We start from the raw sequence: 57,671 nt of genomic DNA, 5'->3' as shown, positions 1-57,671 counted from the left end.
CGAATAAATTCCTGATCAAAATGTTGTTAGTTGATAATACTATTGAGACATACCTATGTTAACCACTGCTTTTATTTTCAGCCAATTAGCAATGATATGAACCCTACTTAAGCAATAACGATATAAATAATCAAATGGATGTAGCACAATTAAGAATAGAAAATCACACCCCCCTACTTTTGGAAACTTTTTCCTGTCTAACGATCGTTTTTCCATCCTCTTCAAATAAGCCGAGACACGCAGAAAGTTGGCGAAGGTTTTGCAAGTTTGAGCAATTTCAGAATTGAGGTCTATTGAATAGCACCTCACGACAAACATAGAGAAAAATTTAATAGAACCATTCGCCACAGCATTATATTATCGAAAGAAAATTTCTCCTTCAAAATACATCATCAGGAACAAACCATGCTTACAGTGGCTACCTTAGGTCCTTCGGATAGTAACCATGATTTTGTTACGAAAAAATACCTGAAGACACTTGATATTAAGAAATCCTGTATTGTGCTATTTGAAGATTTTGACAGTGCTGTATCATTATTAAAAAGTGGAGAAGTCGATTGCATTATCCAATGCGCTGCTCATCCCGATGTCAGTAAAACCATTGGGGCTAACCTCGGTGATATTTTCGTCATTGATACGTTTATTTCTGAGAGCAAACCCTTAGCGGTAGTTACACAAACTGGAATAAAACAGCCAACATCCATAGGCTTTCACCCAGCGACTAGAGAATACGTGAACCTAAATCAGTGGACAGAGCATTACGAGGAGCAATCTACCGTCAGGGTAGCGGAAGGACTCCTATCCGGAAAATATCATTCTGGAATTACGGCATTGGACATTGCTGATAATAATCCCGGGGAATTTCGAGTCGACTCTGTGATCGGTTCTGCACAGGATGCGTGGATAGTCTATTCAACTCGTTCTGTTTATTCAGGAAACCTGATTACATGGCGTGATGGGCCCGGCGCATATTTATTGCGTGAAATTGCTTCAACTGAAAAGAGCGATTGAAAACCTAAGATAAGAATTATCAAACACCCAAGAAATATCCAATAAAAAAGTGCCCTAAAGGTGGGGGGTGGCTTAAAATATAACCCTATTCTCAAGCGATCGATCTAAAGCAACTCTACAAGCACAATAAGCATATAAAAATATGGATTCTGATGTTCTCTACAAAGTCATTTTATTCTGGCTGATTTTTTTTATTACACCCGGGCCCGTGTGGGTGTCGGTGATGGAAGCGACACGCAAGCTTTCTGTGCCCGAAATCATGGCGTTTTTCTTAAAGGTGTTTTTCCCAGCCAGCCTTTTTATTCAATCTACTCAGGCTGTCATTTCTGTTTTCTTTATTGGATTTGTCTCTACGTTTTTCTCTCAGGTTGGTTTGTTATTTTATATTCTGGGCGGCATGTACATCACTTACCTCGCTTACAAAACGTACAAGAGTAAACAGTCCAATACCTTATTCACTCTGGGCTTTGTCAATCTGGCAGTGATCATGTTGTTATCACCCAAAATCTGGTTATTATTTCCTTCGGGCGCGGCTATTGTTAATCAGCTGACAGCTAGCACCATCACCAATGCCTTGGTATTTGCATCGAGCATGATGTTGGTTTTAAGCGTTATGTTTGTGGTGTATGCAGCCATTGGTAAAATTGGCACGCGCTTACTCAAAGACAATTTTTCTTATCTTGCTACTGGTCTACTCTTACTGTTTGCGGTATTTTTGTTCAATGAAGCGTTTACAATAGGTTTTGCAAAAGCCTGAAACAGTGAATAATTAGAAGGCACTTAACAAAAACTAATTCTATCAAACGTACATTATTCGATTGAAAGGAGTCCGATATGAATCCATGGTTATTTCCGTGGTTAGGAATGTTTAAGGGACCATTAAGTGGCGATGTCACTCAGGATATTTCTCCTATTACGAGTCTGCTTTCACCGCAATTCGAATTTAACTTCGCGGGAGACCGCAGCATAGAATCAGAAGTCGTGGCTGACGTTGCCAGTTACGGTAAACAGCTTGGAATTTTGTCAGAGGCATTGATTGAAATTGCTGAAGGTAAACAAGGTGATGCCCTGAAAAGATTACAAAAGCTGACAATTGAAATAGAGGCAGTCAAGGATAGACACAAAGATAAACTTGAGCAAACTGTAAAAGCTGATCTGGATAAATTGAAAAAAGACGACCCTGAAAAACTTAAACAGCTGATTGATGAATATCGATAAGGCACTATGCTATATATTCACAACGTTTCCAATGTATTAGCTTAAAAAGGCTGGCACCCCCCTACTTTAGGGCACTTTTTTCTGGAAGTGCCCTGTCTTCATCAAGAGTGTCTTTACAGGTTGATCAACTTGTTTGATGCTGATGTACGGCCAGTTGTTCAAATGCGAGAGCAACCCAGCCACTGACTAACATATCAAACCATTGTTCTACACCGCTACACGCGACGACCACATTGCCGTAAACAAAGGATCCGTAAAAAGGTAAATCACCCTCTCGTAAAGAGGATGGGTGTATTGCTTGTGTTACAACGTTTGGCTGACTGTCGCGCCATGCCTGTTCCGCTTTGCTACGTGCAAATTCATCGTAAGGATTTTCCCAAACATCAGTATTACGGATGGATTCCTGATATAAAATCGCATCGTTAAAGTCACATTCCCAGGGTTTTAACCGGGGATCCATAATAACGATATGAAGTTCTTTTCGATTAGTCCGTTCGAACAAAGCTTCTATTGATGGTTTAACTAATTCAATAGCCTGTTGTGCGATTTCTTCATGCTTCATATTTTTTGACCCCATATTTAGTGAAACCTTTTCTTCAAAGAAAAGGTTTTAACGATGTGATTTCAGCTTTGCGTTTTGTCTACGTAGTGTTTGAATTACTTTTCTAGTTTAAGAAAGTAATCAAAGATTTCGGGGACATTACCTTCACCTAGACCTGCATCCAGTGCCGCTTTTAGATTTGCAGAAGTGCCTTCAGCAATGGCTGTTTTGCTTCCGAGGTCGTTAACCATTTCTACGAAATAGCCAATATCCTTATTTGCATTTGCGATTGAGAAACCCAAATCACTCACGCCATCTACGGCATAGTTCTTACAGAACTGCATAAAAGGCGAGTTAGAAGGACCTGCCGACATAATGTCGAACAATTGCTGACCATCGATACCCGAAAGTTTCGCCACAGCAAATGCTTGCGACATTGCACAAACGGTCGTCATGCCAAGGAAATTATTGATTAGCTTAGTAGTATGACCTGTACCTAACGCGCCTAAGTAGAAGACATTCTCGCCTTGCACATCCAGAACTGGCTTAACCTTTTCGAATGTTTCTTTATCACCAGCCGCCATGATATTCAGCAAACCATCTTTAGCGTGAGCCGGAGTTCGACCTAATGGTGCATCGATCATACCTGCCCCTTTTGCCGCAAGATCAGCACCTATTTTACGTGTAGAAGCCGGAATAGATGTACCGAAATCGATCACTACAGAACCTTCTTTTATGCCTGCCAGAATTCCGTCTTCTGCATACATCATGTTTTCTACAACATCTGAAGTTGTCAGACAAAGCATGACGATGTCGCTCGCTTCAGCTAATTCCTTCGCTGAACTTGGGGCGCTCGCATTTCCACGCGAAAGTACAGTTGCAACGGCATCCTTGTCGAGATCCATCACGTTTAATTGAAAACCATTCTTTTGAAGGCATTCAACCATATTGCCACCCATGAGGCCGAGTCCGATAAAGCCTACTGTTGGGAGATTTGTATCTGTCATAATTTTTGACCTGCTTGTTTAATTAGTTAGTTAATTGGTTAAATGATTGATTATTTTGTGTAAATTTAAAAAGTTACTCTAATCTGGTGTTTATCGGTAAAACATTTCAGGAAGGTATAAAACGATTTCCGGAACAAATGTGATTAACAATAAAACGAAGATAAGGGGGATTAAAAAAGGTGCTGTTGATTTAACACATTTTTCGAAACTGACCCCGGAGACATCCGAGAGAACGTACAACACCATTCCCACGGGAGGTGTAAGCAAACCTAGCATTAAGTTTAAAACAACAATAATACCCAGATGTACAGGGTCTATACCGACTGCTGTTGTGATTGGAATAAGTATAGGAACCAGTATGGTCATTGCAGCTATCGTTTCCATGAACATGCCGATTAGCAAAACCAGAACCATTATTATTAATAAAATAACAGTTTTATTGTCTGACAGGTTTAACAGAAAATCACCCAAGTGTTGTGCGACCTGATTCGCCGTCAAAACCCAGGCAAAAACCGCGGCACTGGCAATAATCATCAAAATAGCGGCAGTGGTTTCGATAGTATCCATGGAGACTCTGACGATATGTCGCCAGGTCAGCGTTTTATAAACAACCAATCCCAATAATAAAGAGTACATAACAGCAGCCACTGCAGATTCAGTCGGTGTAAACACACCTGTAGAGACACCACCGATGATAATCACAGGTGTGAGCAAAGGTAATATGGCTTTCTTAAAGGTGTGTGAAAGTACTGCTAATTCGAAGTGACTATCTCTAGGATAGTTTCGTTTTTTAGCGTAATAGGCAATCATTATCATCAATGACAGAGCCATCAAAAGTCCCGGAATAAGACCCGCTGCAAATAATTCCCCGATAGAAACCGAGGCCATGACACCATAAATCACTAAAGGCAGAGATGGCGGAATGATTGGACCAATAATGGATGATGCGGCCGTAATTCCTACAGAAAACTCATCATCATAATCGGCATCTCTCATCGCCTTGATTTCGATATTTCCTAAACCACCCGCATCAGCAACAGCAGCGCCTGACATGCCGGCAAAGATCACGCTGGCACCTACATTTACGTGGCCCAAACCGCCGTGCATCCACCCTACCATTGCTCTGGCGAAGGCAAATATCTTGGTGGTTATGCCTGCGGTGTTCATTAAGTGCCCAGCCAGAATAAAAAACGGAATGGCGAGCAATGGAAAGCTGTCGATACCATTGATCATATTATGCGCCAGTACGACATCGGGTAGACCATCAATCAAAATATAGACTAATGATGCTAAGCCCAGAGACACCGCAACCGGTGCTCCAATGACTAGCAATACAATTAAAGTAACAAATAAAAGTGTGAGAGCCATTAATAATCCTTAATATTCAGTTTTTCAGTGTAAATATCTTGAGCCGAGGTTTTTATGTATTTCACAATATTAAAAACGGCAAATACCACTGATACAAAACAAGCGATGGTCACGATGTAATAAACAATATTTTTGGGGAGGTTGACGGACACCATGTTTTGCGTAGTTTCGCTGGCAAGCACATAACATAACCAGCCTAAATAAGTGAAAAAGCCACCGACTAATACTTCAACCAGAAGCACGATAACCTTTACTGACTTTGCACTTAGGTAGCGATAAAAGAATTCTAAAAAGATATGTTTATGCTTTCGTACATTACTGGCAGAACCAACAAAAGCTAACATAATCAGAATGTATCGCGCGATTTCTTCAGTCCAGGATAGACTGTCGTTTAAGACATAACGCGTAATAAACTGTAACGCCACGATGACAAATAAAACAAAGAAAATGAATAAGACCGGTATATCAAACCATTTCACATCGGAAATATTATCGCTAACTTCTGCTTCAGCTTCTAATTCTTCGATCGTCTTTTCTGTTTTTGTATTCATAATTATATGTGTATTAATGTCCCCCTTCTTTTTACACATGAGTTGGCGCTAAAGAGCCAGTGCAAAACACGTGCACGCACGATCTAAAGAACAAGCGTCTTTATAAAAAGAAGGGGGAGATTTAATTAATTACCAGGAATAGCCTGTAACTTTTTCAAGTCTTCTGCAGTGAAAGGCAAGCTTGGATCATCAAGTAAAGGAGTTACCTTGGTGATAAATGGCGCACGATCAACGTCATTTACAGTGATGCCTTTACCCTTAAACCAATCAACTAAAGTCTGTTCCGCAGCGATAATTTCTTCAGTCGTCCATTTAGCCGCTTCTTTTAATTCAGCGATAACAACTTTTTGATCGGCATCACTCAACTTGCCCATCGCTCTTTCCGACACAATAGTCACAACCGAATCTACGATATGGCTTGTTAAGTTAATGTTAGATTGCACTTCATAAAAACGCTTGGCTTTAATCGTTGTTAGTGGATTTTCCTGTGCGTCTACTACGCCTTGTTGTAATGCTAGATATACTTCAGCAAATGCCATTGGTGTAGGGTTTGCTCCTGTCGCTTTCGGAAAAATGATAAATGCAGGTGCATTAGGCACTCGAATCTTCAAATTTTTCATGTCGTCAGGCTTGGTGATTGGCTTGTTAGAAGTAACATGTCTTGCGCCATAATAATTCAGTGCAACAACGCGCGACTTATTATTGGTTGCTTTGCCGTAACCTGCGGCAATCTCTTTAAAAAGATCACTATCACGATAGTTTTTCCAGTGATCTAATCCTCTTAGAGTAAAAGGAAAGTTAGTCATTGAAATCGGGCCATAGGCAGCACCAGCAAAACTCGCACCGGTATAGATAACATCAACCGTACCGAAAGAAAGACCTTCGTTGATTGCAACTTCTTTACCTAATTGCGAAGCCGGAAATACTTTGACCTTAACGCGGCCTTCCGTGGCTTTTTCTATTTTCTCAGCGGCCATTTCAGCGGCTTTGTGTAATGGGTGACTCACCTCATATACATGGGCAAACTTTAACTCTTCAGCTGCCTGAGCATTAAAGCTTGTTAGCAGGGCTACCGTTAATACGACACCCATTTTTTTTAACATTTTCATTTCCTATCTCCTTGAAGTAAAAGACAACTCAAAATGAGTTGCGCCTAAATTTCCTATTCACTCAATGCCTCAGGTATACAAAGTTTCCGAGCCTGTCGTTTACTTTGAATACATGGCTTATTCAGTTAATAGGTAAATTCTCCTGACATGACGCTACGCGGGGTTGGTCAATGCCACTTTATTATATGTTTCGTATTATGAAACTACGTTGCTTAGTATTGAACGTTTAACTTAAAGTAGAACTGAATTGAAAACTTGTCAACAAAAAACCTCTAATAATGAAATATAATTTCTTGACATCACATACCATTTCATAATATGAAACGTACATGGAAGATAAAATTACAAAATTGAATACAATTGGCAAAGCAATTAGTGTTATTGAAACGATTCGAATGGCAAACCGTCCACTTAGAATCAAAGAGATCGCTGAAGCTTTAGATTTAAATAAATCATCGCTACATCACCATATAAAGACCTTGACCGAATTTGGATATTTACAACAGGATTCTGATTCACGGAAATATGATATTGGTCTTAATCTGGTAAGAGTTGGGCAATCTTATTTGCAGCGTCTGGATGTACGTGAAAGAGGACATATCTATCTGGAGCAATTAAGCAACGAACTAAACCAGACCGTTCACATGCTGGTGCTAGATCACGACGAAGCGGTGTATATTGATAAAGTGGATGTCAATCACCAACCTGGCGCATTGCAATGTTCATCGTTTATTGGAAAACGAACCGACCTCTATTCAACGGCATCCGGCAAGGTGTTGTTGTCGAATCTGGAACAGGGATCATTGAATGCTATTCTGGAAAATATAAAATTAAAACCCATCACGCCTTACACGCTCACAGACGTAACTGAATTTGAAGAAGACTTAATTCGCTGTAAAGAGCGCGGCTATGCCATGGACTTGCAAGAGCACTCAATGGGTTTGCAGTGTATTGCTGTTCCTATTGTAAATTCACATTCTCAATGCGTTGCGGCGGTTAGTGTCTCGTGCCCTATTGCAACAATTTCGACTGAAGAATTGGAAACAACCGTATTAGAAAAACTCAAAGATACCGGGATGAAAATATCTTCTGTGATGGGCTATATTGCGACCTATTGATTAAGACTAGATAAGAGTCGAATGCCACGTTATTCGTATCTTTTCTAAAGGCATTAATAGAAAAACTACCAGCCGAAGCGCAGCGGAGACAACAGCTTTAGCTGACCCGAAGGGCGAGTAAAACGAGTCATAAGTAGGGGGGGTGCCAGTTAAACTTATTAAAACTTTTGATAAGAATGAAACAATGGGATCAAACTCTTAAAACAAGAAAAGCTCTTTTCAGAGCTTTTCTTGTTTATTATGGTAGTCAAAACCTATAGCAGACTTATTTATCGAGCGCCGTATTTAATGCTTCCATAAATCGCGCATGATTTTCGTATAAGGTCATGTGACCTAGACCTTCTAATTCGAGCAGGGTTGACCCTTTGATAAGCTTTTGTGCGTTTTTCCCAAGCTTGTTATATTCACCAAGCTTTATGGTAACACCTTCTTTTTTCCAGCCTCTGCCAGGACCTGTTTTATCTCTAGTCCCGATAATCAGGAAGGTTTCACTGGTAATATCAGGTAATCTAGCAACAACATTTTCTGAGAATATAGGACCGTAGGTTAAGGCATTATTCCATGCAACCACCGGCCAATCTTCACTTGCCAGCATGCCTTTTAGTGGAATCAAAAGCTTGTCGTACTCTGGATCCCAATCGCCATCGTAGTAATTCTTCTTTTGATAGCCTTTTGCGCCCTTGAGGGTTTTAGCCAGTTCTCTTTTATAGAAAAAATTCACGTCTTTGACTTGCGCATATTTACCGTAATCTTCTAATCCCAATGGATTCATTAAAATCAGTTTATCCACGTATTCACTATGATTCACAGCAAAGGTCGCAGCGACCATACCGCCCATAGAGTGCCCCACAATAACCGCTTTTTTAATGCCCAGACTATCCAGTAGAGACTTGGTATTTAAACCCAACTGCCCAAAGCTGTATTGGTAATAATCTGGCTTGGATGATTTACCAAAACCGATCTGGTCCGGCATGATCACTCTGTATTTTTTCTTAAGCAGGTCTTTCGCAACCTTTTCCCAGTAGTAACCTGAAAAGTTTTTGCCATGTAATAAGACTATGATTTTGTCAGAATCTTTATCTCCGACATCCATGTAGCGCATTTTCAAGTCTTGTTGCTGTGAGTTAAACTCGAAAGTACTCACTTCAAAAGGATATTCAAACCCATCCAGTTCTTTGTTGTACTTTAACGTTTCTTCGGCCAATACCTGTGTACTGAGCACAAATAAAGCAACTAACATTAGTATATATTTATTCATCTTAACCTCGTCTTTTCTTAATGTGTTTTTAATTTTATATCCGAACTAACGGAGATTTAAGCCACTTACATGGTTCTCACTCGTATCCTTTTAAACGTGGTTATCACAGCATCGAAGTACGACAGAATAATTTTGAAAAACTGTAATAGGTCTATTTAGCGGGAATTGAATAGTCATCTCTTTAGAAAATAATTTGAATTCACGATGACTGAGAAAAATTATAGGACTCTCTCGCTATTATTTTGGTTCTTTACATAAATTTACAAACACGAGTCAGCTTAGATCGATTAATCCTCAAATAAAAATATGCCCCAAAGTGAGGGGGTGTATTTGTGTAAAACACTCCCCTCCACTATTTGAAAACTTATCCATGTTTTATAGATAACTTCATTTAAAAGCACCTATGCAGCTGCCTTATTTAATTGCTTACTCGCCTCGACCATGTTTATCAACGCTGGTTTTACCTCTTCCCAGTTACGCGTTTTTAAACCGCAATCCGGATTGACCCAAAGACGCTCTGCGGGAATTCGCTGCGTGGCTTTCTGCATCAGATTGACCATCGCTTCAACCGTTGGGATATTTGGCGAATGAATATCATAAACGCCCGGTCCTATTTCATTCGGGTATTGGAATTGGTCGAACACATCGAGTAATTCCATATCCGAACGTGAGGTTTCGATGGTAATCACATCCGCATCCATATCGGCAATCGCTTTAATGATGTCGTTGAATTCCGAATAACACATGTGCGTGTGAATCTGCGTTTCATCTTTTACGCCATTGGCGGTAATGCGGAAGGCTTTGATTGCCCAATCCAGATACGCCTGCCATTCTGCTTTGCGTAACGGTAGCCCTTCTCTTAATGCAGCTTCGTCTATCTGAATCATGCTAATGCCTGATGCTTCCAGGTCTAACACTTCATCACGTATCGCCAGTGCCAGCTGCAAACAGGTATCGGCGCGTGTTTGGTCGTCTCTGACGAATGACCAGTTGAGAATAGTCACGGGTCCTGTCAGCATGCCTTTCATTGGCTTTTCAGTGAGTGATTGCGCATACCTGCTCCACTCGACGGTCATTGCCGTCGGGCGTGAAATATCGCCATAAATAATCGGTGGTTTTACACAGCGCGAACCGTACGATTGCACCCAACCAAATTGGCTAAACGCATAACCTGTGAGCTGCTCACCAAAGTACTCAACCATATCGTTACGCTCAGCTTCACCGTGGACTAATACGTCTAAACCGAGTTCTTCTTGTTCGCGAATACAACGCTTGATCTCTTCTTGCATCGCGTTTTTGTAGTTATCATCAGACAAAGTCCCAGCTTTATAATCACGGCGAGATTGTCTAATTTCACCGGTTTGCGGGAAGGAGCCGATGGTCGTGGTTGGATACAAAGGCAAGTCGAAACGTTGTTGTTGTCGTTTTGCGCGCTCTGTAAAAGATGACACGCGGTTTTGCATTTCATCGTTAATTTGTGCCACACGCGATGCAACCGCATTGTCATGCACACGATCTGAATTATTCCGGCTTTCAATCGCTTTGGCATTATCGGCTAAGGCATCGGCGACTACTTTTTCGCCTTCATTTAAAGCACGAGAAAGAATCGTCACTTCGTCTAGTTTTTGAATCGCAAAAGACAACCATGACAGTACCTCGGCATCCAGTTTTTCTTCACTTTCCAGATCAACTGGTACGTGCAATAAGGAACAGGAAGGCGCTAGCCATAACCTGTCTCCCAATAACTCATGAATAGGCTTCAACCATTCCAGTGTTTTATTCAGATCTGTTTTCCAGATATTACGTCCGTTCACCACACCTAAAGAGATCACCTTGAAATTAGGCAACCAATCGATGAGTTTTAACACTTCATCTTTGGCGTTAATCGCGTCTAAATGGATACCATCGACGGGTAGTTCGCAGGCCAGATTTAGGTTCTCTTGTAGCTTGCCAAAATAGGTGGTTAATAAGAATTTAACGCTGGTACGCTTTAAACTGTAATAGGCTTTTCGTAAAGCATGTTGCCAGTCTTCGTCTAACTCTAAAACCAGAATAGGCTCATCAATTTGTAACCACTCTACCCCAGCTTTCTCTAATTCAAGTATCAACTGCGCGTAAGTTGGAATTAATTGATCAAGTAAATAGAGTTTATTAGAAGCGTCTTTTGCTTTACCCAACCAAAGGTAACTTACAGGGCCGATAATGACAGGTTTAACATTAACTCCTTGTGCTTTTGCCTCTTCGATTTGCGCCAGAATACGACTCGCATCCAGCTTGAATGTAGTGTCTTTATCGAATTCAGGCACGATGTAATGATAGTTGGTATCGAACCATTTGGTCATTTCGCCTGCTTGAACACAGGAACAGTCAGACTCGGTTGCAGATGATCGTCCTCTCGCGACACGGAAGTAATCATCCAGGGAATTGTCAGATACGTTTTGCACACGCTGAGGAATATTACCGAGCATGAAGCTAGTATCTAGCACCTGATCATAAAAAGAGAAATCACCGACAGGAGAATAATCCAGCGCCTGTTGTTCTTTCCAGTGATTCTGTCGCAGTGATGCACCAGTGTTTAATAATTCCTGTTGCGAGATTTCCTGCTTCCAATACTTTTCTAATGCGTATTTTAGTTCTCGTTTTTTACCAATTCGAGGGAATCCCAAATTATGTGTAATAGCCATTGTTTTGTGCTCGATGTGTGAAAGAACAGACAGTGTATTTTTATTTTAAGATGAACTATAGTGATGGTTTTTGCACTATCCATGAAGAAACCTCATGATTGAAAACAAACACCTGAAAATCATTCAAGCACTCCATCTCAACGGCACATTGACAGAAGCCGCCAACACCCTCTACCTGAGTCAGTCTGCTTTATCACACCAAATCAGTTATTTAGAGAATAAATTAGATACCAAATTATGGGAAAGAGAAGGCAGAAATTTACGCCTGACTCAAGCTGGTAAATTGCTATTACAAACGGCCGAACAAGTATTACCTGTAATTAAGCAAACCGAAGAAACGCTTAAGGCGTATAGCGAAGGTCGTCAGGGAATATTACGCATTGGCGTCGAATGCTATCCCTGCTATGAATGGTTAACAGGTGTAATTGGGGTATTTTTAGAGAAGATGCCCGAGGTAGATATTGATATTGTGAATAAATTTCAGTTTTCAGGTTTGGAAGGTTTACTCAATCAACATATCGATATGTTGGTCACACCTGACATGGAAATTCGCGATAAAGTCCATTACGAAACCATCGCAGAATACGAACTGGTATTGCTGGTCGCTAAAGATCATCCATTAGCAAATCACAAAATCGTTTCACCGGCTGAGCTGGCAAAAGAAACCTTGTTGAGCTTTCCTGTACCTTTGGAAAGACTGGATATCATCACTGAGTTTTTAAATCCCGCGAGCCTCAAACCCGCCAAGATGAAGCAAATCGAATCGATTGAGTTGATGCTGCAAATGACAGCGCTTGGCCGTGGTGTTTGCGCCTTACCGCAATGGCTTGCAGAAGAATCGACCAGGAAATATCCCTTGCAGACCTTGCAGATCGGAGAAAACAGTATTCATAAAAAACTGTATATCGCCCTGCGCAGTAACGATACGGAGATCAGCTACATTCAGAAATTCATCGGTATTGGTAAAGACATGGCGAATCAGAAGTTAGAGGGGATAAACAACTAATCAAGAAATAGGGATAGAGGCAGGGATAGAAATTCAATAAATGACTTAGTCACCCCCCTACTTTGAGGCACTTTTTTTTATTCACCTAATGATGAATAAAAAACAATTTCCCCAGAGATTATATTGTACATCGACGATTCCTTAAGGAATCTACGATGAACCTTTCTGGCTCCTGGTGAGCCTCGACTTGGTGAATTATGAGCTATCGGAAATAGAGCTGAGACTTATCAATCATTGTACATCGACGATTCCTTACGGAATCTACGATGAACCTTTCTGGCTCTTGGTGAGCCTCGAAAGGTCATTTCCTACGACGAGAACGTCTAGGTGCATCTTTTTGCACATACGCCCCTTCAGCAATAGATAACTTACCTTCAAGCTGTGCAATTGCGCCGGTACTTAATTCGCCCAATCGTTGTTCAATTTCTTCTTTAGATGGAGAATCACCTTTGCTGTGATTATCAATCGCCTTGCGCATTGCTGCGACGTGATTATAAGATGTACCGCAACAGCCACCGATGATTCTGGCACCTGCGTCTATAGCCATCCCAGCATAATCTGCCATGATTGCTTCTGTTCCGCTGTAGACGATTTCGCCATCGATATACTGTGGTACGCCGCAATTGGCTTTTGAGATAATAATAGTCTCATCGGCTTTATCACATTCTAAATTAGAGAGCGCTGTTCTGATATTCACAACCGCCGCGAGTAACTCTGCCGCTCCGATACCGCAGTTAGAGCCAAATGCAATTAGTGGTGTATCCATTTCATTTGACGCTTTAACGATATCATCAGGTGATAAACCCATCATGGTGCGGCCATTGGTGTCAATACTGTAAGTCGTCACAATCGGCAAACCCAAACCTGTGCATGCTTCAACAGCAGCTGCAGCTTCTTCTTTGGATGATAGTGTCTCAATCCAGAAGACATCAACACCGCCCTTCTTCAACGCTTCAGCTTGTTCACGAAATGCCACGACCGCTTCTTCATGAGTCATCGTTCCTAACGGCACAATCAATTCACCGGTTGGCCCCATCGAGCCAGCACAGACAATTTGACGACCCGATTTTACGATTTCAGCTTTGAGTAATTTAACGCCATTTACGTTGAGTTCTTCGACACGTTTTTCCGCACCGTGTAACTTCATTCGATATTGTGTGCCACCAAAGGTATTGGTCAAGATGATGTCTGAACCTGCTTCGACAAAATTACGATAATGCTGAGAAATTCTATCGGGGTGATCTGTATTCCAGAGTTCTGGCGCATCACCGGTTTGTAACCCCATACCAAATAGATTGGAGCCAGTTGCCCCATCTGCCAGAAGTACGCCTTTTTCTTCGAGTAAATCGTGTAATAGTGTCGACATGGTTTTAGTTCTTACTTGTTGTATATAAAGGTATAAAGGCATTATCCCACTAAATGCAGGTACTTTCATTAAGCCTTGAGTAGATGTCGCAACGGTTATCAAGCATGACGTAGAAATCGGCTTATTCACACATATCTATGTGCAAAGCGTAAGCCACCTCCCCACTTTGAGGCACTTTTTTTATTTGACGGAAACTTAAAGCGTTTGGCTAACATCTGAAAAACTTCCATGTTAATATTCTCTGCCATCCAAAACGTAGAATTTACGTGAAAGTAACAAATAACCAATGACAGTAACGACATGAATATCCAATCAGCAATTAACAAAGCGATAGAAAGAGAAAACCTCAGCATTGATGAGATGACTGATGTCATGCACCAGATAATGACAGGTCAGGCAACCGATGCTCAAATAGGCGGATTTCTTATCGCGATGCGCATGAAAGGTGAAACCGTTGAAGAAATTGCAGCAGCAGCAAAAGTGATGAGATCACTCGCTACACCGGTAAATCTAGATAAAGACAAACTGGTTGAAATCGTCGGCACAGGCGGAGATGGCAGTAGCACCTTCAATATTTCAACCGCTAGTTGTCTGGTTGTTGCAGCAGCTGGTGGACGTGTTGCCAAACATGGTAATCGATCTGTTTCTAGCAGCTCCGGTGCTGCGGATTTACTCGAAGCATCGGGTGTCAATCTTGAAATAACTGCAGATCAGGTAAAACAATGTGTCGATGATATTGGCGTCGGTTTTATGTTTGCACCCAAGCATCACAGCGCAATGAAGCATGCTATCGGCCCGCGTAAAGAAATGGGTGCACGCACCTTGTTTAATTTACTCGGTCCTTTGACCAGTCCTGCTGGCACACCGAATCAAGTGCTGGGGGTTTTCAGTAAACAATGGGTAAGACCGGTTGCCGAAGTACTCCTGCAATTAGGTTCGAACCATGTGATGGTTGTGCATGGCAAAGATGGGATGGATGAGATCAGCATCTCTACAGATACCTATGTTGCCGAGCTCAAAGATGGAGAGATTACAGAGTACACTATCAAACCTGAAGACTTCGGTTTAAAGCAAAGCCCCATTAGCCATATCCGCGTCAAGAATGCCGAAGAAAGTCTGGCAATGGTCAATTCGGTTTTAAACAATGACAATAGTCCGGCGAGAGATATTGTTGCTTTGAATGCTGGTGCGGCTATCTATGTTGCTGGCTTGACCGCTTCACATCAGGCTGGCGTTGAACGCGCTTTAGAAGTGATTGAATCTGGTGCGGCCCGCCAGAAATTACTCGACCTTATCCACGAAACTAACTCGTTCTAGCTGTTGCTAGCGATACTGGAATTTTAACACCATGGAAAGTAACACCCCTGACATTCTAAAGAAGATTATTCTTCGTAAAGAACAAGAAATAGCTGAACGCCTTCAAATAAATAGTTTGGACGACGTTATCAAACGTGTTGAAAACGCTTCACCTGTACGTGGTTTCGTCAACTCAATGCAACAGCGTATTGCCAATGGTGATGCTGCGGTAATTGCTGAAGTTAAAAAAGCCTCGCCAAGCAAAGGCGTGATCCGCGAACATTTTATACCCGCTGAAATTGCTAAAAGTTATGAGAACGGTGGCGCTAGCTGTTTATCTGTTCTGACGGATATCGACTTTTTCCAGGGCAGTGACGAGTATTTACAACAAGCTAGAGCCGCTTGTGAGTTACCAGTAATTCGTAAAGATTTTATGGTCGACCCTTATCAGGTTTACGAAGCACGCGCGATGGGGGCAGATTGTATACTGCTGATTGTCGCTGTATTAAGCGATGAAAAAATGTCATCGCTATATCATCTGGCGCGAGAGCTCGGCATGGATGTGTTAATTGAAGTACATGATGAAGAAGAACTGATGCGTTCATTACCGCTAGACGCAACCTTAGTCGGCATCAATAATCGAAATCTGCGAAACTTCGAAACCTCGCTAGATACCACTCTGAACCTGCTTGATAAAATACCTGAAGAGCGCATTGTGGTGACAGAAAGCGGCATACATAATGCCGAGCATGTGAAATTGATGCGTGATCATCAGGTGAACGCATTTCTTGTTGGCGAAGCCTTTATGCGCGCAGATGAGCCAGGCGAAGAGCTAAAGAAATTATTCTTTTAGTCACGTGTAATTATTTTTAATCGTTTTCCAAGTTAAACACGTTTAAAACGCTTTAAAACAATCCAAACGTAACAACGATACGTACTCATAAACCTAACACAATGATTTGGTAATTTTTACCCATGTTCACCTATCCTGAAATTGATCCTATTCTTATCCATTTCTCTGAAACCACTGGAGTACGTTGGTACGGTTTAATGTATGTCATCGGCTTTGTTGCTTTTCTTGTTTTAGGAAAGATCAGAGCTAGACGCCCACACAGCCCGGTTAAACCAGAGCAAGTTGACGACATCATGTTTTATGGCGCAATTGGCGTCATCGCAGGTGGCAGGATTGGGGAGATGTTCTTTTATCAATTTTCAGAATTGATGGCTGACCCAATGAAGCTGTTCCGCTTATGGGAACCCGGCATGAGTTTTCATGGTGGTTTAATTGGCGTTTTAATCGCCATGTTGATACTTGCCAGAAAATGGAATCTACGCATTCTACAACTTGGTGACTTTATCGCCCCAATGGTGCCTATCGGTTTAGGCGCTGGCAGAATGGGTAACTTCATCAATGGCGAACTTTGGGGACGCCCTACTGATGTTCCGTGGGGAATGGTTTTCCCACACGTTGATGACCAAGCGCGACACGCCTCGCAACTCTACGAGTTTATTGGTGAAGGTGTATTGCTATTTCTTATTCTGTGGTTTTTCTCGAAAAAACCACGTCCGCTAGGTGCCGTTTCAGGGCTTTTCCTACTCGGTTATGGTATTGCCCGTTCGACCGTAGAGTTTTTCAGAGTTCCGGATAATAGTGATTTCCTTGGAATTGAATGGCTCACACAGGGCCAACTATTATCCATACCGATGATCATTGCTGGTATCGGATTAATCGTATGGGCATACAAAAGTAACAATGCAGACATAGAGCCGAGAACCAAAAAGGGAGCAAAAGCATGAAGCAATATCTAGACCTTATGCGTCACGTTTATGAAAACGGCACGGTTAAAGAGGACCGCACAGGTACTGGCACCAAATCTGTTTTTGGCTATCAGGCGCGTTACGATTTATCAGAAGGTTTCCCTCTTGTAACTACCAAAAAATGCCATCTGGGTTCTATCATCCATGAGCTATTATGGTTTTTAAAAGGCGACACCAATATCAAATATCTCAAAGATAACGGTGTGCGTATCTGGGATGAATGGGCTGATGAAGATGGAAACCTGGGACCTGTTTACGGTTCGCAATGGCGCTCATGGCCTACACCGTCAGGTGATCATATCGACCAGATTTCAATGATTATTGATCAAATCAAAAATACGCCTGATTCACGTCGAATTATCGTAAGCGCATGGAATGTTGCTGACGTTGAAAACATGGCGCTTCCACCTTGCCATGCGTTCTTCCAGTTTTATGTGGCGAACGGCAAGCTTTCTTGCCAATTGTATCAACGCAGTGCTGATATCTTCCTCGGCGTGCCTTTTAATATTGCTTCTTATGCGCTATTGACCATGATGGTGGCGCAGGTTACCGGACTGGAAGCGGGTGATTTTATTCATACGCTGGGCGATGCGCATTTGTATTCTAATCACATGGAACAGGCCGAATTACAATTAAGTCGTGATCCACTGCCACTCCCAACGATGAAAATTAATCCTGACGTGGATTCTATTTTCGATTTCAAATTCGAAGATTTTGAATTACAGAATTATGAAGCGCATCCTCATATAAAAGGGGTGGTTGCTGTTTAGCAAACCCACCCCCCTACTTAAAGGCGCTTTTTTAGAACATTCGAATTGAGCCTCTATCGATAGAGAGCTGTTTAATCCAGCTCTGTAGATTCCTTTATCAACGCATCATAGTCTTCACTACTCATCAAATTGCGTTCCAGTATTAATTCTCGAATAGTACGTTTCGACGTTAATGCTTCGACCGCTATTTCAGATGAAATCTCATAACCCAATTGCGGATTCAAAAGCGTCACCAAGGTGATACTCTTTTCCAGATTTTTCTGACAATGCTCGATATTCGGCGTGATACCTGAAACGCAACGATCACCCAGAATGCGCATTGCACGTTTCATAATGTCGATCGATTGAAACAGGTTTGCAACCATCACCGGCTCAAAAGCATTCAATTGCAATTGCCCACCTTCACACGCCAGCATGACGGTCAGGTCATTACCCATCACCTGATAAGCCACTTGATTGACCATCTCTGGAATCACCGGATTCACTTTGCCCGGCATAATTGATGAGCCGGCTTGTACTGGTGGTAAATTAATTTCGCCAATACCTGCCCGTGGACCACAAGACAGCAAACGTAAATCATTACAGATTTTTGATAGCTTGGTCGCAGTACGTCGCAACACGCCAGACCATGTAAGATAAATACCAGTATCAGACGTTGCTTCGATTGGATTTGCGGCAGGTGTTACTGAAAACCCGCTGATATCTGCTAAGTGTTTACAAGCCACAGCGGCAAAACCTTTGGGCGCATTAACACCTGTGCCTATCGCTGTTCCACCAAGCCCTACTTCGCCGAGTAACCCTTCTAAATCGCGAAAGCGTTGCTTCTCTTCGCTCAAGGTATCGGCAAAGGCCTGAAACTCTTGCCCCAAGGTCATGGGAACCGCATCCTGTAACTGGGTTCTACCAATTTTATAGATGGATTTAAATAATTCCGCACGATCTTTGAAATGCCCAATCAACTGCTCAAGGGCAGCCAGTAAATCTGCATGGCTTAATAGCAATCCAACACGAAAAGCGGTCGGATAAACATCATTGGTAGATTGGGATAAATTTACATGGTCATTGGGGTGTAAATTCTTATAGCTACCTTTTTCATGACCAAGTATTTCCAAGGCACGATTAGCAATGACTTCATTGGCATTCATATTAGTCGAGGTACCTGCGCCACCTTGAATCAAGTCGACGACAAAGTGCTCATGCAATTTGCCATCGATGATTTCATCACAGGCCTGATTAATCGCAGCTGCTAATTTTTCATCAATCAGACCAAATTCTAGATTAGCGGCCAAAGTGGCTTTTTTGACCATCGCTAATGCGATAATAATGCGTGGAAAATGGTTAATTTGAACCCCGGTTATGGTGAAATTTTCCAGTGCCCGAGCAGTATGTACGCCATAGTAAGCGTCTTTGGGAATATCTAAACTACCAAGGAAATCTTTTTCTGTACGTATTGCCATAGCAACCTCTTAGTTAGTGTATGAAAAGGCTTTGTTAGCAGGATAAAAAACACAAGCCTGTGAATTAACTTTATAGACCAAACAATCAATGTATTTATTAAATAATAGTTAAATTTTCACTTTTAAACCCAAATTAAAAAATAAAGAGAAATCATCAAAAAGGTTTCTGTAAGAATAGTGCCCTAACTAAAAGAATCAAAACCAGGCTAAGCAAAAAACTGCCCATAAGTAGGGGGGTGGCTTTCTATTATTTTATAATTAGAAAATACAACTACACTTGTGTAATACACCCAGAAATATTCTGTAAGGAATCGAAATAATGAGCAACACCATACCGGATACCATGACTGCCGCTCTACTCACAGGACACGGCGGCCTGGATAAACTGGAATATCGACATGATGTTGCTACACCAAGCCCTAAAGCCAATGAGGTTTTGATTAAAGTTTCTGCGGCAGGCATCAACAATACCGACATTAATACCCGCATTGCCTGGTATTCAAAATCGGTTACCACAGCCACAGACTCTGGTGCTACAGCAGGTTTTGATGATGCGAATGCAGACGATAGCTCATGGACAGGTGAAGCCATTAAATTTCCCCGCATTCAAGGTGCAGACGTTTTGTGGGGTGATTGTTGCAGTGGGTGATCAGGTGAGTAATGAACGAATTGGTGAAAGAGTTCTGATCAGAAGCATTATGCAAACTTACACTGAATTTAGACCTTACGAGTGTTGGGCATTTGGCTCAGAAATCGATGGTGGTTTTGCGCAATATACCGTTGCTCCGGCAGCAGAAAGTTACCCTGTAAAAAGTGAGTGGAGTGATGCAGAACTTGCATCGATACCATGTGCATATTCTAAGGCTGAAAACATGCTACATCGTGCTGGGATAAAAGCAGGCGAAACGGTTTTGGTAACGGGTGCGTCTGGCGGTGTTGGATCAGCTGCAGTGCAATTAGTGAAACGCCGTGGTGCTCGGGTTATCGCTGTTACCAACCAGTAAAAAGCCGAAGAAGTAAAACAACTTGGCGCAGATGAGATTGTCTTTCGCGGTGAATCTATCACCGATAAAATAGGTGCCGACCAATTAGATGTCGTTATTGATCTGGTCGCTGGAAAAGATTGGCCCATGTTTATCGATGCTTTAAAACGTGGTGGTCGTTATGCAACCGCCGGCGCGATTGCTGGACCTATGGTCGAGTTGGACATAAGAACATTATACTTAAAAGACCTCACTTTTTTTGGCTGTACGTTTCAAGATGAAATCGTTTTTCTAAATTTGATCAAGTACATTGAGGCCAATGAGATTAAACCCTTAGTAGCGAAGACCTATCCCCTTTCTGATATCGCAGCGGCCCAAACGGACTTCTTGCAAAAAACACATACGGGCAAACTGGTTTTAATTCCTCCGACATCTGATGCGTAAATATCCTCAAAATAACAATCAATGACCAGAGCAAAACAAAGACACTACAAATACTAAAAAACACCCTATTTCTGCACAAAAAACGTAAAACTTCTTGAATTACGCTAGAAAGCCTCAATTTATGATAAGACCCGCTATTATTCATTATTTTTATTAAAATAGAATAGCCTTTGTCGATATATCGGGTTAAAATTCACTAAATTTGACGCGTTTTGTCTTCAACTTCCTCTAAAATCAAGAAAAAAGCAAAAATGGCTAAAATACTACTACTGAATGGTCCTAACCTGAATTTGCTTGGGACAAGAGAGCCTGAAATCTATGGTTCTGATACTTTAGACGATATTGCCAAACGCCTTGAAAAACAAGCTTCTGAAAAATCTCACACCTTTGAACATGTGCAAAGTAATTCAGAATCAACGCTTATAGAAACTATTCACCAGGCAGCCAGAGATGGAGTCGAATTTATTTTGATCAATCCTGCTGCTTATACCCATACCAGTGTCGCTATCCGCGATGCTCTTCTGGGGACACAAATTCCTTTTATAGAAATACATATATCCAATGTGCATCAACGCGAAGCATTCCGTCAGCATTCTTATTTTTCAGATATTGCTGTTGGTACTATCGTGGGCTTGGGTGCGCTCGGTTACGAGCTTGGCTTACAGGCAGCTTTAAACCAGTTGGATTAACCATAAAGTCATCATTTGCAGCAAATGTCTGCATAGGTATGGCTAACTTATAGAAATTTAAATTAGAGAACACATTATGGACGTTAGAAAAATCAAAAAACTGATCGAGCTAATCGAAAGCAGCGATATCGCAGAACTGGAGATTGTTGAAGGCGAAGAATCAGTAAGAATTTCACGTAACTCTACAACGCCTGTATATGCTGCACCTCCAGCTGCAGCTCCACAGTATAGTGCGCCACCAGTGGCTACTGATATGTCGGCCTCTCCTGGACTTCCGGATACGAGTGCACCACAAGGCGAAACGATTGATGCGCCAATGGTAGGTACGTTTTATAGTGCCGCTTCACCAACGTCTCCACCATTCGTTAGCGTTGGTTCTAAAGTCGCTATTGGCGATACGCTTTGCATCATCGAAGCAATGAAAATGCTTAACCAGATTGAGTCTGACAAAGCCGGCACTATCAAAGAAATCTTACTAGAAAATGAGACGCCTGTTGAATTTGGGCAACCACTTTATGTTATTGAATAAGCTTGTCTTTTAAACACAGTTTTTTATAAACCCGTTTTATATTAAATTTTTCAAATAGACAGATAAATAATAATCGAGTCAGATATTGAGACAATTAAATGATTAAAAAATTACTCATCGCCAATCGTGGTGAAATAGCATTAAGAATTCTTCGCGCATGTCATGAAATGGATATCAAAACTGTTGCCGTTCATTCAACAGCAGACCGTGATTTAAAACATGTAAGACTTGCAGATGAATCGGTGTGTATTGGTCCACCTTCATCTATGGATAGCTACTTGAATATTCCGGCTATCATTAGTGCTGCAGAAGTTACAGATTCAGATGCGATCCATCCGGGTTATGGTTTCCTCTCTGAAAATGCCGATTTTGCAGAACGTGTTGAATCTAGCGGCTTTATTTTCGTTGGCCCTAAAGCTGAAACCATCCGTGTTATGGGTGATAAAATTGCAGCCAAAGCGGCAATGATAAAAGCGGGTGTTCCCTGTGTGCCAGGTTTTGATGGTCCCATCCCAGATGACCCAAAAGTTTGTTTGAAAATGGCAAAAGATATTGGCTACCCTATTATCATTAAAGCTACGGGTGGTGGCGGTGGTCGCGGAATGCGCGTGGTTTACGATGAGTCTGATTTACTAGAATCTATCTCACTCACCAAAACAGAAGCCGGTGCGGCTTTCAATAACGATGTGGTATTCATGGAAAAATTCCTTGAAAAGCCTCGTCATATCGAATTTCAGGTACTTGCCGATACGCACGGCAATGCCATCCACCTTTGTGAACGTGACTGCTCTATGCAGCGTCGTAATCAGAAAGTGGTTGAAGAAGCACCTGCACCTGGAATTACTCAGGAACAGCGTACACGCATGGGCGAAGCAGTATCCAAAGCCTGTGTTGATATTGGCTATCGTGGCGCAGGTACATTCGAGTTCTTATACGAAAATGGTGAATTCTATTTCATTGAGATGAATACCCGTCTTCAGGTTGAACATCCAGTGACTGAACTAATTACGGGTGTTGATCTGGTTAAACAACAGCTGCTTATTGCATCTGGTGAAGAACTGAAAATCAAACAAGGATTGATTCCGCGTGGTCATGCGATTGAATGCAGAATCAACGCTGAAGATCCTGAAACGTTTGTACCCTCTCCAGGTAAGATCGAGCGTTTTCATATGCCAGGTGGTTTAGGTGTACGTGTCGACACGCATATCTATGGTGGCTACACAGTACCGCCCTATTACGATTCCATGATCGGTAAACTGATTGTGCATGCAGAAGATCGCGAAACTGCGATTAAACGTATGCGCGGCGCACTGTCTGAAATGGTTATCGAAGGCATCAAAACCAATGTACCTTTACAACGACGTATCATGGAAGATACGGCCTTTGTTGCAGGTGGTGCGGGTATTGACTATCTTGAGAAAAAATTAGGTTTATAGGATATTTTGATCTTAAGGATACAACAGCATGTCTGAACAACGTTGGTTACAACTGGTTTGCCAAACAGATCAGCAGAACCACGCAATCATAGAAAACGCGATGGAGAGTGCAAATGCACTCTCTATTACCTTTCAAGATGCAAAAGATACGCCAGTGTTAGAGCCTTTACCGGGTGAAACACCGCTATGGGATGAGCTTATCATCACCGCCTTGTTTGATTACGACACCGATCTCTCTAAATTGACCAACGCTTTAGAAACACATCGTGAAGAATGGCATGTAGGTAACGTATTAGTCGAAACTATCGAAGATCAGGATTGGGAACGCGTCTGGATGAAAGACTTTCATCCCATGCAGTTTGGTGACAATCTCTGGATATACCCCAGTAATTACGATGTTCCGGAAGATGACAGCGTTAAGATATTGCTTGATCCCGGGCTAGCCTTCGGTACCGGCACCCACCCTACTACGTCTCTTTGCCTGGAATGGTTAGATCAAAATCATCCAACCGATAAATTAGTGATCGACTATGGTTGTGGCAGCGGCATTTTAGCGCTGGCAGCCGCTAAACTCGGCTCAAAAAACATTATCGCGACCGATATAGATCCTCAGGCGCTTACTGCAACCTACGACAATATGGAGCGTAATAACATCAGCAAAGATGCCATCCAGTGTTACTTGCCGGATGATTGTCCGCAACAACCTGCCGATTTATTATTAGCCAATATTCTCTGCGGACCACTTCGTGAACTTTTTCCTTTATTCGCTTCACTTACCCGCAGCGGTGGGCAACTCGTTTTATCAGGAATTCTGAGCGAACAAAAAGATCAGATACTCGAAACCTATTCGGCAGCATTTAAAGATTTTAAGGTTAAAATTCTTGAAGACTGGGTAAGAATCAGCGCAATAAAAACTTAATAGCAGAGGTTCTAAAACCACATCCATGTTTACTCAATGCGAACATTGTAAAGCCATATTTGAAATCAATATGCGCGAAGTCACTATCGCTAAAGGCATGTTGCGTTGTGGTGAATGTCATCAGGTTTTTAATGGATCAAAAACATTATCTACCAATATGCCTGAGCCCTACTCTGATAAAAAAATAGAATCTGCCAAAACACAAGAATCCAAAAAGCCCGAAGAAATCAGGCACACGGATATCATCACTGATAACAATAAAGATGGCGGCAATAACGCTGACAAAACTGACAAAAAACCAGCAATCAAAGGGGTCGAAAAAGATTCCGACGGTGTGGGTTTGCGATTAAAAACCACCGCCTTATTACTGTTTCTTTTGCTAATTACTCAGGTTTTATACCATTACAAAGATGAAATTTTAGGTGTAAACCGCTACGAGCCCGATAAAATCCACATGGTCAACCATAATGTCTTTACGCACCCTATTGAAAAAGGTGTGCTATTGATTTCTGCGTCCATGGAAAACGAGGCTGATTTTGATCAGAAATTCCCTATTCTAGAAGTTCGGCTGACTGATTCACAATCCAAACTCGTCGCTCTAAGAAGGTTTAAGCCCAACGAATATTTGGAAAACTACACAGAGTCCATGTTGTTAAAAAAGAATTTAGTCACCAACCTTAAATTGAAAATCAAAGATCCGGGAAGCAAAGCAACCCGCTTTCAGTTTAACTTTTTATAAAGCACTAAATCATTACCATTATGTCGTATCAGATAGGTTCATATACGCTCAAGAGCAAACTTTTGCTGGCTCCGATGGCAGGTATCACCGATCGCCCTTATCGAGACGTATGTCGCCAGTATGGGGCGGGTCTTACTTCGTCAGAGATGATCACTTCGGACCTTTCTCTGCTTAAAACACGAAAAACACAACAACGACTTCCCCAAAGAAATGAACCCAGCCCCAGATCAGCTCAGATCGTAGGTACTGAACCTCATGTGATGGCAGAAGCGGCGAAATTCAATGTCGATCTCGGTGCAGAAATCATCGACATCAATATGGGTTGTCCGGCAAAAAAAGTATGCAATAAAGCGGCAGGCTCGGCATTGATGAAAGACACTAAACTAGTTGCAGAGATTTTAGAAAAAATTGTCGCCGCCGTTGATGTGCCTGTCACATTAAAAATTCGTACTGGCTGGGAGTCAACTCATCGCAATGCATTAGAAGTCGCCCGAATAGCAGAGAACGCAGGAATAGCGTCACTCGCCATCCACGGTAGAACCAGAAACCAAGGCTATACGGGACATGCCGAATACGAAACCATACGCCAAATAAAACACGCTATTGACATACCAGTATTGGCAAATGGAGACATTAAAACCATTGAAGATGCGCTGTTCATTTTAAACTACACCAACGTCGATGGACTCATGCTGGGTAGAATTAGTCACGGTCAACCGTGGATATTTAAAGAGATTAATGATATTTTGGTCGATGCAGCACCAACTTTTCCCATTAAGTTGGAGGAGAAGATTGATACTACGTTAAAACATATCGATGCCATTCATCGCTACTATGGCACTGATCAAGGAGTTCGCATTGCGCGAAAACATATCGGCTGGTATTTATCTAGTTTAGTAGGCCAACAACAGAAACTACTGAAACCTTTGACCAAAGAGATCTACCCAATCTCATGCTCGAAGAAGCAATTACAAAAGTTAGAAAGTATTCTGTTAGCTCTTTAAAGGCCATGGAAACAATTTAATACAAACCAGCAATGTACCCGTATTGTATTAGTATTGATCAATTAAAAAATAATTAGCCTTTTGCTTAGAGTCAGCTGCTCTAACAAAACCTAATAACAAGGAAAGAACAAGCCATGAATCAACCTTTAAAAACACTGCCAGTTATCACAACTACAGGTAGTTCTTTATCAGAAACCACACGCGATACTGTTGAAAACTATTTAATGCTGTTAGGTGATCATGACGCGACGTTTTTATATCGACAAATCATGGATGAAGTGGAAAGACCGTTATTAGAAGTGCTAATGCAACACACCAATGGCAATCAATCACGTACGGCTGCGTGTTTGGGAATCAATAGAGCAACACTTCGCTCGAAGCTAAAAAGACATTCTATTATTTAAACCTGTCTATTCTGGTTATCTGAATGACAGATGCAGAGATATATTTATCCGTGCATCAAACAATAGAGCAGTGACATACCAACACACACAAAAAAGCCTGAAATAATTCAGGCTTTTTTGTGTGTTTCTCGTTCAAATTAACATTCAGTAAAACAACATTAATTTACAGTTTTTATTGGCATCCCTATTGGCACCCCCCTACTTATAGCCGTTTTTTTAGCTACCCCATAGAGAAGACTAAATCACATAAGCAGAGATCGATATATAATGGCTAAGGCTGCCACCTATAACAAACAAATGCCACACTCCATGAGCATGCTTTACCCGATCGCTTAGAATAAAGAACACAACGCCCACTGTATAGAGAACACCACCCACAGCGAGCAACCATACACCCGTAGAGGCTAGACTCTCCGTTAGCGGTTGTATTGGTATAATGACCAACCAACCCATAACCAGATAGATGATTAGCGGTATTATTCGTTTATTTTCTTTATTCGCATCTTTAGGCCAGACATCTATCAGCATGCCAATCAACGCCAAACCCCAAACCACAGCAAATATTGTCCAGCCCCAGTTGCCACGCAGCGTGACCAGCATATAGGGTGTATAGGTACCTGCGATTAGCAAGTAAATTGATAAATGATCAAGCTTTTCGAATAAGTCTCGGAAGCGTCCGCTATGACCATGACACAGGGTAGAACTGATATACAAAAGCAATAAGGTAGTGCCATAAATGCTGGCGCTGACAATTTTCCAGGCGTCACCTGTATTTGCGGCTAAAACAATTAAATAGATAAGTCCGGGTACAGCCAAAACTGCGGCAAGAAAATGCGTAATTGTGTTAAATTTTTCTCCTTGCTGCATTTTTATTATTTCCTTTCCTTCTAACTAGTTTTCTTATTTACTTACTGATAACACACTATTTAGTAACGTTTTTTTAATTTGTTATTTGTAAAAATATTGTTGTGAAGCGTGTTTACTGCTCAGACGATATTGCTTTGCTCTCCATCGATACTTTTTTGACAACAATAGACTTGATTTGGTTCTCGCAAAGCTCAGCTATTCTCTTTCTTTCGCTAAACTCTCCCGCAGGGATCAAAGGAAGAAACGTCAGTATAACATTAATACTCGATTCACCAATGATACCGAGCAGATTCGACATAAAGCTTTGATCTTGCCACAATATTTTAGGGTGTGGCTCACCTTTATCGTTTAAATACTGAACAGCTATCGGTTGAACTGCCAAATTATGATCCATCACTGGCGCAAAAATACGCGCATGAAAACGACGCACATCGCCCGCTGTTGATGTAGTTCCTTCCGGGAACACTAAAATATTATCCCCTGCATTTATTTTGTTAGCGATTTCTTGTGAGGCGCGTTGCGAAGCATTTACACCACCACGCTTTATATAAACCGTTCCACCCTTTTCACCCAACCAACCAATCACAGGCCATTTGCGTACTTCCGCTTTTGATAGAAAACCGGCACCCATACTGCCAACCACCGGAATATCTAACCACGAAGCATGATTTGCGACCCATAATGCAGGCTGATCTGGAGATGGCACATCACCTTTAACCGTGAAATTTAAACCAACAATTTTAATCACGGTTGCCAGCCACCACTTACGCACTTGTTTTTGTTTTAAGGTCGGTATGCCTTTATTTTTAAGAGACTTATCACGAGAACTGAATGCGCCCATCAAAATCATGCCAATAATCGACAAAATAATTAAAGCGGGAATTTTGTATAAAATACGTATAAATTTCATGTAGGGTTAAATATTAGAATAAACAAATTATAAAGATTTTGAAGAAATTATACCTTTTGAATCGGAATAAAATGATCATAATTATCAAGTTTTAAACCTTCTCCCACCCAGGCGTGACCATAAATGACTTCCCACGTAGCGGGGTATAAACCCTCATCCGTTTTAAATTGCTCGTAGGCTGTTTCAAAAGCTTTTAATTTTTGCTTACCCATTAACCCTTTACTGCGACCGCTATGGCTGTTATTTGCACCAATCTGCTTGATATCACGCATAATCTGGCGCACATTCGTGTAGGTCATGGTAATCATTTCCATATCTGTCACCGGATTGATGAAACCTGATTGTAATAGCGCATCGCCAATTTCATGCATATCCAGAAAATGACTGGTGTGTGGTACATTATCTACGGTTGCCCAGCTTTCGCGCATCTCGCGTAAAGTTTCCGGACCCAGAGTACTGAATAACAACAGCCCATTGGGCGCTAATACACTGTGAAAACCAGCAAAGGTTTGTTTTAAATCATTACTCCACTGCAACATTAAACTAGAGATGATTAAGTCTATGCTATCTGCTTTTAGTGGTAATTGTTCGGCATCGGCGCAAACGGCAAGCGGCTTGCGAAACCAGCCGCCCAATTGTTGGCTCTTGCTTGCCATGCTATGCGCCAGGTCTAACGCGACTATTGAAGATTTAGGATAACGTTTGAGTAAATCCTGAGTAATAAAACCCGTACCAGAGCCGACATCCAAAACGGTTTTTGGCGAATGTTTGATGTAATCCAAACGTCCCGAAAGTCGATTCGCTACTTCTTTTTGCAGCACTGCAGAGGCATCGTAGGTATCTGCGGCGCGTTCAAAGTGAAGGCGTGTGGTTTTCTTATCGAACATGATTAATATTTATCAACTTTTATTTGTTTAATGACATCTATTTCGTTTATAGACATCTGTTTGTTTAATAACATCACTTTGAAGTATCTATAAAAGTCGATACTGCGCTAACGAATTCATCGGGGTGCGTCATAAAAGGCGCGTGCCCGGCATTCTCAAGGAGCGTGATTTGAGCATCAGAACGTAAAGATTTCAAATCATTTATCACATCAGCCGGTATTAATCGGTCTTTCCCCGCGAACAACCAGAGTTGTGGATGATGACTCACGCTGTTTCTGAAGTCGCTCTCTGCTAGTAGCTTCAAGCCTAATGTTAAGGAATCTGAAGTCACCCCACTCTTTACTCCAATCTTCACCCTATTAGTCACCCCCCCACTTTTAGGCACTTTTTCTGAAGATGCTGCTTTGTCTTCTGCAGGACAGATATCTTGAATCAGTTCGCGCTGAATCTCTTTCGAACCTGCAACACCCATAAACTGCAACGCAATAAAACGCTTCAATGTACCTTCGATATCTTTGTGTAAATTGATCGCAAAATTATTCAGCACCTTCAAGCTCATGGCATGCGGCCACAAACTTTCTGCACTTTCATCCTGAGAGAAACGTAAAGTGCTAGCCACCAAGGTTAAAGATTGTATTTTTTCTGGTATTTTATCGGCTAAAGCCTGAGCAATTAAACCACCCAACGACCAACCCATGATATGCACTTTTTCCTGATCCAATTCATCAATCAAATCAGAGAATAGCGCCACGATGTCTTGCATCGAGTCTGCGTTGACGTCGTTATTAATGCCATGACCCGGCAAATCTACCAAATGAATTTGATAATGTGACTCCAGCCCCGGTAACACGGGTTTCCAGACATTTGAGTTCATACCCCAGCCGTGTAACAACAAAAGTGTGGGTCTATAATCTGATGACGATCCAAAACCTGATGATTTTACTAAAAGTTTTTTCATTTTTTGCTACACTGCTCAGACACTCATTTTCTTGGTCATATCATGCCTTATTTCCTGGTTATTCTCGCCTATTTTCTTGGTTCAGTATCAACCGCTGTAATTAGCTGTAAGATGCTTGGAAAAGTTGACCCAAGGACCGTAGGCTCTAAAAACCCGGGCGCAACCAATGTACTGCGTTACGCAGGAAAAAAAGCCGCTTTTTTCACATTATTAGGTGATCTACTTAAAGGCCTGGTTCCCGTCGCGATTGGTCATGCACTGGACCTTAGCTGGGGCTGGTTAATATTAGTCGGTATTGCTGCATTCATTGGTCATGTATACCCGATTTATTATGGCTTTAAAGGCGGTAAAGGAGTTGCGACTGCTTTAGGTGTTTATTTAGCATTGAATCCAATCGTTGGTATTGTTGTCATTTTAACCTGGTTGATATCCGCACTGGTTTTCAATATCTCTTCTCTTTCTGCCTTGATTGCAACACTGCTCGCACCGCTCTACTTTTTCTGGGTAACAAGCTCCTTAGATCTGTTTCTGGGATTAGTCTTAATCACGGCGATTATCTACTGGCGTCATCGTACCAATATCGTTGAAATCATCGACGGTACAGAAGATAAAATCTCTGAGAAAAAATAGTCAGATCATTCCAGTAAAGTATGCGGAAAAAATATGCGGATGAATAGGCAACTCGATCACGCTCAGGCTAGCGCTCAGGTTAATCCTCTCGAAGATAGCCAAACGCAGAAGTTTCCTATTTGCATTCTCGCCAATGATATTAATATCGCAGGTAATGTCGGTAGCTTATTCCGGATTGCAGACGCGTTGGGTGTTGAAAAACTCTACCTTACCGGAACGACTGCGACACCTCCAAAATACAAAATTCGCAAAGCGGCACGCGCCAGTGATAAACATGTCGATTTTGAATATCACGAGTCAGCAAACACACTCATCAACACGCTGAAAACCACAGACACCAATATTATCTGTTTAGAAATTACCGAATCTAGCATTGATATCAGAGACTTCAAACCAACAAACCTCTCTGAAAATAGCAAACTGTGTTTAGTCATCGGCTCTGAAAATGAGGGTATTTCCCACGAAATACTCAGCCTTGCCGATCAAACCGTCCATATTCCCATGTATGGCGAAAACTCATCGATGAATGTTGCCACCTCATGTGCGATTGCCATCCATGAATTAATCCAGCACTTCCAAGCGTAGTTTATGGTCACCCCCCCACTTATAAGCCTTTTTTCACCGGTAACCGAATTAAAAGGTGTCGGCCCCAAAATGGCCGAGAACCTTGAAAAGCTGGATATCGAAAAAGTACAGGATTTGCTTTTTCACCTGCCGTTGCGCTATCAAGACAGAACCCAATTCTATGAGATTGGTGCGGTCTCGCATGGCCAAGAGGTGATGGTCATCGGCGAAGTCGAACACTCGGAAATTGTGTATCGCGGTCGACGCATGATGATCTGTACCATTTCGGACGGCACCGGCTTACTCACATTACGTTTTTTCCACTTTAGTAATGCTCAGCAAAAAGCACTGACACGTGGCACCAAACTCAGATGTTTTGGAGAAGTGCGCATCGGTAAAACCAGCCGTGAAATGGTACACCCGGAATATAAAATTTTGACGGGTTCTGATAGCCAGAATACCCAAAGTGGCTTAGCCAAAGCACTGACACCGATTTATCCGGCGACCAAAGGCTTACAACAACGCAGCTTGTTACGATTGGCTCAAGCGGCGTTAAGTCACCTCAATGGGCTAGAAGACCTTATCCCTCATCAAATAGTCGCGGATAATCATTTATACGATTTAAATCATGCACTGCAAGCATTGCATCAACCCGTAGCTAGGGTTTCAGTTGCGCAGTTATTAGCGCGTAATCACCCCGCGCAACAGCGTTTAATCTTCGAAGAATTACTCGCGCATCAACTGAGTTTAAGAAAACTCAGAGAGCAGCAAAAACAAGCGAACGGAATCCCTTTTAATACCAAATCAACGTATTTCAATCGGCTAAAAGATAATTTGCCGTTCGAACTGACCAATGCGCAAAATCGCGTCATCGAAGAAATAGATGAAGATCTGCAGCAAACATGGCCGATGAGTCGTTTGGTACAAGGTGATGTGGGTTCGGGTAAAACCCTGGTCGCTGCCGCAGCTGCGTTAACAGCCATAGAAGCGGGCTATCAAGTAGCGCTGATGGCACCGACCGAAATACTCTCGGAACAACATTTCAAGAACTTTACCGACTGGTTGAGCCCGTTAGGTCTTAATGTCACGCTATTATCAGGCAAGCTAAAAGTTGCAGAAAAACGAGAAGCGCTAGCAGCAACTGAAAGCGGAACGAGCCATTTAATTATTGGTACGCATGCCCTATTCCAGAATGATGTGAATTTTCAACGACTGGGATTAATCATCGTCGACGAGCAACACCGTTTTGGTGTGCATCAACGTTTATCGCTACGTGAAAAAGGTAAGACCCAAACCCAACAAGAAGATATTTATCCACATCAGTTAGTCATGACGGCAACGCCTATTCCACGCACATTAGCCATGACTACCTACGCCGATATGGATTATTCTGTTATCGACGAATTACCACCCGGTCGAACGCCAATCAAAACCGTCGTTATTAGTAACTCGCGACGTGATGAGATCGTGCAAAGAATTGATGTGGTATGTAATGAAGGTGCTCAGGTTTATTGGGTATGTACGCTGATTGAAGAATCAGAAACCTTGCAAGCACAAAATGCCGAAGAAACCACCGAATTACTCCAACAAGCCTTACCAGACTTAAAGATTGGATTAGTTCACGGACGCATGAAGTCTGCCGAAAAAGAAGCCATTATGGCTGAATTCAAATCCGGTAAATTGCATCTATTAGTTGCTACGACAGTGATTGAAGTGGGTGTAGACGTACCCAATGCGACCCTGATGATTATCGAAAATGCAGAACGCTTAGGGCTGGCACAATTACATCAATTACGCGGACGTGTCGGTCGTGGTAGCAAAGCCAGTAGTTGTGTACTGATGTATCAAACACCCTTATCAGATAACGCACGCAAACGTCTGGAAGCATTGCGCAATAGCAACGACGGCTTTGAAATAGCCAGAATAGATCTGGAGATTCGCGGCCCCGGTGAAGTATTTGGCACCCGCCAAACTGGCGAATTACAATTTAGAATTGCCAACCTGATGGAAGACCAGATGTTACTGCCAAAAGTACAACAGGCAGCAAAACAAATGTTAGAGCAATATCCGGAGAATATCGAACCCTTAATCGAACGCTGGATAAAACACGCTGAGGATTATGCATCCGTTTGATGTGAGAATAATAACAAGGTCACCCCCCCTACTTGAATGACAACTCGTTTTTGTTTTATAAAAAACGATATTGGAATTTATGCAAAGCTAGATGAGTTTTTTAATGACTTAAGCCGAACAAGAAAATATGATGATCTTGATCCCTTTTAACGGTTATACCCATGGATATTTCCCACCTAAAGACCTTTCTCGAGATTTACAAAACTCGGCACTTCAGAAAATCCGCTGAAAAATTATTCATTACACAATCAGCCGCAAGTGCTCGTATCAAATTACTCGAAGACCGATTAGGCGTCGCTTTATTCACACGGGATAAACGCAATATTGAACCGACACCTGCCGCACACCGTTTCTTTAAATACGCAGAAATGGTTGTTACTGGTTGGGATCAGGCCAAACAAGTGGTGGCTTTACCAGATGAATATGAGCTATCGATCTCAATAGCCTGTATGGCTGATATCTGGCATTTATTTCTTAAGAACTGGATTGTTGAAATAAAAGATCAACGACCTGAATTTGCTTTTAACTTGATGATCAATCAGTCTCATGATGTATCGGACTTATTAATCAACGGCGCACTGGATTTAGGTTTTGTTTTCGAGCCGATTCAATTGCCTTCGATTGAAGCGCACGAGGTGCTTGAATTTGAAATCAAACTATTTTCGACCACACCGAACCAAACACCCGAACAAGCACTGGATAAAAATTACATAAAAATAGACTGGGGCGTCTCGTTTGAATACGAATATTCACAGGAATATAAAGATCAGGCGATTTCAAATGTGCGCACAAACTATGGTCTGATGGCGATTGATATCATGAAGGACAATGGCGGAGCCGCTTACCTTCCTGACTTAAGTCCTTTGAAAAATGACCCAGCACTGCCACTTTATGAAGTTGAAAATGCCTTTATCTTTAAAAGAAAGCTCTATGCGCTTTATAGAAAAGACACTGAAGTGCATGAAAATATTGCAGAAATTATCAACACCATCAAAACGATTATTGCTTAGACACTCTTTGATTGGATAAAGCCCTGAATGGCAGTGCTAATAGTATATCCAACCATTCACATTGAAATTTTACATATAGGAAAGCACCTGCTTAAAAAAACGATGTTTCTTAACCAGGTGCCGGGGGGATACCCTCAAGGGGTAATTCGGTGACTTGTAGTTGTGTCCTAACGACTAGTCATAGTCGTAATCAAAATCCCAATTCCAGTCGGTATCTTTCATCGCTTTTCTTTCGAAATAGTCTTCGATACGATGACGAGCGCTTCTCTTGGGTTTTGCACGATGTGATTTTCTAGACGTTTTATTATCGTTAAAATTCAGATCATAATCATTATCCGATACTTCTAAAAAGTCATCATCAAAGTCGTCGAAATCATCTTCATAATCGTGCTTCTGATTCTTAGCCATTTATCAATTCTCCAAAATAATAATTAACAGCTTATAAACCTCGATTTTTTAAACAGTACTTTTGTAATGTATGTACTGAAACTTCGAGATAAAATAATTGTTGCACTATTTATTGAGAATAAATAACAAAAAATATTGCTCAAATTGACAAGCGTTTTTGATCAATCGTTAATGTAATAACGAAATTAATTCGTATGAAGCAGGTAGAAAGAATCCATAATCAATTGACAGCTTTATCAAACTGGCTTTAAACGTCCTCCCAAAGTTCGAGTAATTCTTCTGTCGCTAATTCGTAGTTTTCAGTTTTTATAATGGCGGAAATCATGGCGACTGATCCAATACCAGTCTGTTTTAAATCGGCTGCTCTTTGATAGTTGATACCACCTATGGCAACCAGCGGAAATTGCTTACCTAAGAGATTCACCCACTTTTCTACCGCAGTAACACCTTGTGGAATCCAGGGCATGATTTTACTGGTCGTTTCGTAGATTGGACCCAACGCAATGTAACTAGGGTTTATTGCGAGTGTTCTGGCGACTTCGGTATAGCTATGCGTAGACACACCTAAACGACAACCCGATTGTGCGATGCTAGCCATATCAGCATCATCCAGATCTTCCTGCCCAAGATGAATACCATAGGCTTGGTGTTTAACCGCCAACTGCCAATAATCATTGATAAACAGACGGACATTGTATTTCTTTGCGAGCTTAATAGCGGCAATAATATCCTCTTCCACATCATCTGGTTGTTGATCTTTAATACGGAGTTGAATGGTTTTTATACCCAGCGGAATGAGTTTCTGTAGCCATTCAAGTGAATCAACAACGGGGTAAATGCCGAGTTTATTATTAGGTTCTTTGTTGCAAATAATGTTATCAGGCTTGTCATCAGAGACAGCATCGCAACAGGCAAAATCAAAACTCTTAGATAACATCTCTGCATGTTTCACCAGCTTCGGCATATCCATTAATTCAAACGGGTGATGTGTATCGTAATGAGAAAACTGTAATTTATACTGGTTGTTTTCGGTCAAGCTTGCATTACGAATGCCATTACTGATGAGTGCCTTGGCATAAACGATAGAGTCATTCAGAGGAAATCCCAGACTTAATTGACAGGCAATAGCTGTCGCTAATGAGCAACCTGTACCGCGTACATTGCTTCTGTTTTTCCAGCGTTCGCCACTTAAGTAAAAGCTTTCTTCTTCACCTTTGATGTTGGCGCTACCATCGACACTTACGAAGAGATCATTACTCTGATTCGTATCATTAGCATTATACAAGTGACCACCTTTTACCAATACATTTTTTGCACCCAATGTAATTAATTGTTGTGCCGCTGCTTCTAAGTCTTGCTCATTACTAATGGATATTCCGGTCAAGCTTTCTAACTCATCACTATTGGGAGTAATAAGTGTAATCAGAGGGAATAAATCTGTTAGGAATGCCTGTTTACCGGCTTCATCCATCAGTGCCCCGCCTGAACTACTAGCCAGTACCGGGTCGGCAATGACAAATGCTTTACGATGTTTGCTCTTTAATAATTGATTATACGAAGCAATAAATTCGACTACTGCTTTAACCGCATCTGCATTGCCCAGCATGCCGATTTTGATCACGGTAAATGGCTCAGACTTTACACTGCCCAACTGTGATTTTATTTGAGAATAAGCTAATACACCCTGATCGAAGACCCCTTCACTATTTTGAGAAGTTACTGCGCTAACCACACTACTCGCATTTACGCCAAGGTGATGCGCTACTTGCCAGTCGGTTTGTAAACCGGCACCGCTAGGATCAGTGCCACCTATTAAAAGTATTTTGCTCATTGAATCGTGTCTTGCTTAAGTTTTTGATAGCGGTATTAAAACGATAGTACTAATAATTATTCTATTACCTAATGGCACTGTTTAACTCTGGTGCCAAAACGGTGTGCCGATTGTTGGAGTACTGGGTGTTGCTGATTCGCGTGCTGGCATAATGCCACTCTCGTATGCGGCTCGTCCTGCACGGATGGCATCGGCAAACGCACTCGCCATAATCACAGGATTCACCGCTTCGGCTACGGCTGTATTTAATAAGACGCCATCAAACCCAAGTTCTAACGCCTGACAAGCATCAGAAGGTTTACCGATACCTGCATCAACCAATAAATTTACCTCTGGAAGGCGTTCGCGAATGATCTTAAGCGCATAAGGATTCATCAGACCTTTTCCTGTGCCGATCGGTGATCCCCAAGGCATAATCACTTCACAGCCCAGATCATGAAGTCGTTGGCAGAGGACTAAATCGTCGGTGCAATAAGGGAATACTTTAAACCCTTCTTTGATCAATATTTCTGTCGCTTCAAGCAAAGCAAAGGGATCAGGTTGCAGATTGTAATCATCACCTATCACTTCTAATTTAACCCAGTCTGTGTCGAAGATTTCGCGCGACATTTGCGCAATAGTGATAGCTTCCTGAGCGCTATGACAACCTGCTGTATTGGGCAATAAGTGGCAACTCAAGTCTTTAACAAAATCCCAGAAATATCCACCGCCGTTATTTTCTGGGGACTGTCTTCTCAATGACAGCGTAATGACTTCTGCTCCGGATGCTCTAATCGCCTGCTGCATAACCTCTGGTGAAGGATAAAGTGCCGAACCGATAAAGAAACGGCTGCTTAATTCAACGCCATAGACATTCCATGTACTTGATTGCTTATCAGAAAAAGCCTCTATAAGTGGGGGGGTGCCTTTGCAATTATTTAGTTGAGTCATGTTAGCCTCCACTGACAGGATTTAGGATATCGACCTTATCCAGATCATTTAAAAGTGTCTCTTCCCAGTGATCTCTAGAAACAAACACCTGATTAACCGCAACCCCTAACATACCGTCACTTTTATAACCTAACTTGATCAGTGCCTGGCTAATGGTGAGATTATTTTCAAAGGTTTCTGCTTTATTGTTTATGCTGACTTTTATCATAATATTTGACTTGCTAGATCGGATGGATTTACTGGGTTCATGGATAAAAATTGGGGAAAGCAAACATCCTCCTGCTCTCCAAATAATTGTGTTATAAGGTCGTTGATTAGTGCTGGGGCAAATAAATAACCGTGACGATATAAACCATTGATATGGACTAATCGTCCCTGCTGGAACACTTCAGGTAAATTATTATTAAATGTGGGGCGAAGCCCTGAAAGCATATCGATAATCTGTGCTTCGCCAAACCCCGGGTGCAAGCTATAAAGCGCTGACAACAATTCCAAACCTGACCTTATAGTAATCGGTCCATCATTATCATTTTCTAATTGTGTTGCGCCGATAATGTAGTGATTATCACCACGAGGAGCGATATACAAGGGGTATCGCGGATGCATCAGCCTAATGGCACGGGTAAAATTAACCTCAGGTGCATACACGCTAACCACTTCACCACGAACTGATCGAAGCTGTTTTAAATCTGCTCGCGCACCGTTGCCACGGCAGTCAAAAACGTAATCAAAAACACAATCGTTAAACCCATCGATGATTCCATAATTGGCAGATTCATCTAAGTTGATTTCTAATGACTCATGCCATTCAATCGCACTTGATTGGTCAAAATAATCATTTAATGCAGGGTAAAGTGTCTGGTTATTGATCACCCCTTCTTCAGGGAAAAATAGACCTTTACTAAAATTATGCGCTAATTCTGGCTCAAGCTTATGCAAGTGTTGTTGGTCTAATGCCTGCACATGTTTTTCGTCAATCATGGCGTTAGCCTTAACCTGAAACCGTTGCCAGCTAGCGTCGTCTTGAGTGTGCGAAACCACTAACGTTCCTTGCTGATTGAAACTCACTTTCTGATGGGTTGTACTCTCTAATTCAACTAACCATTTCGCCCATAACTCATAAGACCTAACGCCTAAATGTTGCGTAATGGCTTCGGTTGTAACTGCTTCTGTAAAAGGAGCAATCATTGCTGCGGCAACTAGACCTGTGCCTTTATGATGGCGATCATGTTGGTCGATCAGGGTAATTTCTATATCCTGATTACATTCATTTAGCCGCCATGCCAATACACGACCTGCTAAACCCGCACCAATAATTGCTATTTTCATCTAAACGTTTAAACCTTAGGAATAGAGTTTGATAATTTGGGATTAGCTATTAGCTTCATTAAAATCGGGCTTGTAAATTTCACTGCCCAATTTAACAAATTCAATCGACTTTTCCTGCATCCCTACTGCCGCAGCTTCCTGCTGTTTTGCATACTCACTGCCTGTTCCGTATTGATCACGTACCTCTTGTGTGATCTTCATCGAACAGAACTTGGGTCCACACATAGAGCAGAAATGTGCCACTTTAGCGGACTCTTTAGGCAGGGTTGCATCGTGATAAGCGCGTGCAGTATCAGGGTCTAAACCGATATTGAACTGATCTTCCCAGCGGAATTCGAAACGCGCTTTAGACATCGCATCATCACGCACTTGTGAGTTTGGATGCCCTTTAGCTAAATCAGCCGCATGAGCTGCAATCTTGTAGGTGATAATCCCGGTTTTAACATCATCTTTATTGGGCAGTCCTAAATGCTCTTTAGGCGTCACGTAACACAACATCGCTGTGCCGTACCAACCGATTTGAGCCGCACCGATACCCGATGTGATGTGATCGTAACCCGGCGCAATATCAGTCACTAAAGGACCTAAGGTGTAAAAAGGCGCTTCGTAACAGTGATGCAGTTGCTCATCCATATTCGCTTTGATTTTATCCATAGGTACATGACCTGGGCCTTCGATCATCACTTGAACATCATGTTTCCACGCCTTTTGGGTCAGTTCACCCAGCGTTTTTAACTCGCCAAACTGGGCTGCATCGTTTGCATCAGCGATAGAACCGGGGCGTAAACCATCACCCAGCGAAAACGTTACATCATAGGCTTTCATGATTTCACAGATGTCGTCAAAGTGTGTGTAAAGGAAGTTTTCTTTGTGATGCGCCAAACACCATTTAGCCATGATAGAACCACCACGAGAAACGATGCCAGTCACACGATTAGCCGTTAATGGAACGTATTCAAGCAACACACCTGCGTGAATTGTAAAGTAGCTGACGCCCTGCTCCGCTTGCTCGATAAGTGTGTCGCGGAATAATTCCCAAGTCAGGTCTTCTGCAATCCCTTTTACTTTTTCCAAAGCCTGGTAGATTGGCACTGTACCTATAGGAACGGGAGAATTACGGATGATCCATTCGCGCGTTTCGTGAATATTTTTACCGGTCGATAAATCCATCACGGTATCGCCACCCCAACGGGTAGACCACACCATCTTCTCAACTTCTTCATCGATCGATGAGCCTAATGCGGAGTTACCGATATTCGCGTTGATTTTCACCAAAAAATTACGACCAATAATCATTGGCTCTAATTCTGGGTGGTTGATATTCATCGGCATAACCGCACGCCCTTCTGCAATCTCTTTGCGCACGAATTCAGCCGTGATTTCTTTAGGCAATCCTTTTGCTGTCAATTCGGCAATTTGATCTTGCGGGATTGATGCACGCCCCAGATTTTCACGAATCGCAATGTACTCCATTTCCGGAGTAATGATGCCTTGACGAGCGTAATGCATCTGCGATACGTTTTTGCCTTCTGCGGCAATACGTGGTTTTGGCTTGTTTTCAAAAGGCTCGATATCAAGCTCATCGATCAAACGTTGATTGGTAAAATCTGAACTGAAGTTTTCTAATTGCACCGTATCGTTGCGCGCATCTATCCAGTCTTTGCGAAACTTTGGTAAGCCTTTATTAAGATCAATATCAATCGAAGGATCGGTATAGGGACCCGATGTATCGTAAACACGAACCGGCTCATTTTCCTCATATTCTGCAGTATCGCCTGAACCACGCAATAAGGTCGGGCTCAACTCGATATGACGCATAGCGACTTTAAAGGTATTTGCTTCGTTGCTTACATAGATTTTTTTAGAACCAGAGAGTGGTTCACGAGTGACACTAGTGACAATACTAGCGGGTATAGCTTTCGCAGATTTAAGCATTCTTCCTCCAACAGTTTAATTAAAAAATTACCTGTCGGATTAGAAATTCACTGCCAATTTGGTAGTTGAAAATACTATCTTCTTGTTTCCTACGACGGTATGAACCGTATCAGGTGCAACGGGTAAAAATCTCAGCTCATCCCTTCATTATATTTCCCGTAAAGACGGAAAAATAATCATAAAGGGGTGAACACCCCGACAAGTGATACGGACATTAACAGCTCATATAAACCTCTGTCAAACTAATTATTGGGACAAATAATCTCATTTAGTGAAAAATAAGTCGTTTTTCTTAGAATAATTCTTATTTCTTATTACTTATATGTTTGATTTTATTACAACTAAAAAGAGAGGCTATATTTTGAAAAAGCCGATAAGATGTGTGTAATTAATTGCTGGTTGCGAAAAAAAATTTATGAGTAATTCCAGAGATTCAGAGTCAAAGTCCACATTAAAAAAACACAGTGAAATTCCGCGAACACTGGGTTTTCTTATCGCATTCGTTGGTGTGTTTTTTCTTGTCGCTACCGTTTTCAGTTTAATAACTATTGTGGTTTTACAAGCCGCTTCTGGAGATACTGGCCCGCTTTCATCCAAAGACAAATACACTATAGCGCTCTCTATCACTTCCCTGCTTACTGCCTTAGGAGCGCTTTATATCGGGATTAAACTGATAAAAAAATTAGACAGTGGTCGCAAGCTGTTTAATATTTTTGGCCTTATCGTAATTGCTTTAGCCTGGGTCAAGTTCATGTACAAACAAAATGCGATAGAAAAAAGTTTTGCCAATATGCCGGCTGAGCTTGCGGCAAATGCCAAACAGATAGAACTCGGTGATACCTTGACTGTATTTATTCTGCCGGTAATTTTGATTGTGGTGGCGTTATTATTGAATTTACCAAGGTCTAAAGCATCGCTGAAGTAAGTGTTTGAAACATATATTTAAGCGCATAGTAAAAATGGCACCCCCCACCTTTGAGGCCTTTTTTTGGGGGGGTAATTAGCTAACGAGTGAATCGTTCAGGGGTTTGAGTTTGGATTTGGATTTGGATTTGGATTGGATTTTGAAGTAGAAGTAAGCGCATCAATCAAAAACCTGACTGATACCCACCAAGGCAGGATGTTCAGACTTGATGACAAAGACTGGAATATCTTTTAAGTAATCCTTAAAACGGCCTTTGGATTCAAAACGCTCTCTAAAGAGAGAATTGTCAAAATAGCTGCCAAGCTTCGGAATTATCCCTCCACCGATATAAATGCCCCCTTTGGCTCCCAATGTTAAGGCAAGATTTCCTGCCACTACACCGAGTAACGCGCAGAAGACTTCCAACGTTTCCTCGCACTGTTTATTCGTTTGATCAAGCGCATATTGGGAGATATCTTTCGGGGTTAAATCCGGTTTTGCATCTACTTGGTCAAGCTCACAGATAGCCAGATAGAGGCGTTGTAAGCCGCTACCGGAAATCAATCGTTCTGCAGATACATGCTGAAATTCCTTCCAACACGTTTCTAGTATCTGACACTCACGTTGAGTCGTTGGACTTAAGCTTACGTGCCCACCTTCTCCCGCTAATGGTAGCCATTCTTCACCCGAAAATATTAACCCCGCAACACCAAGACCCGTACCAGGACCTAGAATACCAATTGGCGCATCCTGTTTGATTTCGCCGCTGCCTATTTGATGGCAATCTTCACGCGCTAAATGTGGAATCGACAGAGCCAGTGCTTCAAAATCATTCTTGAAGACTAAAGAATCGAGGGATAAGTCTTGCCGTGTTTGTTCAATCGAAAAGTCCCAATCGTGGTTTGTCATTTTAATACGATCACCATCAATAGGATTAGCAATGGCAATCGCTGCTTCGAGTACTTGAGGGTTGTTAACCTGCTGTAAATAATCCTTATAAGCTGATGCGAAATCAGGATAATCACCGACTGCCAACACCTTTTCATTTTGAATAAACTTATTACTGGTTAGCAATGCAAAACGTGCATTGGTGCCACCGATATCGGCAATCACTCGCTTATTTGCGGGGAGCTTAGACTTTGCTTTTGCATTCATATTTCAAGATCCATAGCTTTACTCTTTACAACTAAAACAACTAAAACAACTAAAACAACTAAAACAATTAACAACTAACAACTAACAACAAATGACACCCCCCTACTTTGGGGCTGTTTTTTTTATTGGGAAGTGTCGACAGGGTATTCTTCGGTAAAACTCTACCGACATTTCCGTCACATTAATTCTAAAAATTTGCTCAGCGTTTACTTACTGCTTTAACAAAGCTGAACAACAGAATTTTCACCATCAATGCCATTAGGAATATATTTATCAGCTTCCCAATCATTTTCCCAAACACCTTGATCGTTTAGATAACGAAATTGATACTCAGGCTTAGCTACATCCAGTTCTACAGTTTGTGTGAAATCACCACTTTTAAGGCGCTTCATCGGTGTTGCTTTGTTATCCCATTGGTTAAACTCACCAACGAGATACATCTTTTCAGCAGAATTAGCTGCATCTTTTCCAACACGAAATGTCACTTTACACACTGGCCGTGACTTCAGAAATTGTTTTTTGATACTCACAATTAACTCCATTTAATTAGATTAAAAAATAAACACTAACTAATGACAATATTAGCTACTTGATTTCAAGAGCGTCTAATTTCCAGATATCTCTATTGTAATCCTGCATGGTTCTATCGGTTGAGAAGAATCCACTGCAAGCGGTATTCATTACACTCATGCGTCCCCATTTTTCCTGATCCTGCCACGTTTTAGCGACTTCATTTTGCGCATCTATATAGCTTCTAAAATCAGCGAACGTCACCCATGGGTCATTACGATTATATAAACTCTGGATAATACTGTCGAAAATTCCTGGCTCATTGGCATTGAAATGCGCAGACTGAAGTAATTCCATCACTGCCTTCAAATCCTGATCCTGGTTGATATAGTGCATAGGATCATAATTGCCTTGCAAGTCTTGTACTTCATTGGCTTTTAGACCAAACAAGAAGAAGTTTTCCTCGCCCACCTCATTAATTATTTCGATATTAGCGCCATCATAAGTGCCTATGGTCAATGCGCCATTCATCATGAATTTCATATTGCCAGTACCAGAAGCTTCTTTACCGGCGGTAGATATTTGCTCCGACAAGTCAGCAGCAGGTGCAATGACTTCCATGGCGGTGACACCATAATTCGGGAAGAAAACCAGCTTTAACTTATCACCCACATCAGGGTCAGAGTTGATCACTTCAGCAATGTTATTGGTAAGCTTGATAATATCCTTAGCCAGGATATATCCCGGTGCAGCTTTGCCACCAATGAGTACACAGCGATTTGCCCAGTTTTCGGTATTGCCCTGCTTTATTTGAATATACAGATGAATCACATGCAGTAAATTCAATAGTTGTCGTTTGTATTCATGGATACGTTTCACCTGAATATCAAACAATGAATCGGTATTAAATTTTACGCCGCAGAGCTGTTCGACTAAATCTGCCAGGCGTTGCTTATTGGATTGTTTTACCTGTTTAAATGCTTTGGCAAACGTTTTCTGTTTGGCTGCTGAAAGCTTTTTAATCTCGCTAATGTGCGAGAGATCGGTAATCCAGTCTTCGCCAATGTGGCTAGAAATTAATTCTGTCATTTCAGGGTTCGCGTGTGCTATCCAGCGTCTAGGCGTTACACCATTGGTTTTATTGGTAAATTTATCAGGCCATAATTCGTAAAAATCATGGAACAAACCTTCGCACAATAACTGTGAATGCAGTGCTGCAACACCATTTACCGAGAAACTTCCGACAATAGCTAGGTTAGCCATACGAACCTGTTTGTAGGGACCTTCTTCTATGATCGACATTCTTGCATGGCGTTCGGTATTACCCGGCCATTTCTGTTGCACAACGCGCATGAAGCGCGCATTGATTTCATAAATAATTTCCAATAATCGCGGCAACAGACTTTCAAACAAATGTACTGGCCACTTTTCAAGCGCTTCTGGCAATAACGTATGATTGGTATACGCCATGGTTTTAGTGGTGATGCTCCATGCGTCATCCCAGTTTAAGCACTTCTTATCCATTAGTATGCGCATCATTTCTGCCACTGAAATGGTTGGGTGTGTGTCATTCATCTGAAACACATTTTGTGCGACAAAATTTTCATAATTATTGCCGTGAATTGTCTCCCATTGACGGAAAACATCTTGAAGACTGGCTGAAGCCAGGAAGTATTGCTGTTTTAAGCGCAATTCTTTACCGTTTTCACTGGAATCATTCGGGTATAAAACCATCGTGATGTTTTCGGCATTGTTTTTTGCCGCCACCGCATCGGTGTAACTACCCGCATTAAATTCTTCAAGATCGAATTCATCCGTCGCAGAAGACTTCCATAAGCGCAAGGTATTAACGGTTTTGTTTTTATAACCAGAAATGGGCACATCAAAAGGAATCGCGAGCACATCATTGGTTTCTACCCAGCGAGCGTGCAGATCATTATGCTCGTCACGATAAAACTCGGTATGACCCCCAAACTTTACGGTTTGCGTATATTCTGGGCGTTCCAGCTCCCAGGGATTACCGTCTCGTAACCAGTGATCAGGTCTCTCTTCTTGGCGACCATCGACAATGGCTTGTTTAAACATGCCGTATTCGTAACGAATACCATAACCTAAAACGGGTAATTGCAAGGTTGCACAGCTATCCATAAAACACGCAGCCAGACGACCTAAGCCGCCGTTACCTAAGCCTGCATCGGGTTCGATTGATTCAACGTCTTCTAGCTGCAAACAGAATTTTTCCATCGCTTCTCTGGAGGTTTCGGTCGCATCCAGATTGAGTAGATGGTTGCCTAGGGCTCTGCCCATGAGAAATTCCAATGACAGATAATAAGCGCGCCTGACATTTGGCTGGCGATAGGCTTCCCAGGTTTTGTACCAATTGGCGACAACCCTGTCTCGTAAGGTAAACGACAGTGCTTCATAAAAATAAAATGAGTGGCAACCTTGAGTACGACCAAGGTGATACGTTAGATATTTTTCAAAGCTTTCACTAATCGCCTTAGACGTATTTGGTAAAGATTTAATGTTAGTGGGTAAACAGGTTTCTAACTGTGCTTTTTCGATCATGTTTTTCTCATTAGTAAATAGTGGTGTCGCTATCTTGGCGTTTTAAACGGTTTAATTGTTGTAAATTTCTATGTAAGCATTGGCGCTTTTTTCCCAGCTAAAGTCTTGCGTCATGGCATTTCGTTGCAGTTGTTGCCAGCTTTTCTTGTTTTCATACAATGAAAGCGCACGCTGAATAGTCTTAATTAATGCTGCTGTATTCGGCGCTTCTAACACAAAACCATTCGGTTTAAATGAAGACTCTTCACCATTCGCTTCGTCGGCATCGACGACAGTATCCGCAAGACCTCCAGTACGATTGACGATGGGTAAAGTGCCATAACTTAAGCTGTACATTTGATTGAGGCCACACGGCTCGAATCTGGAAGGCATTAGAAAGATGTCACACCCTGCTTCTAACAGATGCGCTTTCTCTTCATCGTAACCAATAGTGACTAAGACCCGATCGGGGTATTTTTGGTTTAGCTGTTTCAACTGAGCTTCGATGTAGGTATGCCCTGTTCCGATAATGACTATACGCGCCGTGGTTTCATCAAGAATTGTAGGTATGGCTTCCAGCACCATATCAATGCCTTTTTGTTCGACCAGTCGGCTTACAAGCCCTAACAATGGTGCGTCTAGCTGTTCTTTTTCAGCCGTTACGCCATACGATTCGAGCAACGCTTTTTTGTTTTTTTGTTTGCTAGGGTTTCGTCGCTGCGCGGTAAAATTAAAAGGTATTAAGGTATCCGTCGAGGGATTCCAGACGTTTGTGTCGATGCCATTGAGAATTCCGGTTAGTTTATAACTTCTCGACGAAAGTACGCCTTCGAGTCCATAACCAAATTCTGCGGTACAGATTTCTTTTGCATAAGTTGGGCTAACGGTTGTAACAGCATCGGAATAAACAATACCTGCCTTTAGCATCGATAAATTACCATAAAATTCGACGCCTTCCATCGACCACCAGGCGCTGGGTAATCGAAGACGGTCATATTCATCCTTGGAAAAGCTACCACTATAAGCCAGATTGTGTATGGTAAAAACACGCCGCGGACGTTCCGGTTCGTGATCTAAAAATGCAGCAACTAAACCGGTTTGCCAATCGTTACAATGCACTACGTCGGCTTTCCAGCCTTGATCCAGTTTATCTAAACTTAGGGCTGCTACGGCTTGAGAAAACAAAGTGAAACGTTCTGCATTGTCGGGCCAATCATAGCCATTTGAATGACTATATGGATTACCTTCCCGATCGAATAAGTGTTGAGCGTCAACCAGCCAAATGGGCATTTTAAACTGCTCATGTGTTGCTTCTAATATACGAACGTCTCTATTGCTTCCGCCGAGGTTAATGCTTAACCAACCTAACGTCTTGAAAGAGTCTAGTTTGTTTAACACATCCCGATAGGCAGGAAGTACCAGACGAACATCGAGATTCTTTTCTTGTAGCGCATGCGGCAGGCTGTAAGAGACATCACCTAAGCCACCTGTTTTTATTAATGGCCACACTTCACTCGTCGCGAATAAAACCTTCACCTTAAAATCACCATTAACACATTCTCTTTATAAATATTCGTCATATCATTAACATTCAGACATTGTTTTGATTTTTTTACTGTTTTCTCCAGGCTATTTAAAGTAGAAAGTCACCCCCCTACTTACAGCCGTTTTTTTAAGGGTTCTCTTTAGTCGTATATAAGCAATTCTCATGCCAGTAGTTGTTAAATGTTTATTTCATCCTAATGAGAAAAATCACCTTTTAGAAACAAAGCACTTAAAGGTGGCAACGTAACACTGATTGATTGTTGATAGCCCGTCCATGGTGTCGGTTCAACAACAATGGGATTGTCATTTCCACAATTTGAGCCCGTATAAAATGCAGAATCTGTATTTAACAACTCGTGGTATGTATCTGCCGCTGGAACGCCAATTCGGTAGTTAGTTCGGGGTACTGGTGTAAAATTCAATAAGCATATTATCGACTCTTGCGGGTCGTTAGATTTACGTATCAAACTCAGTGCTGACTGATCTGAATCGTTACAATCTATCCACTCAAAACCATCGTGAGAGAAATCCCAGTAATGCAGCGCAGCCTCATTCTGATAGAGCTTATTCAGGTCTGTGATTAACTGACTAATGCCGTGATGTTGTTCTACAGATGTTAACGCCCAATCGAGTTCCGCATTGTCATTCCATTCAATCCATTGCGCGAACTCACCACCCATGAATAATAATTTTTTGCCCGGATGAATGTATTGCCACGCGTACAATAAACGTAAATTGGCTAACTTCTGCCAGTCATCTCCTGGCATTTTACTGACCAGACTACGTTTGCCATGCACCACTTCATCATGCGATAACGGCAAAATAAAGTTTTCAGAATAGCTATAGATTTGACTGAAAGTCAGTTGGTTATGATGGTATTTACGGTGTACCGGATCGGTTTCCATATAGCTTAGGTTGTCATTCATCCAACCCATATTCCATTTAATGGAAAAGCCTAAACCGCCGAGTTCTACCGGCCTAGAAACCATCGGCCATGCCGTTGATTCTTCTGCCATGGTCAACACACCGGGGTGCAATCCATGAACCGTGGTATTCATTTGCTTGAGAAAATCGATCGCTTCCAGATTTTCTCTGCCGCCAAACTCATTCGGCAACCACTCGCCAGCTTCTCGTGAATAATCCAGATAAAGCATCGAAGCAACTGCATCGACACGCAGTCCATCTAAATGGAATTCCTCAATCCAGTACACCGCATTGGTAATTAAAAAGTTTCGTACTTCATTGCGTCCGTAATTGAAGATTAATGTTCCCCAATCCTGATGCTCACCTTTTCTTGGATCAGCATGCTCATAAAGCGCATCACCATTAAATTTAGCTAATGCAAAAGCATCTTTTGGAAAATGGGCAGGAACCCAGTCAAGAATCACACCTATGTTTGCTTTGTGACATTCGTTAACAAAGTAGCGAAAATCTTCGGGTGTACCGAATCGAGCGGTAGGTGCAAAGAAACCTGTAACCTGATATCCCCAGGATTGGTCTAACGGGTGTTCTGCTATCGGCAGTAATTCGATATGCGTATAAGCTAATTCCTTGATATAGGGAATGAGTTGGCTAGCAATGTCTCGCCAATTGAGGAAATTACCATCATCATCCCGGCGCCATGAGCCTGCGTGCAACTCATAGATACTGATTGGTTTATGTTGCCAATCGAAAACTTCACGCTGCTCTATCCAGTCCTGATCTTCCCAGTTAAATGCTTTTGCCGACGATATATGCGATGTTGTATCAGGACGTAATGCCATAGACTGAGCATAGGGATCCGTTTTCTTTAAGATCTCATCATGTTGCGTACAGATTTCATATTTATACACGTCATTTTCGACCAAGCCCGGAATAAATAATTCCCATAGACCTGATGATCCTCGGCTCCGCATTGGGTGTCTGCGGCCATCCCAGCCATTGAAATCACCAACAACGCTAATCCTTTTAACATTGGGGCACCACAAGGCGAATTGACAACCGCTTACCCCATCAATTGTCTGAATATGCGCACCCATAAATTGATAGGCATGATGATGTTTTCCTTCTGCAAATAGGTAAATATCCATCTCACCTATTTGTGATTGAAAACTGTAGGCAGAGATTGACTCATGCCATTCTTCACTGCCTTTTTGTTGCCATTTGAGTGTGTAATGGTTATCCAGTGATTTGGCTTCCTTAGCCGATAACCGATACTCAAAGAAGTCACTCTCAGGAATTCGCGACATCTTTCCTATGCCTTTCAATTCTGCAACTTCTGCCTGAGGGAGAAAACTGCGGACAATGGCTCCTTCTTTGTTGTCTAGGGCATGAACACCCAAAACAGAAAACGGGTCATGATGTTTACCCTGCTGTAGTTTGGACAATTCTGGCGTCAACGTTTCGACCTCAATTTTATTACTAGAAACGTTTTTGCTAGTGGCTTTTTTGGCAGAGCTTACTGTGCTTGGACTAGCTTTTTTCACGATTTCTTACCCGTCATATTATTCTTAGCTTGTGCCATTAGTGAGAATCCATTTTATATAAGCGACCAGCATTTTCTAGCTGCTCTCTAGTTTTATTGGCGATGCTTTTGGTTATTTGTTCCCAGTCGAATTTCCAGGTCCAATTATTTTCTGAGATTCCTGGAACATTCATGCGAGCTTCTGAGCCTAAATTCAGCAAATCTTGAATTGGAGCAATCGCTAATTGTCCCCTGCTATTGAATGCAACCTCAATGAGCTTCTCCGATATTTTGTTTGGGTCAGAAAGTTCTAAAGTATGCAAAATGTGATTTTGCATCTCTGTATCCTGGCTCGTAAACCAGCCGAGAGTCGTGTCATTATCATGTGTGCCTGTGTAAACGATACGATCATAAGTAATGTTTTCAGGTTTATGCGGATTATCCGAAAAGCTGTCGAATGAGAATTGCAAAACCGACATTCCCGGAAGTTTATATTTCTCACGCAAGGCATTCACTTCAGGCGTAATGATTCCCAAGTCTTCAGCAACAATAGCTAATGAGCCCATTTCTTGCTTTAAATGCTCAAGCAATTCCTCACCCGGTACTTTTTGCCATTCGCCATCGACTGCCGTTTCACACTCTGTTGGAATTACCCATACCGCTTCTAAGCCACGGAAATGATCAATACGTACCAAGTCAAAAAGACTGAAGTGATTTTTTAGACGTTGCATCCACCACTTGAAATCATCTTGTCGCATTTGCGCCCAATTATAGTGCGGGTTACCCCAGCGTTGCCCAGTTTTGGAGAAATAATCGGGAGGCACTCCTGCAACTACAGTGGGCTGACTTTGGTCATCTAATAAAAATAATTCTGGATTACTCCATGTGTCGGCACTGTCGTGAGCAATAAAAATTGGCATATCGCCAAAGATCATAATATTACGCTCATCAGCATAGTGTTTAATTTCATTCCAACGTCGATAAAGACAAAATTGCTGCCAACAAATGGCATCTATTTGATCATGATTCTCTGTTCTATACTGATCTAAGGCGTGTTCTTCACGATGGCGAAATTCATCTGGCCATTCATACCAGGGTTTAAATTCCAGTGTTTGCTTTAACGACATGAATAAAGCGTAGTCATGTATCCAGTAATCCTGAGCAAATAACCAGCGTATGAATTCTTGATCGCCGACATTGATATTTTCGTAATCGTTAGCTGCCAGCAATGCAGGATTTATCGCAAATGCCGAGTAGCATTGATAAGGCGACAAGTTTTCCTGAGGTACACCCAATGGCAATATTTGCCATACACTGATACCTGCATTCGACAGAAAATCTAACCATCGAAAAGCATCGTTATCCAAGACGCCGGAAGGTAAAGAGGTTGGATGCAGTAACACCCCTCCTAATCGCGCTTCCTTATCGGTTAATTCGGAATATGTTTCCATTTAAACATTACGCCTCATGGTACCTGAGTTTTCGGCATTTCCTCCGCCTATGGATATAGGGTGATTAAGGTGTTCAGGAGGTACTTTATCAATCAATGTATAGAGCTTTTTCAACTGGATACGATACAACTCATCAAAGTCATTCACACTCTCAGACGAGTTATAATCACCAAACCACCAGAACCAGTCAGAGCCTTCACAAATCGCGAGTTGATCATCTAACTCCAGCAAGTCATCTTTTGATAGAGCGCTAGCAGCGACAACCTCGTCACAGTCTTTTTTGGCAGCAACCAGATATTCCCAGGCACGGTTTTTATCTTCCTGCCCTATCCATGTAGTAAAACTGCCATACACCCAACTGCCGGCGCAAATGCTATCTACTTTGGTTGCTGTCACAGATTTTGCTGATTTGGCGAACGTTGTTACTTCTATGTCTTCGCATTGACTCATTTGTTGATACAAGGCATCCAGAAAATAATAACCATTGTCATGATAATATTCCCAGGCATTCTCTCCATCGAGGATCACCGAGACGACTTGTTGCTCCACATCATCGCCGACAAATTTCGCAATATTCTGCAGGTTTTCTACAAAATTATGCGCTGCATCATCAGCGTTCCAGTGACTGTATTCAAAACCAATAAAATCAGACAACCCATCATCTCTAAAATACATCTGAGTGCCATGATCTTTATATTGATAAGGCTTAAATAATGCCTTTTTATTATGTACTTCTTCAGAATCCATCTGATTCAGATGACATGTATTTCGCCAAACCTGCTCACCAGAAGCGGTCCAACTGATACCAAATTTATCTAACATCTCGATGGCGTCTTCACTCACTCCGCCTTCTGATAGCCACACACCATCAGGCTTTTTACCAAAGTGATGCTGAAACGATTGAATGCCTTTTTCCATATGCCATTCTGAACGACTTACACCATTCGGATAATCATCGCAATTAGGCATCGGAGCTTCTGGGGATGAGCATTTCATGTTCTCAAATTTATTCAACAGAGGCACAATAGGATGTGCATACGGAGTTAACGATAACTCTATTTGCCCACTATCTGCTAAGGCACGATAACGAGGGATGATGTCGCTTAAGGCTTCATAGATAATTGACAGCAGCTCTTTTCGATCATCCAGAGAATAGTCATGACCTTTTTCAAATAGTGCAGTGACCTGTTTTGAGCCTTTCAAAGAATGACCTAACCAGGCCAGATGATACCAAACCACGAGATCATGAAATTTCTGATCTTCCAGACCTTCAACAAATGAGTCAATGGGCGAGTTAGTTTGCGAATCAAAAGCTGACTCATTCTCTCTGGAAATTTTATCAAACACACTTTCCATACTTTTCATCAGTTGATCAAAAGCAGGATAAGGCTCAATCATTCTTGGTGCATAACAGCGCTGACAATCTTCAAATAAACGCTTTTTTTGCGCTAAATTTGATGGGATATCTGCTGTTCCCGCCAGTACCGAAAGCAAAGGATCTGATAATGGGTTTGTTTTATGTGAAGTACTCGACTGATAATTTTTAAGCTCTTCAACGTATTGATCAAGCTGTTCCAGCAATACCGGAGAGAAATTAACAACAGCAGCCATATTTGGGTGGTTTTCCAGATGCTTCGCCATATCGGTATAATCTTTTATGCCATGCAGATAAACCCACGGCAGATGGAAAGTACCATTAGGCCCTTCACGATAGTAAGGCTGATGCATATGCCAGCACAGTACTACTTTAAGCTTAGACTTCATAAATCAATCACCTTCAAATGAAAACAAATCCTGACCAAGCATCCCTGGAGTTACCAGTACGATACCTTCATCAGACACATGGTATTTTTTACGATCAGCCTCAAGGTCTTCACCAATTACAGTGCCATCAGGTATCACACAGGCTTTGTCGATAATCGCTTTGCTAATGCGACAATTCTTGCCGATGCGAACCTTGGGTAAAATCACACTGTCTTTCACATGCGAATAACTTTCAATGGTTGTTCCTGATGAAATCACAGATCGTTTGACGCGCGCGCCAGAAATAATACAGCCACCAGAAACCAATGAATCTATTGCCTCGCCACGACGCCCCTCGTCATCAAAAATAAATTTTGCGGGTGGGCTTTGTGTTTGATAAGTCCATATTGGCCATTCCTGATCATACAAGTTCAACTCTGGCTCTATATCGCATAACTCCATATTGGTTTGCCAATAGGATTGCAGCGTTCCAACATCTCTCCAGTAAGAAGGCTCACCGGTTTCCTCGTCGGCAAAGGCATAGGCCATGGCAATTGAGTCTTTGATTTTTGCAGGAATAATATCTTTACCAAAATCATGAGTAGACGCAGGATTGCTGGCATCTTCTTTCAACGTTTCGTAAAGAAAACGGGTAGAGAAAATATATATACCCATGGAAGCCAGTGCAGAATCTGGTTTGCCCGGCATCGGTTCGGGGTTCTCTGGTTTTTCAGTAAAATTGGAAATTTGCATATCATCCTGAACCGCCATGACGCCGAAACACGACGCCTCTGCTCTGGGCACTTCGATACAACCCACGGTAAAATCAGCGCCTGATTGAACGTGCTGAAGTAACATTTTGGTGTAATCCATGGTGTAGATATGATCCCCACCTAACACAATCACATACTCAGCTCGGTGACTGCGCATGATATCGATATTTTGAAATAGAGCATCCGCAGTGCCTTTGTACCAGGCCTTCTCTGCTGTACGTTGTTGTGCAGGCAATAACTCGACAAACTCACCGATTTCTGCACGTAAAAAACTCCAACCACGTTGTAAATGCCTTAACAAGGAGTGCGATTTATATTGCGTTAATACGGTGATTTTTCGTAAACCCGAATTCACACAGTTTGAAAGTGCAAAATCGATAATGCGATATTTACCACAAATCGGCACTGCAGGTTTGGCGCGCCATTTGGTTAAATCCTTCAAACGCGAACCTTCTCCACCCGCAAGAATTAACACGAGTGTTTTACGTGTCATTTCTGTCGCAGTTCTTGGCACAAAGTTTTGATTTCGACTTTGAGTTAGCTTTGTTGAACCACTATCCATTTTGTTATCCCTTTATTCGCATGGCTGTTTAAAACAGTCATTAGTATGTAAAATGAAGCAATTACTATGCCAGTATTTTGTTATTAAACTTATTCTGTTCCTACACCAATAACATCACGGTAATAATTAATGAGTGTATTGGTTGATCCATCATGACTTCTAACTTCGTACGGTTGATCGATATCTTCGAGAATGGTTTTGGTCAGTTGCTTACCCAGTTCAACTCCCCACTGGTCAAAGGAATTGAGATTCCAGACTATGCCCTGTACAAATATCTTATGCTCATAAAGTGCTAAAAGCATTCCCAGAGTGCGTGGTGTTAATTTACGAATGAGTATGGTGTTAGTCGGGTGATTTCCTTCAAAAACCATGTGGTGGATCCGCTTTTCAATATCACCCAGATCAGCGTCACTTGCCTTGATATCGGCTAAGGTTTCATCAAAATTTCTGCCACGCATCAATGCCTCAGTTTGAGCCAGAGCATTCGCAAACATAATATTATGTTGGTCCTGATGGGTACTGTGCGTCAACATCGATACAATAAAATCCGATGGGATCATTTTCGTACCCTGATGAATCGACTGATAAAACGCATGCTGGCCGTTAATTCCCGACATCCCCCAAATTATGGGGCCGGTTGCATAATCAACCTTGCGACCATCTCTATCGACAGATTTACCATTACTTTCCATATCTGCCTGTTCCAGATACATGGTTAAGCTTCTTAAATAATGGTCATACGGAAAAATACCGTAGGATTCTGCTTCAAAGAAATTGTTGTACCAAATTCCAAGCATAGCCAGAATCACCGGCATGTTTTGTTCAAGTGGCGCTTCCCTAAAATGCTGATCCATCGAATGCGCGCCACTCAGCATCTTCTTAAACTTCTTCATACCAACTGCCAGAACCACGGATAAACCAATCGCTGACCAGAGCGAATAGCGTCCTCCGACCCAATCCCAAAACTCGAACATATTTTCTGGATCGATGCCAAATTTGATCACGCCCTCACGATTCGTAGAAACAGCGACAAAATGTTTGCTTATATGCGCCTCATCTACCGCCGACTGCAAAAACCATTCACGGGCAACGTGTGCATTGGTCAATGTTTCCTGTGTGGTGAACGTTTTCGAAGAAATCACAAACAACGTTGTTTCTGGGTTGAGTTTTTCTAGCGATTGATCAATGTGAGCGCCATCAACATTTGAAATAAAATTTACGCTCAAACGCTTATGGTGATAAGGGGTCAATGCCTCATAAACCATCTTCGGCCCCAGGTCTGAACCACCAATACCGACATTGACGATGTTAGTGATCTTTTTACCGGTGTAACCCTTCCAGCTTCCGTTCCTGACTTTTTCAGAGAAAGCTTCCATCTTATCAATGGTCGAATTGATCATTGGCATGATGTCTTCACCATCCACCATGATAGGCGTATTGGTTCGGTTGCGTAACGCCGTATGCAATACCGCCCGGCCTTCGGTATTGTTGATTTTTTCACCGCTGAACATGCGCTCTCGCCAACTTTCCAAATCTGCCTCTTTAGCAAGCTCACAGAGCAAAGGAATGGTTTCGTGTGAGATCCGGTTTTTTGAATAATCCAGAAATAAACCGTTATATTCGATGGAATATTTATTCACTCTTTGTGGATCTACGCTGAATAATCTGCGCATGTGAAGCTGACTTACCTGAGCAAAGTGTTTTTGCAATTTCTTGTAAGCTGGCAATGTAGTTAGAGACGGTTTTTCTTTGTTAGTATTAGCCATTATCATTTTACCAGTTATAAATAGTTACTCTAAAATCATAGTTGATTTATAAATCTGTAAATTTGACTCAATCGAGATCAACTTAAGAAAAATAGTATTCATAAATTCAGTGGTATTTATCTACCGATATTGAAATTCCGAAGTTTTACTAATCTGATACCTTAAAATTTAAATATCCAGAAAACTCACGCTTAGAAGAATATCCCTAACCCCTCTAAACAGAAATATCACCAATGAAGTAAATATAGAAATTGGTATGGATTAACCCTCTGCATAATTAACAATAACAGTGTTTCAAATTTACGCCTGTCATAAGTTGATACTGCCATGACGTTTCATAATATAGATACTGCATTTTGTATCGGCTTCATTGATCTCACTCGCATCTAGCTCAATAAGAACCGTTTAATTTTAAGAAAACATCATCAATTTCGATTTCGAATACCACTTACTTAGTTATAGACTAGTTTTCAAAAAATGCCCTGTAAGTAGGGGGGTGTGTTTAAATTTAAAATAAAAACGATTACTATCGGCTAATGCAACGACAAACATATTTTGGTTATTTATTCGGTATTTTGATATCGACGATATTGTTTTGTTCACACGCATCCGCAGAAACAGTGCTTTTACCTTCAGAGCAAGAAATCAATGTAGAAGAATACGGCTCAGCTAAAAGTCAAAAGCATGTCCTCTGGCTTACCTCGGAACGAGGCATCTCTGGCGAACTACAAAAAACGGTTCTAGAAATTAGCAAACAAAATGATCTGCACATTTTGATGCCCGACTGGCATGACAGCTACTTTTTAAGCCCTTCCCGATCTGCCTTGGAGAAAATTCCCGAAGAAGATTATAGGGACCTCATCAAATACTACGCAGACAAATTCGATACACTCTTTATCGTTGCCAGTGATAGAGCAGCAAGCCACACGCTAAAAGCGTTACATCAGCTACAAACAGAAAAAGCCATAAATACCCCCCATACAAACACCAGTAAAAATACAGGCACTATTGCGGGACTAATTCTCATCGCCCCCTATTTGCAAAAACAAACGCCTGACATAGGTAAAAGGGTTGAATATCTTGATATTGCAAAACACAGTAATCTGCCTTTGTATGTTTTTCAGGCGGAACGATCACCGCGTTACGTGCCATTAC

The 57,671-nt window shown here is 41.8% G+C and carries 52 protein-coding genes, 1 pseudogene and 1 riboswitch (1 of these 54 only partly in view); of the genes and pseudogenes, 25 read left to right on the top strand and 28 right to left on the bottom strand.

The window, feature by feature from the left end; genetic code table 11:
* Positions 1 to 405: 405 nt before the first annotated feature.
* From OO007_RS16280 to OO007_RS16270, 3 genes are all read left to right on the top strand, one after another.
* Positions 406 to 1,011, top strand: a complete 606-nt coding sequence (locus OO007_RS16280; protein WP_325809582.1) for a hypothetical protein — start codon at positions 406 to 408, stop codon at positions 1,009 to 1,011.
* Between the two features lie 142 nt (positions 1,012 to 1,153).
* Positions 1,154 to 1,768 (top strand): hypothetical protein, encoded by a 615-nt coding sequence (locus tag OO007_RS16275; RefSeq protein ID WP_325809581.1) that lies wholly within the window; start codon positions 1,154 to 1,156, stop codon positions 1,766 to 1,768.
* Between the two features lie 77 nt (positions 1,769 to 1,845).
* Positions 1,846 to 2,229, top strand: coding sequence for a hypothetical protein (locus tag OO007_RS16270; RefSeq protein ID WP_131906609.1), 384 nt, complete (start codon positions 1,846 to 1,848; stop codon positions 2,227 to 2,229).
* A 124-nt stretch (positions 2,230 to 2,353) separates the two neighbouring features.
* Here OO007_RS16270 and OO007_RS16265 read toward each other — a convergent pair whose 3' ends face one another.
* The 5 genes from OO007_RS16265 to OO007_RS16245 form a co-directional block, all read right to left on the bottom strand.
* On the bottom strand, positions 2,354 to 2,791 hold the full coding sequence (locus tag OO007_RS16265) for a hypothetical protein (RefSeq protein ID WP_325809580.1): 438 nt from the start codon (positions 2,789 to 2,791) through the stop codon (positions 2,354 to 2,356).
* Between the two features lie 95 nt (positions 2,792 to 2,886).
* On the bottom strand, positions 2,887 to 3,777 hold the full coding sequence (locus OO007_RS16260; RefSeq protein WP_325809579.1) for an NAD(P)-dependent oxidoreductase: 891 nt from the start codon (positions 3,775 to 3,777) through the stop codon (positions 2,887 to 2,889).
* 90 nt (positions 3,778 to 3,867) lie between these two features.
* On the bottom strand, positions 3,868 to 5,145 hold the full coding sequence (locus tag OO007_RS16255; RefSeq protein WP_325809578.1) for a TRAP transporter large permease: 1,278 nt from the start codon (positions 5,143 to 5,145) through the stop codon (positions 3,868 to 3,870).
* Entirely contained in the window at positions 5,145 to 5,696 is a 552-nt protein-coding gene (locus OO007_RS16250; RefSeq protein ID WP_325809577.1) for a TRAP transporter small permease, read from the bottom strand. Before OO007_RS16250 ends, OO007_RS16255 begins: the two co-directional genes overlap by 1 nt.
* Before the next feature lie 125 nt (positions 5,697 to 5,821).
* Positions 5,822 to 6,805 carry a sialic acid TRAP transporter substrate-binding protein SiaP gene (locus OO007_RS16245; protein ID WP_131906614.1) on the bottom strand — a complete coding sequence of 328 codons (984 nt, stop codon included), beginning with the start codon at positions 6,803 to 6,805 and terminating at the stop codon, positions 5,822 to 5,824.
* Between the two features lie 329 nt (positions 6,806 to 7,134).
* Between OO007_RS16245 and OO007_RS16240 the strand changes: the two genes are divergently transcribed.
* On the top strand, positions 7,135 to 7,923 hold the full coding sequence (locus OO007_RS16240) for an IclR family transcriptional regulator (RefSeq protein WP_131906615.1): 789 nt from the start codon (positions 7,135 to 7,137) through the stop codon (positions 7,921 to 7,923).
* A gap of 265 nt (positions 7,924 to 8,188) precedes the next feature.
* On the opposite strand, the gene OO007_RS16235 is transcribed toward OO007_RS16240, so the two are convergent.
* Positions 8,189 to 9,181, bottom strand: a complete 993-nt coding sequence (locus OO007_RS16235; protein WP_325809576.1) for an alpha/beta fold hydrolase — start codon at positions 9,179 to 9,181, stop codon at positions 8,189 to 8,191.
* 401 nt (positions 9,182 to 9,582) lie between these two features.
* Positions 9,583 to 11,865 (bottom strand): 5-methyltetrahydropteroyltriglutamate--homocysteine S-methyltransferase, encoded by a 2,283-nt coding sequence (gene metE / locus OO007_RS16230; protein ID WP_325809575.1) that lies wholly within the window; start codon positions 11,863 to 11,865, stop codon positions 9,583 to 9,585.
* Positions 11,866 to 11,959: 94 nt separating this feature from the next.
* Between metE and OO007_RS16225 the strand changes: the two genes are divergently transcribed.
* Positions 11,960 to 12,871: a LysR family transcriptional regulator gene (locus OO007_RS16225; RefSeq protein WP_325809574.1), complete on the top strand. Its 912-nt coding sequence runs from the start codon at positions 11,960 to 11,962 to the stop codon at positions 12,869 to 12,871.
* A gap of 301 nt (positions 12,872 to 13,172) precedes the next feature.
* On the opposite strand, the gene bmt is transcribed toward OO007_RS16225, so the two are convergent.
* Positions 13,173 to 14,366: a betaine--homocysteine S-methyltransferase gene (bmt, locus tag OO007_RS16220; RefSeq protein WP_325809573.1), complete on the bottom strand. Its 1,194-nt coding sequence runs from the start codon at positions 14,364 to 14,366 to the stop codon at positions 13,173 to 13,175.
* Between the two features lie 171 nt (positions 14,367 to 14,537).
* Here bmt and trpD point away from each other — a divergent pair, with 171 nt between their 5' ends.
* From trpD to OO007_RS16200, 4 genes are all read left to right on the top strand, one after another.
* Positions 14,538 to 15,554, top strand: a complete 1,017-nt coding sequence (gene trpD / locus OO007_RS16215) for an anthranilate phosphoribosyltransferase (RefSeq protein ID WP_325809572.1) — start codon at positions 14,538 to 14,540, stop codon at positions 15,552 to 15,554.
* Between the two features lie 31 nt (positions 15,555 to 15,585).
* Positions 15,586 to 16,386, top strand: a complete 801-nt coding sequence (gene trpC, locus OO007_RS16210; RefSeq protein ID WP_325809571.1) for an indole-3-glycerol phosphate synthase TrpC — start codon at positions 15,586 to 15,588, stop codon at positions 16,384 to 16,386.
* A 122-nt stretch (positions 16,387 to 16,508) separates the two neighbouring features.
* Entirely contained in the window at positions 16,509 to 17,330 is an 822-nt protein-coding gene (gene lgt, locus OO007_RS16205; protein ID WP_325809570.1) for a prolipoprotein diacylglyceryl transferase, read from the top strand.
* Complete coding sequence (locus OO007_RS16200; RefSeq protein WP_131906622.1) at positions 17,327 to 18,121, top strand: thymidylate synthase; 795 nt, start codon at positions 17,327 to 17,329, stop codon at positions 18,119 to 18,121. The genes lgt and OO007_RS16200 overlap by 4 nt, the downstream gene beginning before the upstream one ends.
* 71 nt (positions 18,122 to 18,192) lie before the next feature.
* Here the strand turns inward: OO007_RS16200 and OO007_RS16195 are convergent, their stop codons facing one another.
* Entirely contained in the window at positions 18,193 to 19,578 is a 1,386-nt protein-coding gene (locus OO007_RS16195; RefSeq protein WP_325809569.1) for an aspartate ammonia-lyase, read from the bottom strand.
* Between the two features lie 319 nt (positions 19,579 to 19,897).
* On the opposite strand from OO007_RS16195, the gene OO007_RS16190 reads away from it, so the two are divergent.
* From OO007_RS16190 to OO007_RS16145, 10 genes and pseudogenes are all read left to right on the top strand, one after another.
* Positions 19,898 to 20,227: a hypothetical protein gene (locus tag OO007_RS16190; protein ID WP_325809568.1), complete on the top strand. Its 330-nt coding sequence runs from the start codon at positions 19,898 to 19,900 to the stop codon at positions 20,225 to 20,227.
* Complete coding sequence (locus OO007_RS16185) at positions 20,127 to 20,582, top strand: alcohol dehydrogenase catalytic domain-containing protein (RefSeq protein ID WP_325809567.1); 456 nt, start codon at positions 20,127 to 20,129, stop codon at positions 20,580 to 20,582. Before OO007_RS16190 ends, OO007_RS16185 begins: the two co-directional genes overlap by 101 nt.
* 12 nt (positions 20,583 to 20,594) lie before the next feature.
* Positions 20,595 to 21,005: pseudogene (locus OO007_RS16180) on the top strand (zinc-binding dehydrogenase); the annotation flags it as partial.
* A 251-nt stretch (positions 21,006 to 21,256) separates the two neighbouring features.
* A complete protein-coding gene (gene aroQ / locus OO007_RS16175) occupies positions 21,257 to 21,694 on the top strand; it encodes a type II 3-dehydroquinate dehydratase (RefSeq protein ID WP_131906624.1) in 438 nt (145 codons plus the stop codon).
* A gap of 76 nt (positions 21,695 to 21,770) precedes the next feature.
* Positions 21,771 to 22,223, top strand: coding sequence for an acetyl-CoA carboxylase biotin carboxyl carrier protein (gene accB, locus OO007_RS16170; RefSeq protein ID WP_131906625.1), 453 nt, complete (start codon positions 21,771 to 21,773; stop codon positions 22,221 to 22,223).
* 98 nt (positions 22,224 to 22,321) lie between these two features.
* Positions 22,322 to 23,659, top strand: coding sequence for an acetyl-CoA carboxylase biotin carboxylase subunit (accC, locus tag OO007_RS16165; RefSeq protein ID WP_131906626.1), 1,338 nt, complete (start codon positions 22,322 to 22,324; stop codon positions 23,657 to 23,659).
* 28 nt (positions 23,660 to 23,687) lie between these two features.
* Entirely contained in the window at positions 23,688 to 24,578 is an 891-nt protein-coding gene (gene prmA, locus OO007_RS16160) for a 50S ribosomal protein L11 methyltransferase (RefSeq protein ID WP_325809566.1), read from the top strand.
* A gap of 25 nt (positions 24,579 to 24,603) precedes the next feature.
* Positions 24,604 to 25,317, top strand: coding sequence for a zinc-ribbon and DUF3426 domain-containing protein (locus OO007_RS16155; RefSeq protein WP_325809565.1), 714 nt, complete (start codon positions 24,604 to 24,606; stop codon positions 25,315 to 25,317).
* Positions 25,318 to 25,337: 20 nt separating this feature from the next.
* Complete coding sequence (gene dusB / locus OO007_RS16150) at positions 25,338 to 26,321, top strand: tRNA dihydrouridine synthase DusB (RefSeq protein ID WP_131906628.1); 984 nt, start codon at positions 25,338 to 25,340, stop codon at positions 26,319 to 26,321.
* Positions 26,322 to 26,455: 134 nt separating this feature from the next.
* Positions 26,456 to 26,725 (top strand): helix-turn-helix domain-containing protein, encoded by a 270-nt coding sequence (locus OO007_RS16145; protein ID WP_131906629.1) that lies wholly within the window; start codon positions 26,456 to 26,458, stop codon positions 26,723 to 26,725.
* Between the two features lie 237 nt (positions 26,726 to 26,962).
* Here OO007_RS16145 and trhA read toward each other — a convergent pair whose 3' ends face one another.
* The 4 genes from trhA to OO007_RS16125 form a co-directional block, all read right to left on the bottom strand.
* Positions 26,963 to 27,592, bottom strand: coding sequence for a PAQR family membrane homeostasis protein TrhA (gene trhA, locus OO007_RS16140; RefSeq protein ID WP_325809564.1), 630 nt, complete (start codon positions 27,590 to 27,592; stop codon positions 26,963 to 26,965).
* Positions 27,593 to 27,704: 112 nt separating this feature from the next.
* Entirely contained in the window at positions 27,705 to 28,502 is a 798-nt protein-coding gene (locus OO007_RS16135; RefSeq protein ID WP_325809563.1) for a lysophospholipid acyltransferase family protein, read from the bottom strand.
* Between the two features lie 47 nt (positions 28,503 to 28,549).
* Positions 28,550 to 29,389, bottom strand: a complete 840-nt coding sequence (gene bioC / locus OO007_RS16130) for a malonyl-ACP O-methyltransferase BioC (RefSeq protein ID WP_325809562.1) — start codon at positions 29,387 to 29,389, stop codon at positions 28,550 to 28,552.
* Positions 29,390 to 29,462: 73 nt separating this feature from the next.
* A complete protein-coding gene (locus tag OO007_RS16125) occupies positions 29,463 to 30,347 on the bottom strand; it encodes an alpha/beta fold hydrolase (protein WP_325809561.1) in 885 nt (294 codons plus the stop codon).
* A 42-nt stretch (positions 30,348 to 30,389) separates the two neighbouring features.
* Here OO007_RS16125 and plsY point away from each other — a divergent pair, with 42 nt between their 5' ends.
* The 4 genes from plsY to OO007_RS16105 all read left to right on the top strand — a co-directional run bounded on the left by plsY (position 30,390) and on the right by OO007_RS16105 (position 34,684).
* Positions 30,390 to 30,977: a glycerol-3-phosphate 1-O-acyltransferase PlsY gene (gene plsY, locus OO007_RS16120; protein ID WP_131906634.1), complete on the top strand. Its 588-nt coding sequence runs from the start codon at positions 30,390 to 30,392 to the stop codon at positions 30,975 to 30,977.
* Positions 30,978 to 31,016: 39 nt separating this feature from the next.
* A complete protein-coding gene (locus OO007_RS16115; RefSeq protein ID WP_325809560.1) occupies positions 31,017 to 31,562 on the top strand; it encodes a TrmH family RNA methyltransferase in 546 nt (181 codons plus the stop codon).
* Between the two features lie 3 nt (positions 31,563 to 31,565).
* A complete protein-coding gene (gene recG, locus OO007_RS16110; RefSeq protein ID WP_325809559.1) occupies positions 31,566 to 33,674 on the top strand; it encodes an ATP-dependent DNA helicase RecG in 2,109 nt (702 codons plus the stop codon).
* 161 nt (positions 33,675 to 33,835) lie between these two features.
* A complete protein-coding gene (locus tag OO007_RS16105) occupies positions 33,836 to 34,684 on the top strand; it encodes a LysR family transcriptional regulator (protein WP_325809558.1) in 849 nt (282 codons plus the stop codon).
* A gap of 174 nt (positions 34,685 to 34,858) precedes the next feature.
* Here OO007_RS16105 and OO007_RS16100 read toward each other — a convergent pair whose 3' ends face one another.
* The 6 genes from OO007_RS16100 to thiC all read right to left on the bottom strand — a co-directional run bounded on the left by OO007_RS16100 (position 34,859) and on the right by thiC (position 41,117).
* Positions 34,859 to 35,092 carry a hypothetical protein gene (locus tag OO007_RS16100; RefSeq protein WP_131906638.1) on the bottom strand — a complete coding sequence of 78 codons (234 nt, stop codon included), beginning with the start codon at positions 35,090 to 35,092 and terminating at the stop codon, positions 34,859 to 34,861.
* A gap of 247 nt (positions 35,093 to 35,339) precedes the next feature.
* Positions 35,340 to 36,923 carry a thiamine phosphate synthase gene (thiE, locus tag OO007_RS16095; protein WP_325809557.1) on the bottom strand — a complete coding sequence of 528 codons (1,584 nt, stop codon included), beginning with the start codon at positions 36,921 to 36,923 and terminating at the stop codon, positions 35,340 to 35,342.
* A gap of 81 nt (positions 36,924 to 37,004) precedes the next feature.
* Positions 37,005 to 37,853, bottom strand: a complete 849-nt coding sequence (locus OO007_RS16090; RefSeq protein ID WP_325809556.1) for a thiazole synthase — start codon at positions 37,851 to 37,853, stop codon at positions 37,005 to 37,007.
* Position 37,854: 1 nt separating this feature from the next.
* Positions 37,855 to 38,061 (bottom strand): sulfur carrier protein ThiS, encoded by a 207-nt coding sequence (gene thiS / locus OO007_RS16085; protein ID WP_325809555.1) that lies wholly within the window; start codon positions 38,059 to 38,061, stop codon positions 37,855 to 37,857.
* Positions 38,058 to 39,182, bottom strand: a complete 1,125-nt coding sequence (locus OO007_RS16080) for an FAD-dependent oxidoreductase (RefSeq protein ID WP_325809554.1) — start codon at positions 39,180 to 39,182, stop codon at positions 38,058 to 38,060. The genes thiS and OO007_RS16080 overlap by 4 nt, the downstream gene beginning before the upstream one ends.
* Positions 39,183 to 39,224: 42 nt before the next feature.
* Positions 39,225 to 41,117 carry a phosphomethylpyrimidine synthase ThiC gene (thiC, locus tag OO007_RS16075; protein ID WP_325809553.1) on the bottom strand — a complete coding sequence of 631 codons (1,893 nt, stop codon included), beginning with the start codon at positions 41,115 to 41,117 and terminating at the stop codon, positions 39,225 to 39,227.
* A gap of 69 nt (positions 41,118 to 41,186) precedes the next feature.
* Positions 41,187 to 41,325, bottom strand: a riboswitch (TPP riboswitch).
* Positions 41,326 to 41,532: 207 nt separating this feature from the next.
* On the opposite strand from thiC, the gene OO007_RS16070 reads away from it, so the two are divergent.
* A complete protein-coding gene (locus tag OO007_RS16070; RefSeq protein WP_131906644.1) occupies positions 41,533 to 42,042 on the top strand; it encodes a hypothetical protein in 510 nt (169 codons plus the stop codon).
* Between the two features lie 159 nt (positions 42,043 to 42,201).
* Here OO007_RS16070 and OO007_RS16065 read toward each other — a convergent pair whose 3' ends face one another.
* From OO007_RS16065 to pgi, 9 genes are all read right to left on the bottom strand, one after another.
* Complete coding sequence (locus OO007_RS16065; RefSeq protein ID WP_325809552.1) at positions 42,202 to 43,176, bottom strand: glucokinase; 975 nt, start codon at positions 43,174 to 43,176, stop codon at positions 42,202 to 42,204.
* A gap of 218 nt (positions 43,177 to 43,394) precedes the next feature.
* Complete coding sequence (locus OO007_RS16060) at positions 43,395 to 43,706, bottom strand: isoamylase early set domain-containing protein (RefSeq protein WP_325809551.1); 312 nt, start codon at positions 43,704 to 43,706, stop codon at positions 43,395 to 43,397.
* Between the two features lie 55 nt (positions 43,707 to 43,761).
* Entirely contained in the window at positions 43,762 to 46,254 is a 2,493-nt protein-coding gene (locus OO007_RS16055) for a glycogen/starch/alpha-glucan phosphorylase (RefSeq protein ID WP_325809550.1), read from the bottom strand.
* 51 nt (positions 46,255 to 46,305) lie between these two features.
* Positions 46,306 to 47,769: a glycogen synthase GlgA gene (gene glgA / locus OO007_RS16050; protein ID WP_325809549.1), complete on the bottom strand. Its 1,464-nt coding sequence runs from the start codon at positions 47,767 to 47,769 to the stop codon at positions 46,306 to 46,308.
* Between the two features lie 203 nt (positions 47,770 to 47,972).
* Positions 47,973 to 50,156, bottom strand: a complete 2,184-nt coding sequence (glgB, locus tag OO007_RS16045) for a 1,4-alpha-glucan branching protein GlgB (protein ID WP_442784349.1) — start codon at positions 50,154 to 50,156, stop codon at positions 47,973 to 47,975.
* Positions 50,157 to 50,280: 124 nt separating this feature from the next.
* Positions 50,281 to 51,672 (bottom strand): 4-alpha-glucanotransferase, encoded by a 1,392-nt coding sequence (malQ, locus tag OO007_RS16040; RefSeq protein ID WP_131906649.1) that lies wholly within the window; start codon positions 51,670 to 51,672, stop codon positions 50,281 to 50,283.
* Positions 51,673 to 53,436: a glycoside hydrolase family 57 protein gene (locus tag OO007_RS16035; RefSeq protein ID WP_325809547.1), complete on the bottom strand. Its 1,764-nt coding sequence runs from the start codon at positions 53,434 to 53,436 to the stop codon at positions 51,673 to 51,675.
* A gap of 3 nt (positions 53,437 to 53,439) precedes the next feature.
* Positions 53,440 to 54,750: a glucose-1-phosphate adenylyltransferase gene (gene glgC / locus OO007_RS16030; RefSeq protein WP_131906651.1), complete on the bottom strand. Its 1,311-nt coding sequence runs from the start codon at positions 54,748 to 54,750 to the stop codon at positions 53,440 to 53,442.
* Between the two features lie 89 nt (positions 54,751 to 54,839).
* Entirely contained in the window at positions 54,840 to 56,516 is a 1,677-nt protein-coding gene (gene pgi / locus OO007_RS16025; RefSeq protein WP_325809546.1) for a glucose-6-phosphate isomerase, read from the bottom strand.
* Between the two features lie 536 nt (positions 56,517 to 57,052).
* Between pgi and OO007_RS16020 the strand changes: the two genes are divergently transcribed.
* Positions 57,053 to 57,671: the 5' end (the start) of a TlpA family protein disulfide reductase gene (locus tag OO007_RS16020; RefSeq protein ID WP_325809545.1), read on the top strand. It continues 680 nt past the right edge of the window; 619 of the gene's 1,299 nt are visible here — the first part of the coding sequence; it begins with the start codon at positions 57,053 to 57,055; the stop codon falls past the right edge of the window.

The sequence above is a fragment of the Cocleimonas sp. KMM 6892 genome, assembly GCF_035798195.1.
Lineage (GTDB): Bacteria > Pseudomonadota > Gammaproteobacteria > Thiotrichales > Thiotrichaceae > Cocleimonas > Cocleimonas flava.
This window is presented reverse-complemented; position numbering and strand designations above follow the sequence as displayed.

What these genes read in the sequence shown, in the direction of transcription:
- trpD (WP_325809572.1), top strand. Translation starts at nt 14,538, where the DNA reads ATGAATATCCAATCAGCAATTAACAAAGCGATAGAAAGAGAAAACCTC.
- OO007_RS16125 (WP_325809561.1), bottom strand. Translation starts at nt 30,347, where the DNA reads ATGAAAAAACTTTTAGTAAAATCATCAGGTTTTGGATCGTCATCAGAT.
- trhA (WP_325809564.1), bottom strand. Translation starts at nt 27,592, where the DNA reads ATGCAGCAAGGAGAAAAATTTAACACAATTACGCATTTTCTTGCCGCA.
- OO007_RS16240 (WP_131906615.1), top strand. Translation starts at nt 7,135, where the DNA reads ATGGAAGATAAAATTACAAAATTGAATACAATTGGCAAAGCAATTAGT.
- OO007_RS16035 (WP_325809547.1), bottom strand. Translation starts at nt 53,436, where the DNA reads ATGAAGTCTAAGCTTAAAGTAGTACTGTGCTGGCATATGCATCAGCCT.
- OO007_RS16055 (WP_325809550.1), bottom strand. Translation starts at nt 46,254, where the DNA reads ATGATCGAAAAAGCACAGTTAGAAACCTGTTTACCCACTAACATTAAA.
- bioC (WP_325809562.1), bottom strand. Translation starts at nt 29,389, where the DNA reads ATGTTCGATAAGAAAACCACACGCCTTCACTTTGAACGCGCCGCAGAT.
- OO007_RS16070 (WP_131906644.1), top strand. Translation starts at nt 41,533, where the DNA reads ATGAGTAATTCCAGAGATTCAGAGTCAAAGTCCACATTAAAAAAACAC.
- OO007_RS16115 (WP_325809560.1), top strand. Translation starts at nt 31,017, where the DNA reads ATGAATAGGCAACTCGATCACGCTCAGGCTAGCGCTCAGGTTAATCCT.
- OO007_RS16245 (WP_131906614.1), bottom strand. Translation starts at nt 6,805, where the DNA reads ATGAAAATGTTAAAAAAAATGGGTGTCGTATTAACGGTAGCCCTGCTA.
- prmA (WP_325809566.1), top strand. Translation starts at nt 23,688, where the DNA reads ATGTCTGAACAACGTTGGTTACAACTGGTTTGCCAAACAGATCAGCAG.
- metE (WP_325809575.1), bottom strand. Translation starts at nt 11,865, where the DNA reads ATGGCTATTACACATAATTTGGGATTCCCTCGAATTGGTAAAAAACGA.
- dusB (WP_131906628.1), top strand. Translation starts at nt 25,338, where the DNA reads ATGTCGTATCAGATAGGTTCATATACGCTCAAGAGCAAACTTTTGCTG.
- OO007_RS16080 (WP_325809554.1), bottom strand. Translation starts at nt 39,182, where the DNA reads ATGAAAATAGCAATTATTGGTGCGGGTTTAGCAGGTCGTGTATTGGCA.
- OO007_RS16155 (WP_325809565.1), top strand. Translation starts at nt 24,604, where the DNA reads ATGTTTACTCAATGCGAACATTGTAAAGCCATATTTGAAATCAATATG.
- OO007_RS16270 (WP_131906609.1), top strand. Translation starts at nt 1,846, where the DNA reads ATGAATCCATGGTTATTTCCGTGGTTAGGAATGTTTAAGGGACCATTA.
- thiE (WP_325809557.1), bottom strand. Translation starts at nt 36,923, where the DNA reads ATGAGCAAAATACTTTTAATAGGTGGCACTGATCCTAGCGGTGCCGGT.
- OO007_RS16255 (WP_325809578.1), bottom strand. Translation starts at nt 5,145, where the DNA reads ATGGCTCTCACACTTTTATTTGTTACTTTAATTGTATTGCTAGTCATT.
- OO007_RS16280 (WP_325809582.1), top strand. Translation starts at nt 406, where the DNA reads ATGCTTACAGTGGCTACCTTAGGTCCTTCGGATAGTAACCATGATTTT.
- OO007_RS16105 (WP_325809558.1), top strand. Translation starts at nt 33,836, where the DNA reads ATGGATATTTCCCACCTAAAGACCTTTCTCGAGATTTACAAAACTCGG.
- OO007_RS16135 (WP_325809563.1), bottom strand. Translation starts at nt 28,502, where the DNA reads ATGAAATTTATACGTATTTTATACAAAATTCCCGCTTTAATTATTTTG.
- thiS (WP_325809555.1), bottom strand. Translation starts at nt 38,061, where the DNA reads ATGATAAAAGTCAGCATAAACAATAAAGCAGAAACCTTTGAAAATAAT.
- OO007_RS16260 (WP_325809579.1), bottom strand. Translation starts at nt 3,777, where the DNA reads ATGACAGATACAAATCTCCCAACAGTAGGCTTTATCGGACTCGGCCTC.
- OO007_RS16145 (WP_131906629.1), top strand. Translation starts at nt 26,456, where the DNA reads ATGAATCAACCTTTAAAAACACTGCCAGTTATCACAACTACAGGTAGT.
- glgC (WP_131906651.1), bottom strand. Translation starts at nt 54,750, where the DNA reads ATGGATAGTGGTTCAACAAAGCTAACTCAAAGTCGAAATCAAAACTTT.
- OO007_RS16225 (WP_325809574.1), top strand. Translation starts at nt 11,960, where the DNA reads ATGATTGAAAACAAACACCTGAAAATCATTCAAGCACTCCATCTCAAC.
- accB (WP_131906625.1), top strand. Translation starts at nt 21,771, where the DNA reads ATGGACGTTAGAAAAATCAAAAAACTGATCGAGCTAATCGAAAGCAGC.
- malQ (WP_131906649.1), bottom strand. Translation starts at nt 51,672, where the DNA reads ATGGAAACATATTCCGAATTAACCGATAAGGAAGCGCGATTAGGAGGG.
- plsY (WP_131906634.1), top strand. Translation starts at nt 30,390, where the DNA reads ATGCCTTATTTCCTGGTTATTCTCGCCTATTTTCTTGGTTCAGTATCA.
- pgi (WP_325809546.1), bottom strand. Translation starts at nt 56,516, where the DNA reads ATGGCTAATACTAACAAAGAAAAACCGTCTCTAACTACATTGCCAGCT.
- OO007_RS16200 (WP_131906622.1), top strand. Translation starts at nt 17,327, where the DNA reads ATGAAGCAATATCTAGACCTTATGCGTCACGTTTATGAAAACGGCACG.
- thiC (WP_325809553.1), bottom strand. Translation starts at nt 41,117, where the DNA reads ATGCTTAAATCTGCGAAAGCTATACCCGCTAGTATTGTCACTAGTGTC.
- OO007_RS16090 (WP_325809556.1), bottom strand. Translation starts at nt 37,853, where the DNA reads ATGACTCAACTAAATAATTGCAAAGGCACCCCCCCACTTATAGAGGCT.
- trpC (WP_325809571.1), top strand. Translation starts at nt 15,586, where the DNA reads ATGGAAAGTAACACCCCTGACATTCTAAAGAAGATTATTCTTCGTAAA.
- OO007_RS16235 (WP_325809576.1), bottom strand. Translation starts at nt 9,181, where the DNA reads ATGAATAAATATATACTAATGTTAGTTGCTTTATTTGTGCTCAGTACA.
- lgt (WP_325809570.1), top strand. Translation starts at nt 16,509, where the DNA reads ATGTTCACCTATCCTGAAATTGATCCTATTCTTATCCATTTCTCTGAA.
- aroQ (WP_131906624.1), top strand. Translation starts at nt 21,257, where the DNA reads ATGGCTAAAATACTACTACTGAATGGTCCTAACCTGAATTTGCTTGGG.
- OO007_RS16185 (WP_325809567.1), top strand. Translation starts at nt 20,127, where the DNA reads ATGATGCGAATGCAGACGATAGCTCATGGACAGGTGAAGCCATTAAAT.
- OO007_RS16065 (WP_325809552.1), bottom strand. Translation starts at nt 43,176, where the DNA reads ATGAATGCAAAAGCAAAGTCTAAGCTCCCCGCAAATAAGCGAGTGATT.
- OO007_RS16265 (WP_325809580.1), bottom strand. Translation starts at nt 2,791, where the DNA reads ATGAAGCATGAAGAAATCGCACAACAGGCTATTGAATTAGTTAAACCA.
- accC (WP_131906626.1), top strand. Translation starts at nt 22,322, where the DNA reads ATGATTAAAAAATTACTCATCGCCAATCGTGGTGAAATAGCATTAAGA.
- recG (WP_325809559.1), top strand. Translation starts at nt 31,566, where the DNA reads ATGGTCACCCCCCCACTTATAAGCCTTTTTTCACCGGTAACCGAATTA.
- OO007_RS16190 (WP_325809568.1), top strand. Translation starts at nt 19,898, where the DNA reads ATGAGCAACACCATACCGGATACCATGACTGCCGCTCTACTCACAGGA.
- OO007_RS16250 (WP_325809577.1), bottom strand. Translation starts at nt 5,696, where the DNA reads ATGAATACAAAAACAGAAAAGACGATCGAAGAATTAGAAGCTGAAGCA.
- OO007_RS16195 (WP_325809569.1), bottom strand. Translation starts at nt 19,578, where the DNA reads ATGGCAATACGTACAGAAAAAGATTTCCTTGGTAGTTTAGATATTCCC.
- OO007_RS16275 (WP_325809581.1), top strand. Translation starts at nt 1,154, where the DNA reads ATGGATTCTGATGTTCTCTACAAAGTCATTTTATTCTGGCTGATTTTT.
- OO007_RS16100 (WP_131906638.1), bottom strand. Translation starts at nt 35,092, where the DNA reads ATGGCTAAGAATCAGAAGCACGATTATGAAGATGATTTCGACGACTTT.